Consider the following 56,865-nt stretch of genomic DNA (forward strand, 5'->3'; position numbering starts at 1 on the left):
TCATCCGCACCTTTTCCAGCGAAGTGCGATCCCCGTGACTACCCCACACCAGATTTCTGAAGCCGAACTTCGGACAGCGGCGGCCGAGGCCGCTCATCACCCGCGTTGCACAAACTGTGCGCCGTTGTGGCGACCGGGTTGGGAGTCCATTTCTGGTGCGGTGAGCATCGACCACCTGGCGCTGCTGGGTGCCTTGGGGAGCGAAGCGTCGTGGGAGCGCCTAGATGAGTTCCATCCCGATGGCACCCATCTATGGTCTCCCGATGCACCCATCGCCCTGGGTTGGCACCCCTACACGCGCAGCAGCTTGTGGCAATGCGCGCAGTGTTCCGGGGCGTTTCTGCGCTACACGGAATACGGCGGCTATTACGTGGAAGAGCGCATTCGGCCCCTGTTGGCGGATCTGATCGTGAATCCTGAGCATTCCTGAAAGACTTCAGGGGTGGGTTAGCCATCCTCAGGTGGTGCCAGAGGATCGGCCAAAAAATCCGAATTGTGCGTCTGCCGCCAAATCATTCCAATAGAGCCCTCCAAGGTGCTTCATGAATGATTCGATTTTCTTCTATGCATTGCTCACCGCCACCTTCCTCTTTGCAGGAATGGTCAAGGGTGTCACCGGCATGGGCCTGCCCACGGTAGCCATGGGGCTGCTGGGCATGGTGATGCCGCCGTCCATGGCGGCATCGATATTGCTGGTGCCTTCGTTTGTGACCAACGTCTGGCAGCTCTTTTCTGGCGGCGCCATTGGCGGGCTGGTCCGCCGCCTCTGGACGATGCTGGTCGCGATTGTGCTGGGGACGGTGGGAGGGTCGGCACTCTTGCCGCGCATGGACCCGACCTGGTCTGGTTTTGCCCTGGGCTCGGCATTGATCGTCTATGCACTCTATGCCTTGTTTGCGCCCGCGCTGTCCATTCCGCGCCCTCTCGAAAAATGGCTGTCGCCCTTGGTGGGGCTCATCACCGGCGTGGTGACCGGGGCGACCGGTGTTTTTGTGATGCCCGCCGTTCCATATCTTGGGGCCTTGGGACTGGACAAGGATGAGCTGGTTCAGGCATTGGGGCTGTCTTTTACGGTCTCGACCGTCGCGCTCGCCCTGGGTTTGCTGGTGAACGATGCATTTCGCTTGAACCAACTCGGCCTGTCGTCGCTGAGCGTGCTACCTGCCTTGCTTGGCATGTGGCTCGGCTCCTTGATCAGAGCGCGTATCAGCCCCAAGCGTTTTCGGCAGTGCTTCTTGATTTTTCTCGTGGTGTTGGGGGTGGAGCTCGCGTCTCGCGTGGTCATTTGATGGGGCGCGGATGGAGACCAGCACCGGAAGCCAGCCACCTGCAAGCCAACTGATGGCTGACACGCCAGGGAGTGCTGCAGAACCGGTGCTTGGCCTGCAAGATGCCCGCGTTCAATACCCGCACAGCACCCGCTATCGCCCCCGTCCCACAAGGCAAACAGACGTATCTGGCGCAGTGAATCGAGTGGTTTGGACACAATGCTTCAGCATGTGTTTGCGTCCCGATGGTCCTTCGATGCGAACCGTCTTGCCAGTGGCTAAAAATGATTACTTATTTGTATGTAGAAGATGACGAGGACATCCGTGAAGGCTTTATGGCCGTGATGGAGGCCCCGCATCGTGAGATTGTGGGCGTGGACAGCGCCGAAGCCGCGCTGGCTACAGGCGAGCCTGGACGCTTTGATGTGCTGGTGACGGACGTGAGCCTGCCAGGCATGTCCGGCACCGATCTGGCCCGGCAGTGGTTGGCGGCGAACAGCCAGCGCCATGTGCTGCTGATATCGGGCTATGAGTTCAAACTGGGCCTGGGCAGCATTGGCCCGAATGTGAGAGCGCTGCTTAAAAGCGCGGAGCCCGAAGAGCTGGAAGCCATGCTGGAGCGCATCGAAGCGCTATTGCCAGCGCGCCCGCAGTAAGACTCAAGCCTCTTTGCCACGCGGGCTGGCGATCAGGCTTTTGATCAGACCCAGCAGTTTTTGCGGCTGCAGCGGTTTGGCCATGTGGATATCAAAGCCCGCAGCGATGGCGGCCTCGCGATCGGCTTCGCGGCCAAAGGCGGTGAGGGCAATGGCAGGCACTCGCGAGAAGCTGGCCTGCGCCGCGCGCACCTCGCGCATCAGCGCATAGCCATCTTTGCCGGGCAGGCCAATGTCGCTCACCAGCAGATCGGTGCCCTGCGCTTGCAGCAAGGCCATCGCGCTGTCCGCCTCTGCCGCCCGCGCTACCGTGGCACCTCGCTCTTGCAGAATCAGCACCAGCAGGCTGGCCACTTCTTCATCGTCTTCCACCACCAGAATGCGGCTGCCCTGCAATTCCTCATGGCTGCCATCCTGGCTGGCACCGGCTGCGTCGGCCTTGGGCTGCTCGTCTGGCGCGCCGCCACTGAGCGGCAGGTAGATGCTGACCAGCGTACCTTTGCCCAAGCCCTCGCTGGCGACATCGATGCTGCCCGTGTGCAGATCCACGAGGTGTTTGACAATCGACATGCCCAAACCCAGACCGCCCGCCGAGCGGCTGCCCGGGCTGGCTGCCTGGGTGAACTTTTCAAAAATACGCTCCAGAAAACTTGCCTCGATGCCCTTGCCGTGGTCGCGCACCTGCAGCAGCAGTTGCGCCTCGTCCACGGCCAGCTTCACTTCCAGCAAGCCCCCGTCCTGCGAGAACTTCACCGCGTTGCTCAGGATGTTCCAGAAGATCTGCTGAAAGCGTGCCGGATCCAGCCAGGCCTTGCGGCCTTGGGTGTCCAGCGCCACATCGAGCACCAGCTTCTTGGCATCGATGCCTGCCTTGAGAGAATCGAGCGACGAAGTGATCAGCGCGGCCGGGTCCACCCATTCCCGCTCCAGGGTCAGCTTGCCGGAGTTGATGCGCGAGACATCGAGGATGTCGCTGATGATGCGGGCCTGGGTGCTGGCGTTGCGCTTGATCGCGTCCAGGTTCCTGGTGAACTCGGGCGGGGGCGATTTGCGCAGCACCTGGTGCACATTCATCATGATGGCGCTGAGCGGGTTGCGCAGCTCGTGCGACAGCACGGCAACAAAGTCGTCCTTGGAGCGGCTGTAGCGCTCGGCGGTGGCACGCGCGGCCTGCTCGCGCTCCAGCAGCTGCTTGCGCTCCAGCTCCAGCTGGATGCGGTTGGAGACATTGGCGACGGCCGCCACGCGCAGCTCGCCCTTGACCCTGGGCGCCATGCTCCATTCCACATGCAGCAGCTGGCCCTGGGCATCAAGCAAGGCCACTTCCTCGCGCCAGACCGCATCCTTGCTCTGGGGTGAGCACAGCGACTGGATGCGCTCCGCATGGCCGCTGGCGGCAAAGCGCGATACCGCCTGGCCCAGCACCTCGGCAGCGGGGCGGCCCAGCATTTCTAGCATGGCGGGGTTGGCGTCCACAAAGCGGCCTTCATCGTCAATCAGCGCGATGCCGCTTTGGGCTTGCTCGTAGATGGAGCGGAACTTGGCTTCGCTCTGGTGTACCCGCAGTTCAGCAAGCCGGGCGCGTACCAGCGCCTGGATGGTGGCCACCAGCATGGCCGGCTCGGCCGGGTGGGTCAGGTAGGCGTCGGCGCCGGCATCCAGGCCGGCCACCTTGTCGGTATCGGCCACAAAGGCGGCCGACAGATGCACGATGGGCAGCGACGTGGTTTGCTGGCGCTCGCGGATCATGCGGCAGACCTCGAAGCCGCCGATATCGGGCAAATGCACATCCAGCACCACGGCCGAGATGTCGCCCAGCGACATGTCGAGCGCGTCCTGCCCGGTGCCCGCCTCCAGCGTTTTGAAGCCGGCAGCCCGCAGCGCGCGCGCGGTGGCGTAGCAGGTGGCGGGGTTGTCATCGACCACCAGAACCGTGTGCTGGGACCGGTCGATGCTGACATTGAGTCTGGCAGTGACAGAGGGCATGGCGTTTAGGTTGCCGAATTATCGGCAGAAACAGGTAGCGTGGCGGTGGGGACGCTGATCGGGATCGTGACATAGAAGGTAGAGCCTTTGTGCGCCTCGCTCTCCAGCGCCACATCTCCGCCCAGCAGCTCTGCCAGGCGCTTGCTCAGCGACAGGCCCAGACCGGTTCCGCGCAAGCGCTTCTGGATGGGCGAGTCAATCTGGGAGTAATCGCGGAAGATGGCATGGTGGAACTCCGGTGCAATACCGATGCCGGTGTCCGCCACGGCAAACTGCACCGAGGTCTCCGAGATGCGCCTGGCGCTGACCCGGATCTCGCCGTGCTGGGTAAATTTGAGGGCGTTGCTGATGAAGTTGCGCAGAATCTGCGCCAGCTTGCGGTCGTCCGAGAACAGCTTGGGCACGTTCTGCGGCTCTTCAAAGACCAGCAGCACATCGGGGTTGGTGATGACTGGCTTGAACATGCCGCGCAGTGCAGAGAACACATCGACCATCTCGAACCAGGCCGGCGATACCTCGATGCGGCCGGCTTCGACCTTGGCCAGGTCCAGCAGGTCGTTGACCATGTCGGCGAACTCGGCCGAGGTGGTCTGGATAAAGCGCACCTGTTTTTCCTGCTCTTCGGTCAGGGGCCCATCAATGCGGTCTTGCAAGATGCGCGCAATGCTCTGGATGGCACCGATGGGCGTGCGGAACTCGTGGCTCATATAGGCCAGGAAGCGGCTTTTCAGCTCGGTCGCCTGGCGCAGGTTGTCGGCCTGGGCATCGAGCTCGGCATACAGCGCCAGCACGCCCCGGTTGGTCTCTTCCAGCTCGGCACGCAAGGCCTCCACCTCGGCCTGGCTGGCGGCCAGGGCCTGCGCCAGCGCATCCGCTTGCGGGGCAGCGTGGGCGGCGGTGGCATCGGCAGTAAGGTCTTGTTCGGTCATGTCATTCATCGGCGTCTTTCAATCGGCCCGGCGCACGATCAGCACGGTCACATCATCCCGCCCACGGCCGTAGTCGCGCACCAGCACGGCCACCGCCAGGCCTGGGTCGCGTCCCAGCAGGGCCGTCACGGCCTCCGGTGGCCAGCGCGACTGCAGGCCATCGCTGTGGCAGACCACCATTGCATGCTCGGGCCAGTCCATGCGGGTGGGCTGCACATGGCGCATCTGTACGCCCACCGTGCCGTTCTGCACCAGGATGGCGCGGTTATAGACGCCGCTCACCAGCCGGATCGCGACATTGCCGGCGCCTGCCGCCAGCAGCGCGCTGGCCTCGCCATCAAGCTGAACGCAGGTCACCGCAGCGCCACGCGTGGATCGCAAGGCGGTGTGGGCGTCTTCCAAATGGGTTTGCAACTCGGCAAAGGGTTGTTTGACAAACACATCCACGGCCGCTTGCGATGCCTCGGCCGCATGCACGCCATGGCCCAGGCCATCGGCCACCAGCAAGGATGCGCGCTGCCCATCCAGGGCCAGCGCCCAGGCATCGCCGCAGACCGATTCGCCCGGCGCGGGCAGCGCCAGCACCGAGACGCGAAAGGCGCGCGTTTCAGCGACCTTGGATACCGGCCTGAAGCGCGCCAACACCACCGTGCCCTTGTCGGGCTCGGAGTGGATGTCGAAATCTGTCGCCAGCCTTTGTACGGCGCCCAGGCCCGTGCCCGGAGTGCTGCCAGTCGAATAGCCATCGCGCATCGCCAAGGGCAGGTCGCCAATGCCGGGGCCTTCGTCCACCGACAGGATTTCCAGCTCGGGCACATCGCCGCTGCGGCTGGCAATCCAGAGCTGGCCGCGCTGCGCATGCTTGCACAGGTTATTACCCAGCTCGTTGACCACGATCGCGGCCTGGCCTGCCAGCACCTCGTCAAAGCCCAGGTCGCGGCACAGCGCGGCCACATGGCGCCGCGCTTCGCCCACGCGGCTGGGCTCGTCTACCGGAAACGCGCTGTGGCAAGTGCCTTGAATTATTTCCATCGGGTCACACTGACGCAGGTGCCAACGCCTACTGTCGATTCCAGCTCAAACTCATGCACCAGGCGCTTGCTGCCCGACAGGCCCAGGCCCATGCCGTTGCCCGAGGTCCAGCCATCCTTGAGCGCCAGGCCCATATCTGGAATGCCTGGCCCTTGGTCTCTAAACCGCAGGCGCAGCCCTTGCTTGATGCCATCGACCAGCAGCGCCCATTCCATCTCACCGCCGCCGCCATACACCACCGTGTTGCGCGACAGCTCACTGGCGGCTGTGATCATCTTGGTCTGGTCCACCAGCGAGAACTTCAGCTGCACCGCCAGTTTTCGCACCACCTGGCGGCTGGCGACAATGTCGGCCTCGCTGCGCAACGGGACGGAGCCTTGGGTTTCATTCGACAAGGTCGTCTCCATCGGCGGCGGCTGCTTCCAGCAGCGCCATGCCACGGCTCACGTTCAAGGCGGTCTTCACGCCGTCCAGCGACAGGCCCAGCTCCACCAGGGTGATGGCTACTGCCGGCTGCATGCCGACGACGACGGTCGTGGCATCCAGAATGCGGCCAATGCCAGAGATGGCGGCCAGCATGCGCCCGACAAAAGAGTCAACAATCTCCAGCGCAGAGATATCAATCAGGACGCCATTGGCGCCCGTCTTGGCGATCTGTTCGGCGAGGTCATCCTGCAGCGCCATGGCGGTCTGGTCTTCCATATCGACCTGGATGGTGACCAACAGGGACCGCCCCATGCGCAAAATTGGAATGCGATACATACGAGGCCCGCTTATTTGGTCTTGGTAAAAACGTAGCCGTTTCGCTTCATCGCCAGCGCCAGTGCATCGGCCAAGGTTGCCTTGGTGGTGACCGAGTTCAGGTCAATGCCCAGGTGCACAATGGTCTGCGCGATTTGCGGGCGAATGCCGCAAATGATGCAGTCCGCCCCCATCAGGCGTATGGCAGTCACCGTCTTGAGTAAGTGCTGCGCCACCAGCGTATCGACCGTGGGCACGCCGGTGATGTCGATGATGGCCAGAGCCGACTCGGTCTCCACAATGCGCTGTAGCAAGGATTCCATCACCAGCTGGGTGCGGCTGGAATCCAGGGTGCCGATCATCGGCACCGCCAGTACGCCATCCCAGAGCTTGATCACGGGTGTCGACAGCTCCAAAAGTTCTTCCTGCTGGCGGCTGATCAACTGCTCGCGGGTGCGCTGGTAGGCGTCCACTGTCCACTGCGCCAGGGCATCGACATAAAACGATACGCGGCCAATGGCGTCCACCAGTGCATGGCTGTCGGCTGCCAGCTCGCGCTGCAGCGCTTCAAAGATGGGCTGCTTGAGTGCCAGCACAAAGGCGCTCGTGCTGCCTGCTGTGCTGCCCTGGGCGGCACGCGATGCCGACAGACGCTCCAGCGCCGACTTGACCGGCTGCCAGGCGGCTGAGCCGGAATTCTGTGCATCAGCCGATTGGATGGCGGGCAAGAACGCAGAGAAAATCTCTGCCGCCTCGCTACGAACTTTGGCCGGCGCATGGGGCCCGCTGGCTGCCAGTACCCAGTTCTCTACCAGCGAGGATTTTTCGCGCTCCAACACGTCCACCAAAAACTGCTGATTTGTGCTCACGGCATCCCCTTTGCGACTACGACTTACATATTTACACCTGTAAGAATTATGGTGTAACCCGCTGGAGGCCCAAACGCTCACGCCTCAGATACGCGCATCTCGGCGTATCCGCCTACAAAAATAGGTTTGCTTATTCAGAAAATTGATGGGTTACAGATTGTCGGCAGCGCTGCAGGACATTCATCCACAGCTCTATGGAGACACCAATGACTCGCATCTACACATTTGAAAATACAAACGCCCCGAGCCGCAGGACTGTTGTCCCGCTTGCCGGGGCGTACTCAGACGGCGTATCGGCGCCGTGAGTGGCAGAAGAAGGCCGATGCTCACATTGTTGAGCCGTTCATGCAGGTTAGAACCGGATGGAAAGGGGAAGCATGAACTCGGCAAGAAACTGTGCTAACCCGCTAACTGCTTGGCGTTTTGCAGTGCGGCCAGGCGACGGTACTTTTCGAAGGTCTTGCTGATGTCCGTGGACACGGCGGGAACATAGCGGTTTTGCTTTTCACCACGCTGCGCGACTAAGGGTCGGGTTGGCATGGTCAGCATCGGAAATGACGGCTGGTGTTGCATGACTAACTCCTTTCTTCGATGGCTCCATGATCGCGCTGCCTCAGGGGAGTTGGTGTAGGCGTCGTCTGAGGAATGTCAACTGATTTCAGCTGACTGCTTGTAGTGCTTTTGCTCATGGCCGCGTCTCGTATCGCAGTCCCATCAGCCGGGAGAAGACATGCCCGCATCAGCGGGCATGTCAGCGGAGCGAGGGGCTCGTGGTGCTCAAGGGGGCGACTTCTTTTTGTCTTCAGTGGGTTCGGGATGTTCGATGCTCTCATGCTGCTGCTGCTCCGGTGGCAGCTTGAGCTTGTCCTGCATCTGCGTTTCGGTCTCCGGCTTTTCGCCGTTGGGGCTTTGATAGCCTTCCTGTCGGTTGCTCATGGGGGCTCCTCAAAAGTTAGCGGTGTAGCCTATGATCAGCCACTTGGACAGCTTAAGTACGCGATGAATACGGGTATGTAGTCTTCGTCCCAGAAAGGCCGTAGTGGGGCATCAGCGATAGCGCCAGAGGCCAGAGGCACCACAGTCCGCCCCCAGGCGCCATTGCGCCGCGTTGGAGGCTGTTTGCACGGGTGACTTCGGCGGGTGGCGAACCAGTGCGGGTGGCCGGTGAGGACCAACTGCGTCCCGGCCTCGATAGAGTTGTGCATCGGCGACTTTGCAGCGCTACACCCAATACCTGCAGGGCCCAGAGTCCGGGGTGCCGGGCGTCCAGGACGCCCCCAAGGTGGGGCCGTTGATGGGTTTCTGCAGTCTCGCAGGGGCAAGATGTAGCCGGCACGGCATCTGGCCGGTTTTCAGACCTTGGAGAAATGCCGATTCAATCAGCCAGCGATGCCGCTGACCGCTGGTGCAGACTAGAGGATGCATGCGGCGTCTGAGCGCCGTAAAAAAACCAGCAGGCTTGGCGCATTTGCCTGCAACAGTTGATAGCTGAGCCTTGAAAAACACCCATCCGCCATAAGGGCCTGCTGGCGTACGGCCTTGGCAACACCGTGCCCCCAAGACCATGGCGACCGCTGTTCATCACAAGCACTGGCGCATGCACATATCAGCGCACTTGCCTATTACTGGATGAGGGTGCGCACGCGCGAGAAAGTGTTGACCCAGACAAGGCGCGTCCTGGCTGATAAGAACCACTGGCTTTACCTGCAGCCGCGCGTGGGAGCGCCAGCTTGCCGACCGATGGTCTGGACGAGCCGAACCATTGGGCGCAACCAATGGCGGTGTTGCAACAGCATGTTCTCAGTTGTCCCAATGGCAGGGGACCAGGCTGGATGCCTGCACCCTAGGGAAGTTGCTGATATGCATGGAGGGAAGTTACATGCAGACGCTTGCCAGGAAACGCTAAGTGCCCCGGCTTTATCGCTCGCTATGCAGACCGTTCCGGGTGCGCATTGCTGAACGGAAGGGCGGATCAAGCGCGCAGCCATCACGCGGTTCGACACGCGTCATTCCTAGAAATTTCTATTAAATAAATAGCAATAGAAGACCACCAAAGCATGATCTCTCACGGGTATGGTCGTAGTTAATGCATGGCGCTGAGGTGTTTGCAAATGCCTTGGGTGGAGGATTTATTAATAGGCTGCGTCTTTGCCAAGCCAGTCATTTGTTGACCCTGAAATTTATTTATTTGTTGAATGTTTTCATATAAACGATCTTTGCTAATGCTTCGCTAGTGCCGACCCGTGTGGGGCTGCCATGAGGCGGTAAGGCATACAAACAACAAACTCATACATTGTTATTAATTAATAACTTTCTGGGTTAGAATAATTGACAATAGCTATAGAGTATTTATGAATTCACGTTAATAAATATTTTCTATAGAGAGAATTAGGGAGGTGGAATTCCTCCTCGCGGTTTCATTGTCAGTTGTGTTTAAAAACTCAATCCTTATTTTCTAGGTGCCATATGAATAGCATTATTGAGAATTGGAGAAAAATATTCTTCAACCGGTGGGGGCTGTGCTACCTCTTTTGGCATTCGTGTTCTCCGCGCACGCGCAGACATGCGACCTAGGCAGTAATGGCGCTGCGTCGGGTCAGAGTTTTCAACTGCAAGGTGTCAACAGTACTGTTGGCGTGACGATGAGTGCCGCCTCCACCTACGGGGGAGGCAGCACGTTCACGATACAGAACGTCCAAGGGGTAGCGAGGTCCTTCACCAGCCCTGGCTTCCTGCGTGCGAACGGGGAGACGGTACTAACCTATACATTTACACCGCCGGTTCCCGCTAACCGAATTGCGTTGCTGGTGTTTGATATCGGAATAGCGCCAGCGCCTACCTATACGCCGTCGATGACATTGGCGGTGACGGGTGGGGCGAGTCCTGCTAACTTCAGCGGCTCTGCCGTGTCCCAAGGTGCCACTCCGCTCAATCCGCTGACCTACACCCCTGCAACCGGTGTATTGGCAAAGACAAATCCCGCATCCAATGTGCGCGAGTCGGGTGCCATTGTTGGGAGCTCGACGAACCTGGTCTCGACGTTGACATTGAGCACGGCGGGGCTATCAGCTGGCGATACGGTCGGCTATGGGTTGATATCGATTCCGACTTGCGTGACGACCCGCAAAGTCAGCTTGGGAGGAACTGGCACCTTCACTTTTGCCAACACCAACCTCTCCGATGCCACCAATTCGCTCACTACCACGGCCATCAATGTGCCTGTGACCAGTGCAACGGCCTTTGTCTCCAACCCATTGGCTGCCGTCAGCATTGCAGAAACGTTGCCCGCCTCGCCTCCCGGATGGCGCCTTGCAGCCGCTTCCTGTACCGATGCGAACAGTGCCATCACCGGCAACACAGGTACGTTCGGGACACGGACGGGCGATTCCATTTCGCTGCCGCCAGGTGTGCTCCATCCTCAGGCCAATATCACTTGCGAGATGCGCAATTCGCTCTTGCTCGCTGTCGATGACACACAGACCACCCTGATGGAGGTGCCAGTGAGCAGCACTGCCTCTATCTTCGCTAACGATACGGGAACAAATATCACCCTGGCAGGGCTTGACGGGTCGGCCTGCACAAGTTTCCCCTGCGTTCGCAATCTCGCGAATGGAACCCTTTCGGTCAGCGCGACTGGCAATTACACGTTTTCGCCGGCATCAGGTTTTGCAGGCGTGGTAACGGTTCCCTACCAAATCACCGATGCAGCTGCGTTGACGGCGACCGCAAATATCATCATCACCGTCACCCCCACACCCAAGCTGAGCTTGGCCAAATCCAGCAATGGGCCCTGGGCGGTACAGCAGAGCGGGGCGCTCTACAACTTGAGCGTCAGCAACAATGGCACCGCCGCCACCACGGGCGTGGTCACCGTGCGCGACAGCATGCCAGCAGGTATTACGGCCGTTGCCGGTACCTACGGGGGCTGGAGCTGTGCGGTCAGCGGCCAGGATGTCACCTGCACCAGCAGTGCCCCTATTGCAGTGGCAGGCGTGTCCACCATCAACCTGCCTGTGACGGTGGGTGCTGCTGCGGTTCCCAGTGTGGCCAACAGCGCTACCGTGGGCGGCGGTGGCGACCCAGCCAACGGCGGCACGGCCCCTGCGCCAGGCAGCTGTGCGGTGGGTGATGCCCATTGCTCCAGCAATACCACCGCCGTCAGCCTGCAAGCCAATCTGAGCATCACCAAAACTGCGAGCCCCAACGGTACCTATGTGCCAGGCCAGGCACTCAACTACCAGATCGTGGTGAGCAATGCCGGCCCGAGCGATGCCAATGGCGCAAGCGTGACCGACAACGTGCCTGCCAATGTGACCGTCAGCTCCTGGAGCTGCACGCCAGTGGCCAACTGCGGGTCTACCAGCAGCGGCACCGGCAACGCCATCAGCTTGACGGGTGTCAACCTGGCGAGCGGGCAGAGCATCACCATCAGCGTGAGCGGTGTTGTGCAGCTGAGCGCCACTGGTGACATCGTCAACAGTGCTTCGGTCACGCCACCAGCAGGGGTGGGCTGCAGTGTGCTGCCTTGCGACAAGACCAGCTCGACCACCAACACCAACAGCGGCGCACCCGCGCTGCGGATTCAAAAATCTGCCACGCCCGCTGCCTTTGCGGTCGGCCAGCCCGGCACCTACTCGATCCTGGTGGGCAACACGGGCACCAGCAGCACCGTGGGCCCCATCACCGTCAATGACACCATGCCCGCCGGTGTGAGCATCAACCTGCCTGTTACCGCAACAGGCTGGGATTGCAGTGCCAGCTCGGCCAGCCAACTGGCCTGTACCACCAATGCGGTGCTGCTGCCGGGCTCCAACGCCCCGGTCATCAATGCCCCGGTCAGCGTGGCCGCCGGCGCGCCAGCGCTGGTCAGCAACAATGCCACCGTATCGGGCGGCGGCGCCAGCTGCACCACCGGCTGCCAAAGTACGGTGAACACCAGCGTCAACACGCCCCGGCTGGATGTGGTCAAGACCCTCAGCAGCCCGTTTGTGGTCGGCGTTGCCAGCCAGTATGTGATCACGGCCACCAACAACGGCCAGGCACCCACCTTGGCCGGCACCATCACCGACGAAATCCCGGCCGGCTTGGCCATCGGTGCCTTGCCTGCAGCCTGCGCGGCCACAGGCCAGACAGTGACTTGCCAGGTACCTGCTGGCATTGCCACCGGAGGCGCGGTGAGCTTCACCATTCCCGTGACGCCCCAGCCCAGCGCCATTGGCCAAAGCCTGGTCAACACCGCGCAGGCCGATGCCAACACCGGCGACCCCAGCTGCCCGGCTGAGGCCCACTGCAGTGGCACCACCGACAACCCCGTCACCGCCCCGCAGCTGAGCTTGACCAAGCAAAGCTCCGTCGGTGCCTTCACCGTCGGTGTGCCTGCCCAGTACGTGCTGACCTTGAGCAACACCGGCACGGCCGCCACCACAGAGGCCGCCGTGGTGACCGACACCATGCCAGCGGGCCTGACCATCGATACGGCCAGCCTTCCTGCCGCTTGTACGCAAGTGCCTGCGGGCAGCCAGACGCTGGTCTGCACTGCCCCGGCCGGCTTGGCCAGCGGTGCCAGCACCAGCTTCACCATCGGTGTGACGGCGCAAAACGCACTCAACGGCCAATCGGTCAGCAACCAGGCGACCGCTAGCGGCGGCGGCGATCCGCTGTGCGCAGCAGGCACCGCCACGGCTGACCTGCCCGCACGCTGCAAGCCCCAGTCCACCACAGCGGTGGATGCGCCCCAGCTCACGCTGACCAAAACGGCCGCCAGCCTGTCGGTCGGTGTCCCGTCGAGCTACACCTTGACGGTCACCAACACCGGCACCGCGCCCACCAACGCGCCCATCACCGTGACCGACCTGGTGCCATCGAGCATGACCTTGGGCACCTTGCCCGCAGGTTGCACCGCAGCCGGCCAGCAAGTGAATTGCGTGAGCACAGCGAGCCTGGCGGCGGGCAACAGCATCAGCTATGTGCTGCCCGTCACCCCCCAGGCGAGCGCAGCACCGAGCGTGAGCAACTCAGCGAGCGTGCAAGGCGGTGGTGACCCCACTTGCCCCACGACGGACAACTGCAAGGTCACCAACACCACGGCCGTCGATGCGCCCAGCCTGCAGCTGAGCAAGACCGACAACGGCCCCTGGGTGGTCGGCCAGGCAGGTGCGCAGTACACCTTGACCGTCACCAACACCAATGCCAGCGTGGCCACAGTGGGCCCCATCACCGTGCGTGACAGCATGCCAGCGGGCATCACCCCGGCAGCGGGCACCTATGGCAACTGGGTCTGCACCGTCAGCGGTCAGGATGTGAGCTGTACCAGTGCGGCCAGCATTGCCGGCGGCAGCAGTGATGCGATCAACCTGCCTGTCACCGTCACCGCAGCAGCCGTCGGTGGTGCTACTGGCGATGTCACCAACCACGCCTCGGTCGGCGGTGGTGGTGATCCGTACAACGGCGGTGTGGCTCCACAGCCGGGTGCTGCCTGCACGGATGCATCGCATTGCACCAGCAAGCTCACCTCCGTCAGTACCGCTGCAGCGCTCAGCATCGCGAAGGCGCTGACCCAAGTCAATGGTGCGGCATCGCCCGCTGGCTACCAGGCGCAGCCTGGCGATACCTTGACCTACACCATCACGGTGACCAACAGTGGCGGCACGCTGGGGCAGCTCACTTTGACGGAGACGGTCTCGGCTGGCACTAGCTACGCCGGTACGGCAGAGGGCTGGAGCGCGGGCGATTGCACGACTGCAGGCACCAGCTGCACGCAAGCTGTCCAGGCGCCAGCCGCATCCAGTGCCGTGGTCAGCTTCACGGTACTGGTGGATACGCCACTGGCGCAGGCGGCGATCAGCAACGCCATCACCAGCGATCTGCCAGGCGCTTGCGGGGCTGGCTGCACGGTGAGCATCCCAGCCGCCTCTGCCAATGTGGTGGTAGCGACGCAGCCGCCGATCAGTGTTGCCGTGGGCAGCCCCGTGACGGTGGTCAGCAGCTGTACCAACCAAGGCCCTGCCGCCGCACGCAATGCCGACTGCGTGGTCTCGGGCGTGCCGGCCGATGCCACCAATGTGAGCACCGTGTGTACGGTAGATGGCGCGCCGGTGACCCCACCGGTGGCCAATCTGGCCAGCGGTGCGGCGATCAGCTGCACGACCACCTTTACGCCGGCAAGTCCAGGCGTGGTCAGCATCACCACGGCTGGCCGCAGCAACAGCTACGACCCCGACAGCAGCAGCAATACCGCCTCCACGGGGGTGACCGTCAGCCTGACGCCACCCGCGTTGGCACTGACCAAGACCAGCGCCGGTTCTGTCGTCGGTGGCGAAAGCCTCAGCTACACCCTGACGGTGACCAACAGTGGCCAGACCGACGCAGCGGCAGGCGTGCTGGTCTATGACCAGCTGCCAGCGGGCATGGTGGCTACGGCGGCCACCGGCGGCGTCTGCACACCGCTGGGCAGCGCGGGCGCTTTGCTCAGCTGCACCTTGGGCAGCCCGGTGGCAGCCAATGGCGGCACGGCAGTGATAGTGCTGACTGCGACTGCGCCCGATGTGGAAGCCAACCTCACCAACTATGCGTCGGTGGACCCTGCGGGCGGCACGCCGGCCCTGCCAGGCCCCGGCTGCACCAACTGCGCCAGCGCCACCACCGCCGTGAGCGCCCAGCCGGGGCTGGTGCTGCTCAAGACCAACAACGCGAGCAGTGTGACGGCAGGCAGTGTGGTGACCTACACCGTCACCATTCGCAACCCTGGCAGCCAGCCGGTCAGTGGGCTGAGCTGGTCGGATGCGGGTGGCAGCGGATTGTCGGATCTGGCGATCACCGGGCAATCGGGTGACGACAGGGGCTCAGTCCCTGGCAGCTGCACGGGTCTGACCTGCTCGGGTATCACGGTGGCCGCTGGCGGCATCGTGAGCTACACGGTCAGTGGCAAGGTCAGTGGCACCCCTGGCAGCACGGCGACCAACACTGCCTCGTTGGTAGGCGGGCGCTGCACGGTGGATGCACCTTGCACCTCGACGGACAGCGACGCCGTCGTCTCGGGCGAAGTGATTCCAGTGCCACTGGGATCGCGCTCGGTGCTGGCCTTGCTTGAGTTGCTGCTGATGGCTTGCGCGCTGTTCCAGCGCCATGTGCAGCACAAGCGCCGCTAAAGCCTAGACCGGACTAGCGCATCTCCCGCCCAGGAATTGCGCTTGAGCCATGAGAAACACCAGGCCACCCTCACGGTGGCCTGGTGCTTTATGGCAGCCCGAGCAGTGACAGGTTTAACGCAAAGCTGTAGCAGGGGCCTGGCGGATGGCGCCGGCAAAACCATGCTCCACACGGGAGTAGGGCCGGCCACTGGTGAGCACCCGGGGCGAGGCGCTCCAGGCAATCTGCGCGCCCAGGGCGGCCAGGCGGTCTACCAGCGCCTGGTCTTCGCCGCATTCGATGGCGTCAAAGCCGCCCGCCTGTTGGTAACACTGGGCGGACAGGCCCAGGTTGGCGCCATGCACATGGCGGTGGCCGTCGCGGTCCTGGTAGCTGGATTCAAAACGCAGGCGGGCTGCTTTGGCATCGGCACCATGGGCGTCCCAGCTGTCAACACCGACGGTGCCGCAGACCACATCGGCGCCCAAGGACAGCTGCACCGCCAGCCAATCGGGGGCCACACGGGTATCCGCATCGGTAAAGGCCAGCCAGCGCGCCTGGTGCTGCAGCAGGTGGCGGGCACCGGCAGCCCGGGCTCTGCCCACATTACGGGCATTGACGGCCAGCGTCACAAACGGCCATTGCCTGGCGATGGCAGCGCTGCCGTCGCTGCAGCTGTCCAGCACGACCACGACCTTGACTTCTTCGCCTGCCAAATCGGGGTGCAGGGTGGCCATGGCGACGCTCTCCAGACAAGCGTCAATCAGGTCTTCTTCGTTATGGGCGGGTATGCAGATGCCAATCATGGGGTGCTCACAATCTTTCCCAAACTTCCAGCAAGAAATCAGTCTCGCGGTGTTCCACCACGGTTTTGAGCGCTGCGCTGGCGCCTATCTGCGCATGGATGGTGTCAGCGGTCTGCTGCAGGTCGGGCGCCTGGTGGCGCCAGTGGCACATCAGCCAATGGCCTCCCGGTGCGAGAGAGGCTAGGCAGCGCTCGCTGAACAGCGCCAGATCGGAATCCCCCAGGTAATAGGCCAGCTCGGAGACCACCAGCAGGTCAAAGCCGCCGGCAGGCACCTCGGGCCATTCCTGCGGCAGTTGCAGCTTTTGCAGGTGCAACTGGCGCCGGTCCTCGCGCTGGACGCGGGCATTGCACAGCAGTACCGCAGATTCTGCAAAATCGGCGGCGATCAGTTGGTCGCAGCGCTCCAGCAGTGCCATCGTGGTCTCGCCATTGCCGCAGCCGGGCTCAAAGCCATAGCGATACTGCTCGCGTGGCAGCGATGCCAGCAACACCTGGCGCTTGCGCCGCTCGTACCACGCGGTCTTGACGGCCCAGGGATCGGGGGAGTTTTGGTAGAGCTGTTCAAAGTGTTGGCGTTGGTTCATCGCAATACCACCTCGAAGTTGCGCAGCAGGCGCGCCGTGGCCCAGCGGGGCAGGATCGGCGGTCTGCCAGTGGATGGATCGGGCAGCAGCTGGCTGCGAAAGCAGGACAGCGCCAGGCATTTACGATCGAGCTGGTCGGCGCTCAGCGGCATGCGCACGGCCTGCTGCCAGGGCACGCGCTGGTCGCCGGGGCTGGCCCAGTGCCAAGTCCAGATTGGTACTTCAAACAAGCGGCTGCCGACATCGGCCGTAGCAGCGGCGCAGGCTTCGCCGGTGGCTTCGTGGTCGGGGTGGCCGTCGTAGCGCCAAGGACAGAAGACGGCATCGGTTGGGCGCAGCAGTTGCTGCAGGCGCGACTCGAGCTGGGGTTGGTGGTCCTGCACCTGTCCGTCGGGAATGCGCAGGTGGATGATCTGGCTGCCCGGACAGAGCAGCGCCAGCGCCTGGGCGCTTTCGCGCTCGCGGGCCTGGGCCAGCTGGTCGGGCGTCCACAGGCGCGAGCCGGGGTGGCTGGCCTCGCCCGAGGTGACGGCAATCACCGTACAGGGCAGGGCGTTGGCCTCGCAGTGCTGCATGATCGCCGCCGTGGCCAGGATCTCGTCATCGGGATGGGGGGAGACAATGACGACCCGTTCACAGCCTTGCAGCAGTTCCTCGGCAGGCGTGGTGCCCAAAGGCGCTTGTGCCAGCCAGGATTGCCATTGCAATTCAGGCGTGCCTTCGCCTTCGATGTATCGGGGTTTCAGAGCTTCCATGGTGCGTTGTTCTCCTGTTCAGCGATGGCCTGCCCCAGGGCGGCCAGATCGCGTTCTGCATGGCTTTGTCGGATAAAAATAGGCAGGTCGGCCAGCAGCAAGGCCAGCGACCGGTCTTTGCAAAATGGTCCGGGGCCGAGTGCGCGCGGCACATGCTGCAGCACCTGCTGGGCCGCCGCCTCGGCGGCCAGGCGGGTGCGGTTCACTTCCCGGGTCCAGGGCTGCTCGGGCTGGGCATCAATATGGGAGGCCGTTGCGCGCAACAGCGCGGCTGTGGTCGAGAGCGCCACATCCACCGCGCCCAGGTGGGCCAAGGCATGGGGCTCGGCATGCTGGCGGCAGGCGCGCAGCAGCTGGCCGGCAATGCGGGCACTGGCGCCATACCAGCAGGCCGCTATGCCGGCGCCGCCATGCTGAAAGCCTGGCCGGCTCAGGTAGGCGCCCGGGCGGCCTACCAGGGTGGCGCTGGCGTTGTTCAGCTGCACATTCACACTGCCGCTGTCGGCCATGCCCACGGCTTGCCAGCCTTCGTCGCTGACCTGCACCTGCGGCTGCAGTAGGTTGACTGCCACCAGACAGCGTTCGGTATCGGACAGCCAGGCGGTGACCAGCGCATGGTCCACACTCTGCGCGCCCGAGCACCAGGCCTTGGTGCCGTTCAGCGTCACTTTGCTGCCGGGGACCAGTCCATCGTCCGCACTGATGGGCCTGGCCTGCACCCGGTTGCCCGGCGGCTCCGCACCCCAAACCGCCCAGATTCTGGCGGCTGCAGGCGCGGGAGTATCCAGCTCAGCCAAAATCGCCAGCGCATCGGTATGGCCTTCAAACAGCTTGACGAGGCTCAGGTTGCTGGCAGCCACCGCTGCCAGTGCCCGCCAGCGCGCCAGGGTCTGGCCGTGGCCCGGCAGGGGCAGTTGGTCCAGGCCCAGTGCCACTAGCGCGCGCAAGGTTTCACCGGGGTGCTGCAGCGCCGACTCGCTCAGAAAAATTTCCAGTTCGGTGGAGGCATTCATCATTCAACGGCCCATGCGTTGGGCTGCAGCGGCCGGGCGCGGCGCAGCATTACCACCCGTCACCACATGCAGATAGGGAAAGCTGCCATCCCGCGTCGGGCGGGTCATCGGCAGGTCGGCATCCGCGGCAGGGATACGGCTCAGCGCGGGAACCGAGAAGCGCGGTTTGCGCTGCACGGCCGGTTGGCACTGGCCCAGCGCCTGCAAAAAGCGCTGGCACCACCAGTGCACATCCTCGGTCTGGATCCGGGCCAGTAGCTTCTGATGGCGCTCGATGCGCTCAGCCAGCGGCATTTGCAGCGCTTGGTCAATGCTGTCGGCAGTGCTGTGCGCGTCATAGGGGTTCACCAGCAGCGCTTCTTGCAACTGCTCGGCGGCGCCGGCAAAGCGCGACAACACCAGCACCCCTGGGTCGTCGGGGTTCTGTGCGGCGATAAATTCCTTGGCGACCAGGTTCATGCCATCGCGCAGCGGCGTGACCAGGCCGACAGCGGCCGAGTGGCACAGCCCCGCGAGTTGGGCGCGCGTCAGCACCTGGTGGATATAGCGCACCGGCATCCAGTCCAGTTCGCCAAAATCACCATTGATGGCGCCGCACAGCGATTCAAACTCGCTGCGGATGTCGGCATAGGCCTGCAGATGCTCTCGGGTGGGCGAGCCAATCTGTACCAGGGTAGCGCTGCGCCGGTGCTCGGGATGGCGCTCGAGCAGATCACGGAAGGCATGGATCCGTTCGGGCAGCCCCTTGGAGTAGTCGAGCCGGTCAATGCCCACCACCAGGCGGCGCTGGCGATACGCCTGCGTCATGGTGCTTTGCACTTGTTGGGCTTGGGGCGTGTGCGTCAGCGCTGCAAAGGCATGGGCATCAATGCCAATCGGAAACACCTCGCAGCGTGTTTGCTCCCCATGGACGCGGTAGTGGTGGCGGTGGCTGATGCGGCCATCGGCTTGTGCGAGCACATAGCTCTCAAAATGCTGGAGGTCTTGCCGGCTCTGCAGGCCCACCAGGTCAAAAGCCATCAGGGCCTGCATCAGTGCCTTGTGTTGCGGGACGGCGCTGAGGGTGACCAGGGGAGGGAAGGGAATGTGCAAAAAGAATCCGATGCGCTGCTGGCAGCCCAGTGCGCGCAGCTCCGCAGCCAGCGCGATCATGTGGTAGTCATGCACCCAGATGACATCGTCATCCTGCAGCAAGGGCAGCAGTTGCTGCGCAAACTGCCGGTTCACCCGCTGGTAGCCGTCATAAAAAACGGGGTCGAACGCTGCCAGGTCCAGGCGGTTGTGGAACACCGGCCAGAGCACGTTGTTGCAAAACCCGCTGTAGTAGCTGTCGTGGTCGCGCTTGTGCAGCTCCGTGGTGGCCACGGTCACTGCATCCCATTGGCTGATGCTGAGTTGCGGCTCGGACTGGTCGCAGAGCTTGCCACCCCAGCCGAACCACAGTCCGCCCTGGCGTTGCAGCGCCTCTTCCAGCGCAATCGCCAGCCCTCCGGGCGCGGCATCTTGCGGATCGGCCACCCGGTTGGAGACAACGACAAGGCGGCTCATGGCTGCACCTCCGCCGGCTGGCGCAGGTTGCTGAGCATGCGCAGCTGGGTGCACGCCGCCTGCAGCCAGTGGTAGACGGCATCGACACCTTCGAGACGATGGCTGGCGGCGCTGGGGCCAGCCCCTACCTTGATGGCGACGCCGCGCTGGGCCAGAACGGCGGCAAAGCCGCTCTCGTCGCTGGAGTCATCGCCGAGGAAGAACGGGGTGCGCCCGGCAAAAGGTGCCTCCTGAAGAAATGCCTGGATGGCGCGGCCCTTGCTCGCGCCCACCGGCAGCATCTCCAGCACCCGCTTGCCGCGCAGCAAGGTCCACTGCGGCCGGTGGGCCAGCATGGACTGCAGGCTGCGCAGGCACAACGTTTCCAGCGAAGGATCGCGGCGGTAGTGCAGCGCGACCCCGCTTTGCTTGGGCTCCACATACAGAGTGGGGTGGGCCAGGGCCAGTTGTTCGCAGGCCTCGACCACCGCCGAGATATCCCCCGGTGCATCGCCGCATTGCTGGCCTTTGGCATCACGCCGCTGCGCGCCATGGGCGCCGGCACACGGGATTTGCAAGGGCCGCAGGTAATGGTCCAACACGGCTATCTCGCGGCCAGAGATGATGGCCACGGCACCGCCCAGCAGTGCCCGCAGCTCGCTCAGCAGCGGCACCAACTGTGCAGGCACGACAATGCTGTCCGGCGTGGGGGCCATCGGCACCAGGCTGCCATCAAAGTCCAGAAAAAGAGCCGCATCGGCGGGCAGATGCGGAGGCGGGGGCGAGGTGGCGAACATCAGGGTTCCAGCGGCTCGGGGCTGACCACGCGTTCGGACTCGGGGTCCTGCGGGATGTCGGGCTCCGTGCTGGGTGAGAACGGAGGATGCGGCGGGTCATCGCCGGGCTCAGGTGTCAACGGCTCCTGCTCGGGATAGGGTTCACCGACCGGGTCCATGCTTTCGTCTTCGGGGTAGTTGGGCTGTGTCGCAGGGCGGGTGTCGGCAGCGTTGTCAGGCTGCGTATCTGGCTTGGTGGTGCTCATCGGGTGCTCCTCGGTCGTATGCCTTCTAGGTTGGCCGCAGCCGCGCTCCGGGTCTGTAGGATTTCTGCGCCCGCGTTTGGAGTCATCGGAGCGAGTTGGCATTCAGCGCTTGCGCACATGGCGTTTGGCAGCGGCCTTGTCAGACCGCTCTGGCATGCAGGCAATACGAAGTTCCCATGCTGCATTGCCTTTTCCTCTCAGCCAGTCGGCTGCTAGGCGCTCAGACTGACGGCATACCTAGGAGGCCGGCATGACAGAGCAGCAAGGCAATGCCCCGACATCAACAAGAACCATCTGGAAAGGCGCGATCAGCTTTGGGCTGGTGCATGTGCCCATAGGCTTGTACACGGCTACACGCGACTCGGGCATCGACTTTGACTGGCTGGACAAGCGCTCGATGGAGCCGGTGGGCTACAAGCGCATCAACAAGCGCACCGGCAAGGAGATCGCCAGCAGCGACATCGTCAAAGGCGTGGAATACGAAGATGGCCGCTACGTGATCCTGAGCCAGGAGGAGATCAGCGCCGCCTTTCCCAAAACCACGCAGACCATCGAGATTGAGGCCTTTGTCGATGCCGATGACATCCCGCTGATTTACCTGGAGCGGCCTTACTACACGGCGCCCCTCAAGCGCGGAGAAAAAGTCTATGCCTTGCTGCGCGAGGCGCTGCGCAAGACCAACAAGGTGGGCGTCGCCAAGGTCGTCATCCAGACCAAGCAGCACCTGGCCGTGCTGGTGCCCTGCGGCCGGGCCCTGGTGCTGAACCTGCTGCGCTGGGGCGGCGATATCCGCTCGTTTGAGCAGCTCAACCTGCCTCCGCAATCGGCCAAGGCGGCAGGCATCAGCAGCGCCGAGATGGACATGGCAGTGGCCTTGATCGAAGACAAGGCCCAGGCCTGGAATGCCGACGACTTCAGGAATTCGTTCTCCGAAGAGATCCACAAGCTCATCGATGCCAAGGTCAAGTCGGGCGAGGTGGAAGAGGTGGTGCAGGCGCCCAAGGAGTCGCCGGTGTCAGGCGGCGCGGAGATCCTGGATTTGACCGCCTTGCTCAAACGCAGCCTGGCCGGTGGCGCCAAGACAGCCGAAACCAAGCCCGCTGCGCGAAAGCCCAAGGCCGCGCCGGTCAAGACCAGGGCCAGCGCCAAACCGCCCTCTACCGCCGCCAAAGCCAAGCCAAAGCCCAAGCCCGCTGCCAAATCGGCCAGCGCCCGCAAGGCTGCGCCGGCCCGGCGGCGTGCGGCTTAGTGGCTTGGCGCCCGGAGGTCCTGCATGCCCAGTTCATTGGACAAATACCAAGCCAAGCGCAATTTTGCCAAGACCCCTGAGCCGGCCGACGGGGGCGAATCGGTAGCAGGCCAGCTGCAGTTTGTCATCCAGAAACACTGGGCCAGCCATCTGCACTATGACCTGCGGCTTGAGCTCGATGGCGTGATGAAAAGCTGGGCAGTGCCCAAGGGGCCCAGCCTGGACCCCAGCCACAAGCGCATGGCCGTGCAGGTGGAAGACCACCCGATCTCGTACAACAGCTTTGAGGGCCAGATACCCGCTGGCCATTACGGCGCGGGCAAGGTCATCGTCTGGGACAAGGGCCTGTGGCTGCCGCTGGACGACCCGGAAGAGGGCTACCGCAAGGGCAAGCTGCACTTTGCGCTGCAAGGCCAGAAGCTCGGCGGCCGCTGGACCTTGGTGCGCATGAAGGGCAAGGAAGGTGAGCGCCAACCGCCCTGGCTGCTGATCAAGGAGGCGGATGACTTTGCGCGCAAGGAACATGAGCTGGACATTGTGACCGCCCGGCCCGACAGCGTGGCCAGTGAGCAGCGTGCGCACGCCGCCAAGACGCCTGCCGCACCGGCTGCCAAGCGCAGCAAGCACAGCACCGCCAAAGCCACCCCCTTGCCCACCACGATGGCGCCCCAGCTGGCCGTGCTGGCCGATGCGCCACCGCAAAACGCCGAGGACTGGGCCTGGGAGCTGAAGTTGGATGGCTACCGCATGGCAGCCCGCAAAAACGGCCGCCAGCTGCAGTTGTGGACGCGCAATGGCAAGGACTGGACGGCCAAGATGCCTGCGCTGGCAGCGGCTCTGCAGCATCTGCAGCTGAAGGATGCCTGGCTCGATGGCGAGGTGGTGGCGCTGAATGACCAGGGCCTGCCCGATTTTCAGCGGCTGCAGAACGCCTTTGATGGCGAGGGCACCACCGACCTTGTCTATTACCTGTTTGACCTGCCCTTTGCCGATGGCCATGATTTGCGTGGCCAGCCTTGGTTGGCACGGCGCGAGGCGCTGCAGGCGGCGCTGGATGCCAGCCCGGGCCTGGGCGACAGTGTGCGTCTGAGTGAGGCTTTTGCCGGCGATCCGGCGCAGTTGCTGGCTTCTGCCTGTGCGCTGGGTATGGAAGGCCTGGTGGGCAAGCGCAAGGATGCCGCCTACCACGCAGGCCGCACAGCAGACTGGATCAAGCTCAAATGCGGCCAGCGGCAGGAGTTTGTCATTGGCGGCTACACGCGGCCCAAGGGCACGCGCACGGGCCTGGGCTCATTGCTGCTGGGGGTGCATGGCAGTGACGGCCAACTGGTCTATGCCGGCAATGTGGGGACAGGATTTAACGAGGCCAGCCTGCGCGCGCTGACAGCGCAGTTGCAAAAGATGCGGACCAAGGCATGCCCCTTTGCCGACCCCGAGCGCATTGACTACGAAGCTCTGTGGGTCAAGCCGCAGTTGGTGGCCGAGGTCGCCTTTGCCGGCTGGACGGGCCAGGGCCGTTTGCGGCACGCGGTTTTTCAAGGGCTGCGCGAGGACAAGCCCGCCAATCAGATCACCCGGGAGAGAAGCACCACCATGCCTGTCCGCAAGAAAACCCCCAGTTCCACCGTCGGCATCGAGGTCAGCCATGCAGACCGCATCATGGACAAGAGCACGGGCGTGACCAAGCTGGACGTGGTGCGCTACTACGAGCAGGTGGCGCCGCTGATGATGGAGCACCTGCAAGACCGGCCTACCTCGCTGGTGCGCACCCCCGATGGGGTAGGGGGCGAGCATTTCTTTCAGAAGCACCTGCAGGCCCGCGCCATGGCCGGCATCGTGCAATTGCCCCAGTCGCTGGACCCGGAACACCCGCCGCTGCTGGCCATTGCCGGAGCCGAGGGCCTGGCCCAGGCGGCGCAGTTCAATGTGGTTGAGTTCCACACCTGGAACGCCAAACGCGACAAGATTCTTCGGCCCGACCGCATGACTTTTGACCTGGACCCGGGTGAGGGCGTGGCCTGGCCAGCGGTGCAGGAGGCCGCCGAGCTGGTGCGGGTGCTGCTGCAGGAGCTGGGCTTGGAGCCCTTTCTCAAAACCAGCGGCGGCAAGGGCCTGCACCTGGTGGTACCGATCCAGCGCCGCCACGACTGGGATACGGTCAAAGGCTTTTCCAAGGCCATCGTGCAGCACCTGGCCGCCACCGTGCCACAGCGCTTTGTGGCCAAGAGCGGCCCGCAAAACCGCAAGGGCAAGATCTTTGTCGACTACCTGCGCAACGGCTGGGGCGCCACCACCGTCAGTGCCTGGTCGGTTCGGGCACGGCCCGGCATGGGGGTGTCCGTGCCCATCGGCTGGTCGGAGCTGGGCCAGGTCAGCGGCGGCGCACATTGGGGTATCCAGTCCATCGAGGCGCGCTTTCGCAAGGGCAATGCGCCCTGGGACGGTTACGCCAAAGCGGCGGTGTCGATCACCGCAGCGATGAAGCGGCTGGGCGATGCTGGCCAAGCATCTGGCGATTGATATGTGTCAGGCTGAAAGCCGCCATATAAACCCAGTGCATATAAGCTGGGTTAGTCTTACGGAAAGCAAATAACAAGCCGGAGGTGCTCAGCAGGGTGCCTGTAGGACGTTTTCTGCTTATTTCGTAATTTTGAGATCGCTTGCTGGCGTTTTCGAGTAGTTTTGTTACAGTTTAACCACCAAAGCACTGGAGGCCAGAATGTCTACGCAGACCGGAAATGACAAGGAGAAAGACGCCTACCTGGATGCCTTGAAAGCCCAGGGCGCCCAATTGCTGGCTGACCATCCGGCAGAAGGAACCATTGAGCACGCACGGCTGTCCCTGATCGACGCCAAGATCGAGCAGCTGACGCGACCCATTACTGCAGACAGTTGGAAGACGCCCGAATACTGAGCCGCAGGAGGGTTGTACCAAACGTTGGTTCTTGTAAAAAAACTTTGCAAAACCAGCCAAAAGTCGTAAGGTGGAACAACCTGGATCTATAAGCCAATCTCTTCGGTTTATGCTCAGGTGGAAAGGAGGTCTTATGCGTGAAGCTGAAGACCTGCTTGTGGTGACGCAAGCGCAATACGAGCGCCTGGAACTGGAAGTGATTGGGTTACGGGATCTGGAGCCCCTGCTGGGCTCCCCGCAATATGATCGCCTGCAGGATGTGGAATTGGCACTGAAACATTACCAGCCGCAATTTCGCCCCTAAGCGATACAACACATAACCCGCATTGGCGGGTTTTTTCTTGGGCGCGTGCTTGCCAGGCGGGTCGTGGGACCCGCCGGCAGGCATCGCTTTCACTGCTGTTGCGACTGCTCTTGCTGGCGCTGGTTGCTTTGCTCGCGGCCTTGTTGCTGCTGTTGGGCAGGGCGTTGCTGGCCGTTGGGTTGCTGCTGGTTGGTCATGGTTGTCTCCTGAGGGTTGGTGGACAGCATCAGATTTGCTGCCTTGTCAGGTTAAGGCTGCAGTGGGGCGCTGGCTGTAGGCTTGCCGCTTGCCTGGCCGTAGTGGGCAGCTGTGCTCGCACGTCGCCCAACGGCGCAGCATGCTGAAGCGTTGGCGCAGGCGGTACGAACGGCTCATCCCGGGTATTTGATGGCATCGACAAACGCCGTGAAGCTGGAGACGCCTGACGACGATTGGGGGCCCTCAAACGTGGGACACCAGCCGGCCACACAGCCGCCATTGCGAACGTCGAAGATTGCCCACCATGATGAGGTCTTCCACTACCACTGAAGCCGCGCGAATGTTAAGATTCTGGATAAATGTACAGCGGAACAGGCATCTACTCGGTCCCTGAGGCATCCAAGCTCATTGGGGTTGCAACAAGGGACATTCGTCGCTGGCTTTTTGGGTACAACTACCTAAAGACGCCTGGCGATGAGTTGTCGCGTGTGTACAGTAAACCTCTTTGGAAGCATGAACTTTCGGCCGAGGAGTTCGACGAGGATGTGATAGGTTTTCGCGACCTGATTGAACTTCGCTTTATAAGAGAGTTCACTCGTCATGGGGTTTCAATTCCCATTATCAGGCGCTGTCTCGCAACCGCATCCGAAATGTATGGTGTGACCCACCCCATGTCCCTTCCTAAGTTCAAGACAGATGGGAAAACAATCTACGCTGAGGCTGCATCTGAAGAAGATCAAGAAAATTCACTGGTAGATCTTAAAAGTCGTCAATCGGTTTTTAAAGCGATTATCAAGCCCTCTCTGTACGAAGGGTTGATTTATGACGCGAATAACGAGTATGCCAATAAATGGTATCCCGCTGGAGTTAAATCACCCATTGTAATTGACCCATCTAGGCAATTTGGTGCGCCGATAATAGACAGCACTGGAACTCCCACTAGTGCGCTTTTCGCTAGCTTTTTAGCAGAGGGAGCGGATGCCAAAGCCATTGATATCACATCACGGGTTTTTGAGGTTCCTGCAAAGTCCGTGCAAGCAGCTATACGCTTTGAGGAAAACCTCAAGCGTATCGTCCATTGAATTTCATTTTTGACAATAACTTACCGCCTGCTTGGCCGGCGGCAATAGCGCTTTTGGGTCAAGATAAATACGAATCGCACTGTCATATTGGCGAAATAATTCATCTTCGAGAGAAGTTTAATGCCAACACACCCGACATTGCATGGTTGATGAGCCTGGGCCAAGACAAAGCTACCCAATGGACCATCATTTCCCGGGATGGCTTTCGTAAGCAAAATGGTGCTGAACGTCAAGTTCAACGTCAATATGGGTTGTCTGTATTTGTCCTGCAAAAATCATGGGCCAGCAAGCCTTATTGGGCGATGACATCACAGTTCGTTCATTGGTGGCCCAGGTTGGTAAAGCAAGCATGCGAGACGGAGCGTGTTGCCATGGAGGTTCCTTGGAGCATATCCGGAAAATTCTCTCAAATCTAAGTATGATATTTAGACAACCCGCCTATGCGGGTTTTTTCATGGATTGAGTATGCCTAAGCTAGCCCAGGCAAGACATAAGTCCTAAAAGTGGTACTGGTCCACATCTATCCAGCCTAGATAAATATCCACTATTCTCGGCTCGCACCTACCAGCAAGCCCCGCAACAACAAATCCAACCCTACAGCGGCCTGCTCCATGCGCGCAGCGCCATCGTCGCCCTCGGCAATCCAGAACGCCGCCTCGGCCAGGCTGCCGTAGATCAGCGACGCCAGCGCCTGCACATCGGCCGGCGCGACGATGCCTTGCGCCATCAGTGCGCTGATCAAGGTTTGCATCGAGTGCAGGCAGTGGCGTTGTGAATCGGGCGAGGCGCCGCCCAGCACGGCACGGGCATCGCGCAGCACGATGCGCTGGATCTCGGGCTCCAGGGCCATCTCCAGATAGGCGCGGCAGCGGTTGCGAAAGCCTTGCCAGGGGTCTTCGGCCTGGTCCGAGATGGCTTGCAGGCGCGCATCCATCTCGTCGTCAATCTGCGCAACCACGGCGGCCAGCAGGCCTTTTTTGTCGCCAAAGTGGTGGTAGAGCGCGCCACGGGTCAGGCCAGCCTGGGCGGTCAGGTCGTCCATCGAGGTATCGGTATAGCCGTGCTTGGCCAGCTCCTGGCGGGCGGTGACCAGCAGGCTGGCTCGGGTGGCTTCCATCTCGGCGCGGGTGCGTCGAACCATGCGCAATCTCCTTACATACAGTGCGTATGATTATTTACAAACATGGCGTATGTATATAAGATTTTATTCATACGCCTTGTATGTATTGTCGCCACCCCGGCTTGCGTTGGCAAGCCGGGGCGCAGAAAGAAACCATGCTCCAGACCTACCGAACACTGTTTGCCGCACCCGGCAGCACCGGCTTTTGCCTGGCCGGGTTGCTGGCCCGCATTCCGCTGCCGATGATGGGCATCGGCATCATCACCATGCTGTCCCAGCTGCGCGGCAGCTATGCGCTGGCCGGGGCCGTGTCTGCGGCCTTTGTGCTGAGCTATGCGCTGCTGTCGCCGCAGACATCGCGCCTGGTGGACCGCCATGGCCAGCGCCGGGTGCTGCCGCTGGCCACCGCCATCAGCCTGCTGGGCCTGCTGCTCTTGCTGGCTGCCACCTGGTGGCAGCTGCCGGACGGGGTCTTGTTTACCGGCGCGGTGCTGGCCGGTGCCATGCCCAGCATGCCGGCCATGCTGCGCGCGCGCTGGACGGCGCTGTACCGGGGATCGCCGCAGTTGCAGACCGCTTACTCGTTGGAGGCGGTGCTCGATGAGCTGAGCTTTATCGCCGGGCCGCCGCTGTCGGTGGGGCTGTGCGTGGCGGCGTTTCCGCAGGCGGGGCCGCTGGCTGCGGGCTTGCTGCTGGTATTGGGCGTGGCGGCGCTGGTGGCGCAGCGCGCGACCGAGCCTGCTGTGCAGCCTACCGCCATGCATGCGGCCGCTGTGCCGGTGATTCGCCTGCCCCATGTGGGCCTGCTGGCGCTGTTGATGGCGGCAATGGGTGCCATCGTCGGCACGGTCGATATCGCCAGCGTGGCCTTTGCGCGCATGCTGGGCCAGCCTGCCTGGGCCAGCGGGGTGCTGGCCGCCTATGCGCTGGGCTCTTGCGTGGCGGGCCTGCTGTTGGGTGCCCTCCAACTGCGGAGGCCTTTGCCGCAGCAGCTGGCGCTGGGAGGGTTGGCCACGGCGCTGACCACCTTGCCGCTGCTGCTGGTGGACAGCATCCCGGCGCTGGCTGGCGCGGTGTTGCTGGCCGGCCTGTGCTTTGCACCCACGATGATCGTTGCGATGTCGCTGGTCGAGCGCCTGGTGCCTGCCCGGCGCCTGACTGAGGGCATGACCTGGCTGCTGGCGGGTCTGAATGTGGGCGTGGCCCTGGGCGCAGCGGCATCGGGCCAACTGGTAGATGGCTTTGGCGCGCGGGCGGCCTTTGCGGTGGCCTTGGTGGCGGGCGCCCTGGTGCTGTTGCTGGCGCTGTGGGCCGCACGGCGCCTGCGGCAGCCTTTGCTTGGGGTGGCTGATGGCAGCGCTGCGCCTGCATCCCATGCCGCTTGATACGGCAACGTCTTTTGCCATGGCCAGGAGCCACTACATGTCTGCATCTACCTCCACCCACCCACAAGATCCATCCCGCAACCCCTGGCCAGCAGTCATCGCCGCCGGCCTGGCGACCTTTGCCGTCGTCACCACCGAGATGCTGCCGGTCGGCCTGCTGACGGCGATTGCGCCTGCGCTGGGCATCTCCACTGGCGAGGCCGGCTGGATGATGTCGCTGCCGGCGTTGCTTGCAGCGGTGTTTGCGCCGCTGGTGGTGCTGGCGGCTGGAAATATGAACCGGCGCCGCATCTTGGCAGCGCTGCTGGCGCTGTTGGTGCTGGCCAATACCGCATCGGCGCTAGCGCCTAGCTGGGGCTGGATGCTGGCCGCCCGCGTGCTGCTGGGTTTGTGCATTGGCGGCATCTGGGCGGTGGCGGGGGGATTGGCGGCGCGCCTGGTGCCAGCGGCTGCCGTCGGGCTCGCCACCTCCATCATCTTTGGCGGGGTGGCCGCCGCATCGGTGCTGGGCGTGCCAATGGGCGCGCTGATCGGGGAGGGGGCCGGCTGGCGCTGGGCCTTTGGCGTGATGGCCTTGTTCAGCCTGCTGGTGCTGGCCCTGCATCTATGGGTGATGCCGGCCTTGCCGGTCCGCAGCGCACTGGGGCTGCGGCAGTTTCTGGCACTGCGCAGCAACCGCGCGTTGCAAACGGGGCTGGTGTTGACCTTGCTGCTGGTCGCAGGGCACTTTATGGCCTTTACCTTTGTGCGGCCGCTGCTGCTGGAGGTGTCGGGTGTTGATGCGCAGTGGATTGCGGCCTTGCTGCTGGCCTATGGGCTGGCCGGCATGGCCGGCAATTTCATCGCAGGCCTGGCGGCGGCGCGCAGAACCAGGCTGACGGTGGCCGCCGTTGCCCTGGGGCTGCTGCTGGTGCCGCTGCTCTGGCTGGTGTTTGGCGGCTCCCACACAGGTGGGCTTGCGCTGCTGCTGTTCTGGGGCCTAGCCTATGGCGGGGTGTCCGTCGCCTTGATGACCTGGATGATGAAGGCGGCGCCCCAGGCGATGGAGGTGGCGGCAGCGCTGTATGTCGGCGTCTTCAACACCGGCATTGCGCTGGGTGCCTGGGCGGGAGGGCAGGTGGTGGATGGCTGGGGCTTGTCGGCCATGCTGTGGCCGGCCGCCGGCTTGGCGGCAGCAGCCTTGGTGTTGGCGACCGGGCATGCAGTGCGGCAGCGGCGCATGGGGACGCGCTAAAGGTAATGGCGCCCCGCCGCTGAGCGGTGACTCACGATCAGTGCCCTTCGCTGGCCACCGCGCCACTGCGGTGCCCCACGGTGGCCTGTTGTTGATCTCGGCTGCGCAGTAGCACCACCGCCAGCGCTGCGGCCAGCACCAGCCCCACGGCGGTGGCCATCACGGCCATAAAGCCCTGGTCAAAGGCGGCATGGGCCAGGCCCAGCAGCTGGCTGGCGGCCTCGGGCGGCAGCTTTTCTGCGGCCAGCAACGCGGCATCAATGCCATCGCTGGCGCCGGTAGCCTGCAGGTTGGCCGGCAGCACCAGGCTGCTGGTATAGCGCCAGGACAGCACGCTGCCCAGGAGCGCCACGCCCAGCACGCCGCCAAACTCGTAAGACACCTCTTCGACCGAGGCGGCCATGCCGGCATGCTCAGGTGGTGCGCTGTTCATCACCGCATTGGATGCGGCGGTGATGGTGGCGCCCACACCCAGGCCCAGGACGGCCAGCACGGCGATCTTCTGCAGGCTGTGGGCGTCCGCGTTGAGGCTCATCGTCAAGGCACAGAGCGCCACGGCGCTGACCACCAGGCCCGCCAGAATCAGCCGCTGCGTGCCAAAGCGCGACAGCGCCCAGCCGGCAATGGGGCCGGCCACAAAGGCCGCCACCGGGATTGGCAGGATCGCCAGCCCTGCTTGCAGCGGGCTCAGCCCCAGCACCAGTTGCAGGCGCTGGCTGAACACCAGTTCCACGCCCACCAAGGCGACGGCGGCCACCACGGCGGCAATCACACCGCCCGAGAACGTGGGAATGCGGAACAGGCGCAGCTCGATCAGCGGCTGGGGCCGGCTGAGCTGGCGGCGGATAAAGACCGCCAGCACCACGGCGCTGAGGATGCCCATCAGCGCGGCAAAGCCCAGTGACGGCGCAGGCTTGGCCAGCTCCTTGATGCTGAGCACCAGACTGACCATGGCCACCATGGCCTGCAGCGAGCTGGTGTAGTCCCAGCCAGCCAGGCTGGCCTTGTGCTGGAGGCGGTCTGCGGGAATCAGCCACACGGTCAGCACCAGGGCCAGCGCCACGATGGGCACATTGACCAGGAAGACCGAGCCCCACCAGAAGTACTCCAGCAGCAGGCCGCCGACGACGGGGCCCAGCGCCGCGCCGCCCGAGGCGACCGAGGCCCAGATGCCAATGGCCACCGCGCGCTCGCGCTGGTCGGGAAAGCTCATGCGGATGATGGCCAGGGTGGCTGGCATCATGATGGCCGCGCCCACGCCCAGCAGCGCGCGGGCGGCAATCAACATGCCTGCATTGGGCGAATAGGCGGCCGCCAGCGAGGCGATGCCAAAGACCACCAGGCCGAGCATGAACATGCGCCGGTAGCCCAGGCGGTCGCCTAAGGCGCCGGTGCTCAGCAGCAGGCCGGCGACGACCAGCGCATAGGCGTTGACGATCCACAGCTTCATCGAGGTGGAGGGGGCCAGGTCATGGGTGAGTGTGGGCAGTGCCGTGTAGAGCACCGTCATGTCGACGACGATCAGCAGCAGGGCCATGGATACGATGGCCAGTACCAGCCATCTTCTGGAATGCAGTGCCATGGTCAGACTCCCAGTTCTTTCATCATCGTGACGGACACGGGCTGGCAGCCCAGGCGCTCGAACAATCGGTGCGCGCCATGGTTGCCGATACCGCTTTCCAGAAACAGGCGTTGCAGCCCTTCGGCCTGCAACTGCGCGCAGACCCAGCCAAACAGCGCCTGGCCCAGGCCCTGGCCGCGTGCGGCGGGGCTGACGACCAGGTCATCCAAGGTGGCAAATGGGGTGGGCGCGCGCTGCTCCTCGTCGAGCGAGACAAAGGCGATGCCGACCAGCGCATCGCCCTGGTGGGCAGTGGCGATGCGCTGCATCGCGTTGGCCTCGGGCGTGGCGAGGGTGGCCTCAATCTGCAGGGCCATGTTGTCGGCGAGATGGGGGCTCCATTGGCCCGGTGCGATGGCGCGCGGGGACTGCAGCTCGCCATGGGAGATGTAATGGGGACTGAGCTGGCCCATGAACAGCGCCAGGATCGCAGGCGACTGTGCGGGGTCGTGGCACCAGGCCATCGTCAGGGCGGGTGCTTGTTGGTTGGTCGATTGCATGGCCCGAATATTGCGCCATAAAAATAGATCGATAAAGTTGGAATCCATCAATAAAACAGATGGATGCGTTACAGTGCCAGGCTATGGAATGGACCGTTGAACAATTGCGGCAGTTTGTGGCCACCGCCGACAGTGGCTCTTTCTCAGCCGCTGCACGCGACCTGGGCAAGGCGCAGTCTGCTGTCAGCACCGCGGTGGGCATGCTGGAGGTAGACCTGGGTGTCGTGCTGTTTGACCGCTCGCACCGCAATGCCCAACTGACCGATGCGGGCCGCGTGCTGCTGCTGGAGGCGCGCGAGCTGCTGCGCCAGGCCGAGCAGCTGGACCAGCGCGCGCAGGCGCTCAGCGGCGGGGCCGATGCCGAGCTGGCGCTGGCCATTGACGAGGCGCTGCCCTATACCGCTGTGGCGACCATGCTGCGCGAGATGGCGCAGCGGTTCCCGAGCCTGGAGTTGCTGCTGCTCAACGGCACTGCGACCGAGGTGGCCGACTATGTGGCCCAGGGGCGCGCCGGCATCGCCATCCACATCGACCGGGGCCCCGTGCTGCACCATTTTGAGCAGCGCCACCTGGGCACCGTGCCCCAGGGCGTGTTTGTGGCCGCCGACCACCCGCTGGCCGATGGCCAGGCTGTGAGCCTGCAGGCGCTGGCCCAGCACCGCCAGCTGCTGATGCATACCGAGGACGTGCATGAGCGCGCCTACAGCCCGCGCGTCTGGCGCTCGGACAGCTTCTACAACATTGCAGACATGGTGGCCGACAACCTGGGCTGGGCGGTGCTGCCCGTCAATATTGCGCACTACGAAGGCAACCGCCAGGCGCTGCGCGAAGTGCCTTGCCCGGCGCTGGCGCTGCCCCGGCTGTCGGTGCGCATGCTCTGGCGCCAGGGGGCGCAGCGCAGCCCGACGGCGAAGTATGTGGAAGCGCGCTTTGGCCAGTTGTTGGCGGCTATTTAGTGTGAGCCATAGGGAGTGAAGCGGCTGGCGTTTTCATCGACAACCAGCCCCTTGCCCACATACGGAAAAGCCCGCTGCGGGCACTGCGTGCGCTCGCAAACCTTGCAGCCCATGCCGATGGGGGTGGCAGCTTCCGGGTCTTCCAGCGCGATGCCCTTGGCATAGACCAGCTGCGGGGCATGGCGCAGGTCGCAGCCCAGGCCGATGGAAAAGGTTTTGCGGGGGGCGCCATAGCCGCGCTGCCCGCCGGAAACGCTGCGGGCGATCCACAGATAGCGCCGGCCATCGGGCATGGCCGCCAGCTGCGCGAGTACCTGGCCGGGCTGGCCAAAGGCCTCGTAGACATTCCACAGCGGGCAGGTGCCACCGGTGCGGCTGAAATGGAAATGCGTGGCCGACTGGCGCTTGGAGATATTGCCGGCCCGGTCCACGCGCACAAAGAAAAAGGGCACGCCGGGGTTGTCCGGTCGCTGCAAGGTGCTGAGCCGGTGGCAGACGGTTTCAAAGCCGACGGCAAAGCGCTGGCCCAGCAGGTCGATGTCGTAGCGCAGCGCCTGGGCCGCCTGCAAGAACGGGCCATAGGGCAGCAGCAGCGCGCCGGCAAAGTAGTTGGCCAGACCCAGGCGCGCCAGCCGCTGCGCGGCAGGGTCGCCGGCCAGCGCGGGCACGCGGATGAGGCTGTCGAGTTGGGGGCCGATCTCCAGCAGCGCCAGCTGCGTGGCCAGCTGAAAGGCCTGCTGGGCCGGCGCCAGCGTGGGTGACAGCTGCAGCAGGCGCGAGGCCGGGTCAAACTGGCGCTTGCTGGCACCTGCGCTTTGCACCTGCTGCACCTGGACCTGGTGCTCGCGCTCCAGGCGCTGCACGAGCCAGTCCACCAAGGGGCCGCCCTGGGCCTGGGCCTGCATCGCCAGGTCTTCGGCCGCGCGGTCCACCGCGTCGAAATAGTTCTGGTGCGAAAAAAAGAAATCGCGCACCACCTCGAACGGCATGGCGGTCGGCCCCTTGGCATGGGCACGCTCATCGCTGCGGTCGTCACCCAGCTGCAGCGACAGCGCTTCGAGCCGCTCCATCGTGTCCAGATGGCGGCGGTACAGCGCCACCACCGCCGCGCCCAGCGCCGGCATTTGCGCGGCCACCTCTTGCAGCTCGGGCAGGGCGATGGCCTCGGGCGCATCGGCCAGGGCTTCGCGCAGCCCCGCCACCAGACGTGCTTCCTCGTCTTCGGAAAACTGCTGGATGTCCACCCCCAGGCTGCGGTGCAGCTTGAGCAGCACCGACACCGTCAAGGGCCGCTGGTTTTGTTCCAGCTGGTTCAGGTAGCTGGGCGACAGGCCCAGCGTATGGGCCAGCGCGATCTGCGACAGGTTGCGCTCGGCCCGCAGCTTGCGCAGCTTCACGCCCATGAAGGTTTTTTTCATAGCCAGGTCTCTTGTTTCATCCGGGGGTACTAACAGCGCCAAGGTTTTGCCAATTTTGTGGATTCTATCAATTCGCAAAATTTGCAAAATGGCCATTTTCATTCGCAGAAATTCGCCATTTCAGTGCTATCCACGACATGGCATTTTGCGTAAATTGCGAAGCATGACAAAACCCATCGGCATTGTTGAGCTGCAGGAACTGGTACTGCCGGCGCAGGCCAACCACCACGGCACGCTGTTTGCGGGCCAGGGTCTGCAGTTGATGGCCAAGGCCGCGTTTCTGGCGGCCCGCAGCCTCGCGCAGCGTGAGGTGGTGATGGCGGCCGTCAGCCGTGTGGACTTTGTGGCACCGGCACCGGTAGGCCATGGCCTGACCCTGCGTGCCTGGGTCAGCCGGGTGGGGCGCAGCTCGATGACCGTCTGCGTCACCGGCCTGGCGGACCTGCCCGGTACGCCGCCAGAGGAAATTCTCAAAGGTTTGTTTGAAATGGTGGCCGTCGATGCCAAAGGCCGGCCAGTCTCTCTTGATTGCGCATATTTGAACCAGGAAACCCCGCTATGACCACCACGACCACCGAGGCCACCACGCCTTCAGCCTTCAAACCCAAGAAATCGGTAGCGCTCGCCGGCGTGACGGCGGGCAACACGGCGTTGTGCACCGTGGGGCGCAGCGGCAATGACCTGCACTACCGGGGCTATGACATTCTGGACATGGCCCAGGTCTGCGAGTTTGAGGAAATTGCCCACCTGCTGGTACACGGCAAGCTGCCCAACCGGGCAGAAATGCGGGCCTACAAGGACAAGCTCAAGGCGCTGCGCGGCCTGCCCGCCAGCGTCAAGCAGGCGCTGGAGCAGCTGCCGGCGGCCAGCCACCCGATGGATGTGATGCGCACGGGCGTATCGGTGCTGGGCTGCACCCTGCCCGAGAAGGACGACCACAACCTGCCCGGCGCCCGCGATATTGCCGACCGCCTGATGGCCTCGCTGGGCTCGATGCTGCTGTACTGGTACCACTTCAGCACCTCGGGCAAATGCATCGATGTGGAGACCGATGACGACTCCATCGGCGCGCATTTTCTGCACCTGCTGCATGGCAAGAAGCCCAGCGCGCTGTGGGAGCGGGCCATGCACACCTCGCTCAACCTGTATGCCGAGCATGAGTTCAATGCCTCGACCTTCACCGCCCGTGTGGTGGCTGGCACCGGCAGCGACATGTATTCGTCGATCACTGGCGCGATAGGCGCGCTGCGCGGCCCCAAGCACGGCGGCGCCAACGAGGTGGCCTTCGAGATCCAGAAGCGCTACGACAGCGCCGATGCCGCCGAGGCCGATATCCGCCGCCGGGTGGAGAACAAGGAGGTGGTGATCGGCTTTGGCCACCCGGTCTACACCGTTAGCGACCCGCGCAATGTGGTCATCAAGGGCGTGGCCAAGGAGCTGTCGCTGGAGGCCGGATCGACCAAGATGTACGACATTGCCGAGCGTCTGGAGACGGTGATGTGGGAGGTCAAGAAGATGTTCCCCAACCTCGACTGGTTCAGCGCCGTGAGCTACCACATGATGGGCGTGCCGACTGCGATGTTCACGCCGCTGTTTGTGATTGCGCGCACCAGCGGCTGGGCGGCGCATGTGATTGAGCAGCGGGTGGACAACAAGATCATCCGCCCCAGCGCGCATTACACGGGGCCGGAAGACCAGGTGTTCCAGCCCATCGACCAGCGCGGCTGAGCGGCTACCGGCCGACTCGACCTTCTCCCGATCCCTATAGAAATAGCGACACCGTGCGGGTGGCCTGCCCGCCGGTTTGCACTGCCCCATGAACACCGATTACAGACAAGCACTGGCCGGCACCGGCCTGGATTATTTTGATGCGCAGGCGGCGGTCGATGCGCTGGCGCCCGGCGCCTGGGCCCGCCTGCCGTATACGGCGCGGGTGCATGCCGAAAACCTGGTACGCCGCGCCGACCCGGCCCAGTTGCCAGACTACCTGCGCCAGCTGATCGAGCGCAGGCGCGATACCGACTTTCCGTGGTTTCCGGTGCGCGTGGTCTGCCATGACATCCTGGGCCAGACCGCCTTGGTGGACCTGGCGGGCCTGCGCGATGCGATTGCCCAGGCGGGCGGTGACCCGGCCGCCGTCAACCCTGTTGTGCCTGTGCAGCTGATCGTGGACCATTCGCTGGCCGTGGAATGCGGCGGGTTTGACCCCCAGGCCTTTGAGAAGAACCGTGCGATCGAAGACCGCAGAAACGAGGACCGCTTCCATTTCATCGAATGGAGCAAGAAGGCCTTTGCGAACGTGGACGTGATCCCGGCGGGCAACGGCATCATGCACCAGATCAATCTGGAGAAGATGTCGCCGGTGGTCTATGTGCAGGATGGCGTCGCCTTTCCCGACACCTGCGTGGGCACGGACAGCCATACACCGCATGTGGATGCGCTGGGCGTGATTGCGGTGGGCGTGGGCGGCCTGGAGGCCGAGAATGTGATGCTGGGCCGGGCCTCGTGGATGCGGCTGCCCGACATTGTCGGCGTGGCCCTGAGCGGCCGGCCCCAGCCGGGTATTACCGCGACCGACATTGTGCTGGCGCTGACGGAGTTTTTGCGCCAGCAAAAGGTGGTGGGCGCCTATGTGGAGTTTTATGGCGAGGGCGCGCGCAGCCTCTCGATTGGCGACCGCGCCACCATCGCCAATATGTGCCCGGAGTATGGCGCCACTGCCGCGCTGTTTGCGGTGGATGAGCAGACCTTGGCCTACCTGCGGCTGACCGGCCGCGATGAAAAGCAGGTGCAGCTGGTCGAGACCTATGCCAAGACCGCCGGCTTCTGGGCCGACAGCCTGGCCCAGGTGAGCTATGAGCGGGTGCTCCAGTTTGACCTGTCGACCGTGGTGCGCAATATGGCCGGCCCCTCCAACCCCCACCGCCGCCTGCCGACCTCACAGCTGGCCGAGCGTGGCATTGCCGGCGCCGAGCCCCTGGCGCTGGCGCGCGCGCAGGTGGCGCAGGGCCTGCTGCCCGATGGCGCCGTCATCATCGCCGCCATCACCAGCTGCACCAACACCAGCAACCCGCGCAATGTGATGGCCGCGGCGCTGCTGGCGCGCAATGCCCGGCGCCTGGGCCTGGTGCGCAAGCCCTGGGTGAAGACCTCGCTCGCGCCCGGCTCCAAGGCGGTGGAGTTGTATCTGCAAGAGGCTGGGCTGCTGGAGGACCTGGAGGCGCTGGGTTTTGGCATCGTCGCCTTTGCCTGCACCACCTGCAATGGCATGAGTGGCGCGCTCGATCCCCGCATCCAGCAGGAGATCATCGATCGCGACCTGTATGCCACGGCCGTGCTCTCGGGCAACCGCAATTTCGATGGTCGCATCCACCCCTATGCCAAGCAGGCGTTTCTGGCCTCGCCTCCGCTGGTGGTGGCCTATGCGATGGCGGGCACGGTGCGCTTTGATATCGAGAAGGATGTGCTGGGCATCGTCGATGGCCGGGAGATCCGGCTGCAAGACCTGTGGCCCAGCGATGCAGAGATCGATGCCGTCGTGGCCCAGGCTGTGAAGCCAGCGCAGTACCGTGCGGTCTACGAGCCCATGTTTGCGCTGCGGGTGGACGATGGCGAGCAGGCCGAGGCGCAGTATGCCTGGCGCCCCGAGTCCACCTATATCCGCCGGCCGCCGTATTGGGACACCGAAGGTGTGGGCGCGCTGGCCGCGCATCCGCGCAGCCTGCAGGGCATGCTGCCGCTGGCGCTGCTGCCGGACAACATCACCACCGACCACCTCTCGCCGTCCAACGCCATTCTGGCCAGCTCGGCGGCCGGGGAGTATCTGGCCAAGATGGGCCTGCCCGAGGAGGACTTCAACTCCTACGCCACCCACCGGGGCGATCACCTGACGGCGATGCGCGCCACCTTCGCCAACCCTCAGCTTGTCAACGAGATGGCGGTGGTGGATGGCCAGGTGCAGAAGGGCTCGCTGGCCCGCATCGAGCCCGAGGGCCGGGTGGTGCGCATGTGGGAGGCGATGGAGACCTATCTGGCGCGCCGCCAGCCGCTCATCATCATTGCCGGCGCCGACTATGGCCAGGGCTCCAGCCGCGACTGGGCCGCCAAGGGCGTGCGCCTGGCCGGGGTGGAGACGGTGGTGGCCGAGGGCTTTGAGCGCATCCACCGCACCAACCTGATCGGCATGGGCGTGCTGCCTTTGGAGTTCAAGCCCGGCACCACGCGCAAGACGCTGCAACTGGATGGCACGGAGACCTATGATGTGGAAGGTGAACGCACACCGCTGGCCACGCTGAGCCTGGTGGTCCGGCGCCGCAACGGCCAGACCGACCGGGTGCCGGTGACCTGCCGCCTCGATACCGGCGAGGAGCTGTCTGTCTACGAGGCAGGCGGTGTGCTGCAGCGCTTTGCGCAGGATTTTCTGGCATCCCGCGCTGCGCAAGCCGCCCCGGTGTGAATGCCCCCGCTTTTTTCTGAACGACCATGACAACCCTGACCGCCCATCCTCCCCAGATCAAGATCCCCGCCATCTATATGCGCGGTGGCACCAGCAAGGGGGTGTTCTTCCATGTGCCGGATTTGCCGCTGCCCGCGCAGCAGCCCGGCGCGGCGCGCGATGCCATCTTGCTGCGCACCCTGGGCAGCCCCGACCCCTATGGCAAGCAGATCGATGGTATGGGCAATGCGTCGTCGAGCACCAGCAAGGCCGTGCTGCTGGCCAGGAGCACGCAGCCTGACCATGATGTGGACTACCTCTTTGGCCAGGTCGCTATCGACAAGCCCTTTGTGGACTGGACTGGCAACTGCGGCAACCTGTCGGCCGCCGTCGGCCCCTGCGCGATCGCGATGGGCCTGATCGACCCGGCCCGCATCCCGCAGGACGGCCTGTGCACGGTGCGCATCTGGCAGGCCAATATCGGCAAGACCATCATTGCCCAGGTGCCTATCCGTAACGGACAGGTGCAGGAGACCGGCGACTTTGCGCTGGACGGCGTGAGCTTTCCGGCCGCCGAGGTGCAACTGGCCTTTATCGACCCCGCCGATGAGGGCGAGGACGGCGGCGCGATGTTCCCCACCGGCCAGCTGGTGGACCAGCTCGATGTGCCAGGGATAGGCAGCTTTGCCGCCACCTTGATCAATGCGGGCATTCCGACGATCTTTCTGAACGCACAAGACCTGGGCTACAGCGGCCGGGAGCTGCAGGGCGACATCAATGGCGATGCCCGGGCCTTGGCGCTGCTGGAGGCCATTCGTGCCCATGGTGCGCTGAAGATGGGCCTGATCCAGGACCTGAGCGAGGCCGCCAGCCGCCAGCACACGCCCAAGCTTGCCTTTGTGGCGCCGCCGGCCAGCTACACGGCATCTAGCGGCAAGGCGGTGGCGGCGCAGGATGTGGACCTGCTGGTGCGCGCGCTGTCGATGGGCCAGCTGCACCACGCGATGATGGGCACCGCAGCGGTGGCGATTGGCACGGCTGCAGCCGTGCCGGGCACCCTGGTCAACCTGGCCGCCGGCGGGGGCGAGCGCAGCGCGGTGCGTTTTGGCCACCCCTCGGGCAGCCTGCGGGTGGGGGCCGAGGCACGTCTGCAGGATGGCCAGTGGGTGGTGGCCAAGGCGCTGATGAGCCGCAGCGCACGCATTTTGATGGAAGGCGCCGTGCGGGTGCCGGGCGATTGTTTTTGAACAGGGGACTGTGGAATGGATACCAAGAAACTGCTGAAAGACATGGTGGCGGCACGCCGGGGCGTGCTGGTGCCGGGGGCTTTCAATGCGCTGTCGGCCAAGGTGATCGAGGACCTGGGCTTTGAGGCCATTTATGTGACCGGGGCGGGCGTGACCAATATGTGGTTTGGCATGCCAGACCAGGGCTTTATGGGGCTGGCCGAGATTGCCGACCACACGGCGCGCATCCGCGACACGGTTAGCGTGCCCTTGCTGGTGGATGCCGATACCGGTTTTGGCAATGCGCTCAACGTCTACCACACGGTGCGCACCCTGGAGCGCGCTGGTGCCGACTGCATCCAGTTGGAGGACCAGGTGGCGCCCAAGCGCTGCGGGCATTTCAACGGCAAGGAGGTGATCTCCACCGAAGAGGCGGTAAGCAAGATCAAGGCCGCCGTTGATGCCCGGCGCGACCCCAACCTGCTGATCATGGCGCGCACCGATGCGGCGGCCACCCATGGCTTTGAGGCGGCGGTGGAGCGTGCCCAGCGCTTTGCCGAGGCCGGGGCCGACATTCTGTTTGTCGAGGCTGTCACCACGGCCGAAGAGATCCGGGCACTGCCGACCCGGCTGGCCACCCCGCAGCTGATGAACATGGTGATTGGTGGTAAGACCCCCATTTTTGATGCCGAGCAGCTGGGCGAACTGGGCTACGGCATCGTGCTCTATGCCAATGCGGCGCTGCAGGGCGCCGTGGCCGGCATGCAGAACACCTTGACCGTGCTGCGCGACGAGAAGGCGGTGCAGGAGTCCAGCGGCTTGGTGGCGACCTTTGCCGAGCGCCAGCGCCTGGTGGGCAAGCCCGCCTGGGATGCACTGGAGAAGCGCTTTACCTGATCGTCGCCGCTGGTTGCCGCCATGCGGGGGTCATGAAACTGTCATGGCGCTGAAATTCACCATTTTCAGTGAGGGGCAAGGGCATGGGCTTGCGGAATAATTGCAGCACTTGGAATATGAACGGACCCCATGCCCACCCAGATGCTCACCGCCGATCTCGCACTGCCCGCACCCGTACTGGTGGTGGAGGACAATCCGCTGGTGCGCAACCGGCTGCAGGGCCTGCTGCAGCAGCTGGGTTACAGCAGCGATGCGCTGGTGATGGCCGGCTCGCTGGCCGAAGCGCGCGCTTACCTGGCGGGCGAGGCGCACACGGTATCGCTGGTGCTGGTCGACCTGGGCCTGCCCGATGGCAGCGGTGTGGAGCTGATCGAAGAACTGCATGCCCAGGCGCCCAACCTGCCGATGCTGGTGGTATCGGCCTGGAGCACGCAGGAGATGATCTGGGCCGCGTTGCGCGCAGGCGCCGTAGGCTATGTGCTCAAGGAGCGCGACGACATGGAGATGGCCATGGCCTTGCGCAGCGTGCTGCGCGGCGGCGCGCCCATCGACCCCTTTATTGCGCGGCGCATCATTGAGGAGCTGCCGCTGCAAGCCCCGCCTGCCGTGCAGGCGGCGGACGACCCCGGCTTGAGCGCCCGCGAGCACACCATCTTGCACCTGGTGGTCGAAGGCCTGAGCAACCGCGAGATTGCCGAGCGGCTGTTCCTGTCGCGCTACACGGTGGAATCGCACATCAAGAATGTCTACCGCAAGCTGTCGGTGTCCTCGCGCACCCAGGCAGCGCAGGAAGCGCGCCGGCGCCGTCTGGTGGATTGAGCCACGCAGCGCTCAGCCCTTTCTCGCTTTTCCCGAAATCGCCCACCCATCCGATCTGGAGTGACTGACCGTGCCCCACACTTATTTTGATCCGCCTTTGCTGATTCGAGACGGCATGGGCACATGGGTCGATACGCAGACGACGCCCTATGTCTGCAATATCGATGGCATGCCCACATTCAAGGAAAAGCTTCCTGCAGGGGTCAAGGAACTGCAGCCGGTGGCCGGCAGTCCGGTGGCCGGCAGTCCGGTGGCGGGGACGCTTGAGCCTTCCTGGGGGCGCGGTTACCAGGTCAGTGGCACGCATAGCCAGCCGCCGACAAAATTTGGTGAGGAGACCAAGTTGGAGTTCCTCGCCACCGAGGTGGTGTATGAGCCGCTGTGGGCCACGCGCGAGGCAGCGGCTGCCTTTGGCATCACCTTGATCGAGCCGGGGCAGGGGCTGCGCATGCAAAGCCCGATCCGCCATCTGGAGAACACCCCGTTCGAGTACGGCATGTTTGCCGGCCAGCAATGCCCCTATCTGGACGAGGAGCACCGCAACCAGTTGCAGCCCACGGTGTGCACCGATCTGGAGCACCATGATTTTCCGCATGTGTTCTCTTCGGTGGATCCCCAGCTTCCGCTGGTGATTTCGGTCGGGCGCTATTGGCCGCAGCGGGCTAAAATCTTTCTCGCCGATCTTTGGGTGCCGCAAGCCATGGCCCTGTACATTCCGCCCAGGCCCAAAAATCCCCATGCGGCCTATATGGATCTGCATGGCAATCGCAATTCAGCCCTGGCCTGTTGGCGCGGTGGCACGCAAAGAAGCGTGCAGACCCTGACCTTGCTGCCCAAGGACAGCGGCTACTTCTATTGGTTCTGGAATGCACTGCCGACGGTTCACCCTTTGTTGAAGTAACACTGACACCTCTATGCTCGATACGCAGCCCCGCCTACGCACCCTGGAGCCAGACACCCACAACGGTCTCTACCAGACGCTGCTGGAGTCCACCTTGGCGATTCCGTTCCGCATCGATTGGGCGAGCAAAAAGTACACCTATGTGGGGCCGCAGATCGAGGCGCTGCTGGGCTGGACCCCGGACAGCTGGCAGACGGTGAACGACTGGGCCGAGCGCATCCACCCCGACGAGCGCGACACGACGGTCAACCGCTGCGTGGAACTGTGCCTGGCAGGGGTTGACCACGAGGCTGAATACCGGGCACTGACCAGCGACGGCAACTTTGTCTGGGTGCGCGAGGTGGTGCATGTGCTTTGCGATGCGCAGGGCGAGACCACGGGGCTGATCGGTTTCACCTTCGACATCAGCGAGCAGAAAAAGGCCGAGCAGCTGCGCGCCGAGCTGGATGCGCAAAAGCTGTCGAATGCGCGCCTGCAGGAGCGCCTGAACCTGACCCATGACCTGCATGACGGGCTGGGCGGCTCCTTGGTACACATGATTGCCGCCGTGGAGCAGGGCGGCGATGGCGGCCTGACCCGGCCCCAGGTGCTGTCCATGCTCAAGCATATCCGCGATGACCTGCGCCAGACCATCGACAGCAACTCCTCCGCCCAGGTGCGTGTGCCTGCCTCTCCGCAGGAGTGGCTGGCACCGCTGCGCCACCGCTTTGCCAACCTGTTCGATGCGCTCGACATCCGCTGCGACTGGCAGTACGCGCCCGCCTGGCGCACGCCACCCGATGCGCTGCAGTACCTGGCGATGACGCGCCTGGTCGAGGAAGCGCTCACCAATGTGATCAAGCACAGCCAGGCGCGAAACGTGCGCCTGTCCTTCCTGCAGCCCGAGGCCGATGACCTGGTGCTGGAGATCGAGGACGATGGCGTGGGCTTTGATGTGGCCGCCGTGGACGCCTCGGGCCTGGGCATTGGCATGCGCTCGATGGCCGTGCGTATCGGCCGCGTCGGCGGTGTGCTGGAGATCGACTCCGAGCCGGGACGCACCCTGCTGACCGCGCGGCTGGCTTTGCGCCAGTCCTGACTCTCCCAACGGAAGGGCCGTATACCTCGGCCTCTTTTTCCAATCCAGCGTTACTTTTGAAAACTAGGGTCAACCCGAATTCGTTTATATTGTTCAGCGGTGACTGAACAATATGAATGAAGGGCGGTGGCTGTGACCCAGCAGGACAAGGCAAAAGCGGCATTGGAGGCGCGCGAGCTGTTCATCGAGCGCAATGCGATCCAGGCGGAGACGGGCGGTTTGCCCCGTATTGCAGGGCGCCTGATTGGCATTTTCTTGCTGGATGGCGGGCCCATCAGCTTTGCCGAACTGGCCGAGCGCATGCAGGCCAGCCGGGCCAGCGTGAGCACCAATACCCGCTTGCTGGAGCGCCTGGGCATCATTGAGCGGGTGGCGATGCGCGGTGAGCGCCAGGATTTTTTCAGCCTGCGGGCCAACCCCTTCTTGATCGTGCTGGAGCAAAGCATTGCCGATTGCCAGCGCTTTACGACCTATGTGGACGAGTTGCTTGCAGCCAGCCCGCTGCCTGCTGACGCCACTGCGCGCCTGCAGCAGGCGCAGGAATTCCATGCGGTGACGGCCCAGACCTTGCAGGAGCTGCTGGCCAAGCTTGCTGAGCGGCAAACGCAGACGGCCGCCCAGGCGGTGCCTGCCAAGCGGAAGGGCCCTGCGGCTCCGGCCCCTGCAGCTGCACCCAAAGCCCGCACAGCGCGCAGCACGGCAGCCCGCCGCACCACCAAAGACTGAGGCCCCTGCGATGAAACACGTTCTATGGGCGGCAGCGCCGCTGTGCCTAGCGGCTTTGTCGGGTTGCTCCTCGGTGCCGGATGCGCGCGCGCCAGCGCCGGTGGTGGCTGCGCAGTTTTCGGTCGCGCCTGCTGCGGCTGACCCTCAGGCTGCGCCGCAGCTCAATACCTGGTGGACCTTGTTCGAGCAGCCGCTGCTCAACCGCCTGGTGGACCAGGCCTTGGCCGCCAGCACGGAAGTACGCATGGGCCTGGCACGGGTGCGCGAGGCCCGGGCGCTGCGCGAAGCCGCGCTGACGCAGTACCAACCCCAAGGGGGGCTGCGTGCCAGTGGCGACCACCGCAAGGTGCAGCGCCTCGGCGGTGCAGCGGAGGGCGGCATCGGCCTGGGCCGGCAAAGCAGCGCCGGGCTGGACTTGCAGGTGTCCTGGGAACTGGATGTGCTGGGCCGGGGCGATGCGCTGGCGCGCCAGGCCGATGGCGACTATGGTGCGGCGCTCTATGGTGCCTATGGCGAGCGGGCCACCTTGGTGGCCGAAGTGGCGCGCAGCCTGTTTGAGGCCCAGCGCCTGACCGCTGCGCTGGCCGATGCGCAGGCGACGATCACCATCCAGACGCGGCTGCAGCAGGTGCTGGCGCGCAAGCTCGAGCGTGGCCTGGTGGCGCTGGCCGATGTGGCGCGGGTCGATGCCAGCTTGCTGGCGGCCCAGGCCAATGCGCTGGTGCTGCAGTCGCAGCTGGATGCCGCACGCCGCGCCTTGCTGGTGCTGGTAGGGCAGGGCGACCAGCCCTTGTCCGCGCTGGTGCTGGACGACAGCCAGACCCAGGCGCCGGCGCTGCCGCAAGCCTTGCCGGCGGATTTGCTGGCGCGGCGCCCCGATGTGCTGCAGGCCCAGGCGCAGATGGATGCGGCCGCTGGCGGGCTGGAGCTGTCGCGCCTGGCGCTGCTGCCCAGCATCACCCTGACCCCCGGGCTGGGGCTGAACTGGCAAAAGCAGGGCGCGTCGCTCAGCACCGGGCTGTGGTCGCTGGCAGGCAATGTGGCCATGCCGGTGCTGGACCGGCCGCGTTTGCTGGCCAATGCCCGCGCCCTGGGCGCCCGCGCCGAGCAGGCGGTGATCGCCTATGAGCAGGTGGTGCAGCGCGCGTTCTCCGAAACGGACCAGGCGCTGCTGCGCATGGCGCCGGACCGGCAAAGGCTGCAGGTGCTGGCGCAGGCCGAGGCACGCGCGCAGACCGCCTATGAAGCGGCACGCAAAGGCTATGAGGCCGGTTTTTTTGACCTGGTCGTGGTGCTGGATGCCGAGCAGGTCTACCGCGACTCGCGCGGTGGCCTGACCCAGGCGCGCGCCGAGGCGCTGGCGCATGCGGTGCAGGTGTTCCAGGCGCTGGGCGGCGGGTGGCCCCGGGATGCGCTGGGCGCTGAAACACAGAAGACGAATTGAGAGGGATGCAATGCTGCAATCAATGAAAAGCGGATGGCGTGTGGGCCTAGGGCTGGGCCTGGGGTCGGTCGCGCTGCTGGGGCTGGTGGCCTGCTCGGAAGGCACGGCCAACAAGACCCCCAAGCCGGTGGCCGAGGTGGTGCGCACGGTGAGCGTGGCACAGGTGGAGCTGCGGCCCATGGGCGGGGTGCAGCAGGCATCGGGCCTCTTGGTGGCGCGCGAAGAGATCGCCATTGGCCCGGAGCTGGGTGGCTACCGGGTGGCGGCACTGCTGGCCGATGAGGGCGACACGGTGCGTGCCGGCCAGCCGCTGGCGCGGCTGGACGATGGCCTGCTGCAGGCCAAGATTGCCCAGGCCCAGGCCAGCTTGGTGCAGGCCCGGGCGCAGGCCAAGCAGGCCCAGGCCGAATCGGCGCGGGTCGAAGGGCTGGACGGCCAGGGCGTGCTGTCGGACGAGCAGATCCAGCAGCGCCGCACCGCTGCAGCCAGTGCCAATGCAAATGCCGATGTGGCCGCTGCCAACCTGGCCGGGCTGCGCGTGGAGGCCGAGCGCATGGTGCTGCGCGCGCCGGTGGCCGGTGTGGTGCTGCAGCGCAATGTGCGCCGTGGCGATGTGGCCAGCCCCGGCGGCGAAGCCATGTTCCGCCTGGCGCGGGACGGCATGGTGGAGCTGGCCGCCGAGGTGCCCGAGGACCAGGTGGACCGCATCCAGCCAGGCAACAAGGTGGCCGTGACCCTGGCTTCTGGCGTCGAACTGGAGGGCCAGGTTCGCCTGCTGTCGCGCCGGGTGGACGACAAGACCAAGCTGGCCCAGGTGCGCGTGGTGCTGCCGGTGCGGGCCGATCTGCGCCCGGGCGGCTTTGCCCAGGCGCGTTTTGCGCAGGCTGCGGCCCCGGTGGCGGCGGTGCCGGAAAAAGCCATTCACTTTGAAGCCGGTGGCCCGCAACTGGCCACCATTGATGCGGACAGCCGCATCCGCAAGCTGCCGGTGAGCCTGGGCGCCCGCGCCCAGGGCTGGGTAGCCTTGCGCGATGGCCCACCAGTGGGCACCCGCCTGGCCTTGGGCGGTGGCGCCTTTGTGCTGGAGGGAGACCGGGTACAGGTCAGCACCACGGCCAAACCGGCGGCAGAACCCAATGCGCAGCCACCCGCCAAGGCGGCAGACAGTGCTGCAGCGGCCGGAGGCCAGCCATGAAGCTGCGTATCTCCGCCTGGTCCATCCAGAACCCGATCCCCGTGGTGGTGCTGTTCATCGCCATCATGGTGGCCGGCCTGATGGCCTACCGGGTCATGCCGATCAAGCTCTACCCGGATGTGTCCTTTCCGATCGTGCAGGTCGCAGTCGCCTTGCCCAGCGCGGCAGCCACCGAGGTGGAAACCCAGGTCACCCGCGTGGTGGAAGACGGCGTGGCCAATGTGGCCCGCGTCAAGCATGTGATCTCTACCGTCACCCAGGGCATGTCCCTGACCTTGGTGGAGTTCGAGATCGGGCTGGACCCGCAGCGGGCTGTGGACGAGGTGCGGGCCGCCATTGACCGGGTGCGTGCCAACCTGCCGGCGAGCATTGAGCCACCGATTGTGGAGCGCCTGGATTTTGATGCGCTGCCCTTGCTGACCTATGCGGTATCGGCGCCGGGCATGGACGATGTGGAGCTGAACTGGTTCATCGAAGATGTGGTGGCGCGCAAGCTGGTGGCCCAGCCAGGGGTGGGCCAGGTGACCCAGGTGGGTGGCGTGGCGCGTGATATCACGGTGACCCTGGACCCCGCCCGCTTGCAGGCATTGGGCCTGACGGCTGTGGCCGTGAACGATGCGCTGCGTGCCCACAACCTGGATGCATCGGGTGGCCGCACGCAGATTGGCGCGCAGGAGCAGCAGGTGCGTATCCTTGCTGCTGCCCCGTCGGTGCAGGAGCTGGAGCAGCTGGTGATTGCCACACGTGACGGCCGCCATCTGCGGCTGGGCGATGTGGCCACCGTGGCCAGCGGCGCCAGCGACCGGCGTGGTTTTGCGGCCTTGAATGGCGAGGCGGTAGTGGGCTTTCAGGTGATGAAGACCAAGGCCGCATCGGACGTGGATGTGGAGACGGCGGTGGCCAAGGCGGTGGCAACCCTGGCCAAGGAGCAGCCGGGTGTCTCCTTCCAGCTGGTGTCATCGGGCGCCAAGAACACGCGCGAGAGCTTTGATGCCACGGTGGCGACCTTGCTCGAAGGCATGCTGCTGGCGGCGGTGGTCGTCTTCATGTTCCTGCGCGACTGGCGCGCGACGGTGATTGCCGCCGTGGCCATGCCGATCTCGCTGATCCCGACGTTTGCGGTGATCCACTGGCTGGGCTATTCGCTCAATATGCTGTCCTTGCTGGCGCTGACTCTGGTGATCGGCGTGCTGGTCGATGACGCCATCGTCGAGGTGGAGAACATCCAGAAGCGGGTGCAGGCGGGGGCATCGCCCTGGCGTGCATCGATGGAAGGGGCGGACGCGATTGGCCTGGCGGTGGTGGCCACCACCCTGGCGATTGCCGTGGTGTTTTTGCCGGTCGCCTTTATGGGCGGCTATGCCGGGCCGTATTTCCGCGAGTTCGGGGTGACGGTGGCCGTGTCGGTGATGTTCTCGCTGCTGGTGGCGCGGCTGTTGTCGCCGCTGATGTGCGCCTATTTGCTCAAGCCCTCGGCACAGCCCCATCCGCACAAGCCCTTTGTGGGCCGCTACCGCCGGCTGCTGGAATGGGCGCTGGCGCACCGCTGGCTGTCGCTGACGGCGGGGGTGCTGATTTTTGCCGGCTCGCTGATGCTGGCCTCGCTGCTGCCGACCGGCTTTGCGCCCAAGGGCGATGGCGGCACGGTGCAGATCAGCCTGCAAGGGGCGCCGGGCGCCACCACGGAAGACATGCGCGCCTCAGCCGCCAGCCTGACCCGTTTGCTGCGCCAGCAAGGCGATGTGCAGGATGTGTTTGTCAGCGTGGGCAGCAGCCAGCGCGATGGCGACCCGCGCAAGGGCAGCGTGATTGTGCAGCTCAAATCGCCGCGCTCGATGACGACCAAGGCCTTCCAGGACCATATGCGGCCCTTGCTGCTGCAGGTGCCTGATGTGCGGCTGAGCTACAGCGAAAGCGAGGGCGGCGGCACGCAGAACCTGCAGGTGATTCTGGGCGGCCATGATGGCGAGCTGCTGCGGCGCACGGCCGCCGATGCCGAGCGACAGCTGCGCAGCCTGCCGATGCTGGCCAATGTGCACCAGGTGGCGCCCAACCCCGGCCCCGAGCTGGTGATACGGCTCAAGCCCGATGCGGCTGCCCGCCTGGGCGTGACCCCCGATGTGGTGGCCGAGGTGGCACGCATGGCCAGCCTGGGCGATCTGGATGCGACGGCCTCCAAGTTCAACACCGGGCGCCAGCGCCTGTCGGTGCGGGTGCGGTTGCCGCAGGATGCCTTGCGCGATCTGGACGGTATTGGCGCGCTGCGCGTACCCACGGGGCAGGGCGGCACGGTGCCTTTGTCGGCGGTGGCGGACATGCATTTTCAGGTGGGCGAATCGCACATCGACCGCTTTGACCGCGAGCGCCGCATCACCTTGGAGGCGGAGGTCAATGGCGTGTCGCTGGGCCAGGCCAATGCGGCCGTGGATGCGCTGCCGTTCTTGAAGAACCTGCCCGAGGGGGTATCGCGCCCGCTCTATGGAGATGCCGAGGGCATGCAGGAGCTGTTTGCGAGCTTTGGCCTGGCCATCATGGCAGGGGTGGGGCTGATCTTTGGCGTGCTGATTCTGCTGTTCCGCAGCTTTGTCAAGCCTGTGGTGATCCTGGCGGCGCTGCCGCTGTCACTGGCGGGCGCCTTTCTGGCCTTGCTGGCGACGGGTGGGGAGCTGAACCTGCCGGTGCTGATTGGCTTGCTGATGCTGATGGGCCTGGCGGCCAAGAACTCGATCCTGCTGGTGGAGCACGCGGTGGAGGCCGAGCGCATGGGCAAGAGCCAGACGGAGGCCCTGCTGGAAGCCGCGCATGAGCGGACCCGGCCGATCATCATGACGACGATCGCGATGGCCATGGGCATGCTGCCGACGGCGCTGGGCGTGAGCAGCGGTTCGGAGTTCCGCCAGCCGCTGGCCGTCGCCGTCATCGGCGGGCTGGTGTCGTCCACGGCGCTGTCACTGGTGCTGGTGCCAGTGGTCTATGCGGTCATGGATGATTTCGAGAACTGGCTGCGGCCCAAGCTGGCCCGCTGGGTGACCCTGCCCAGTGCCCAGGAAAAGCGGGCGCTGGAAGCCCTGCATTAAGCGCGGCTGGCAAGCCGCTCCCGGCCGGCCCTGATGCAGGGGCTGCGCCGGACAACAAAAAGCCCGCTTATCGGTATAGCGGGCTGTGTTTCACAAGCTGGAGTCCTTCCAATTGGGGACTGTGATGGGGCTGGTGAGTTGGTCAATCTTGGCATCGATCAGCATCATCTTGGCGTGCTCGGGCGTACCTTCCTGTGGGTTCTGCATCAATAGACTGGCACCTTCGGCTTTGAGCTGTTCGAGGTAATCGTCTTTGGCAGCATCCTCCTGCTTTCGTTGCAACACGGCATACCTTCCTGTCGGGGCCACATGGACGAGCCCCAACATCAACAGCTTAGTACGAAAGCAAGATTTATCCTATAGATGCATTTCAATATTCGATGATGTTACGGAATGGAACATAGGGTGGCTTGGCGCTTTATCGTGCCAGATTGACCTAGTTGGCCGGGTGTTTGCTGCCCTTTGGGCGGCCATCGGTGGCCCGCGCATCAGTATCGACGAGTCCGCGCTTCAAATCAGCATGGGCTTGGGCGATCTCTGGAGACGGCTCTTGGCTGGTTTCGCCCACGGACTGGTCTTTTTCATGCGGCATCTTGGCCTGGGTGCCCGGGTCCTCAGGTTGCTGCTTGCGCGTGGTGTTGATGTTCGTCTCCTCGCTGGCGGGAGGGTTTGTTTGTTCAGGGTTTTGGTCTGGCATCGGATCCTCCAGGTTCGTGGGATTCAGAATGCATGGTCGCCCAGGCCTCCATAGATGCGTGTAGGAAAACCGGGGGCAGCGGCTGTGCGCCAATGCATGGTTTTGCATATCGGCCGCCACTACCAAGACCCTTGCACGCCGATGCGGGCCGCTTTCCTACATGGCACTGGTTTGTCTTTCTATAAGGTAATAGCCAGAGCACATTTTGGGCTTCCCGTACAAGAAAGGAACACACATGTTTTTCAAGAAGCGACAAGTCAGCCTCTCCGACGTGAAGGGCGATGTCGACCAGCTGGTGGGCGATGTGCGCGCACTGTTGTCCGTCAAAGAGCTCGACGCGATCCCTGAAATCAAGCGCATCCGCGAGCGCATGGACGAAGGCATGGGCATTGCCCGTGACTCCGCTGCCCGCGCCATCGCGCAGACGAAGCATACCGCTGCATGCACCGACAAGTACGCGCATGACGAGCCTTGGCACATTGCCGGCGCTGCGCTGGCCATTGGTGTGGTGCTGGGTTATGCGGCCTGCCGCCGCTGATCGTTGAATGCAGAGGGGCAGGCGACGCCGCCCCTTGATGATGGCAAAAAGACCTGCCCTGACCGAATGTGGTCAGGGCAGGTCTTTTTTTGCGCTTCCGTCCCCGGCTTCAAGGATCGAGCATCAGCGGTCGGGATGGGCGAGCGGCATCGTGTTGCGTGTCGGCGGCAGCGGGGTCAAGGGTTGGTCGTTTGAGGTGGCTGGGGGCATCTCCACTTGCTTTATCTGCGCATCCTGCTGGGCCTTGCGGTAGGCCGCTGCGGCATCCGCCTTGCAGATGCCGATGGCATCACCGCGCATCTCATTGCAGCGTTCCTTGGCCACGCGGTAGTCCGCATCGGCTCTGGCCACGCGAACTTGGTAGTTGTGGTCGGCATCGCCCAGCAGCTTCGCGTCGCGTTCCGCCCGGGCTACACGCTGGCTGCCCTTGGCATCTTCAGTGCAGATATCTCTGTCGTTGCCCTGCAAGGTCTGGCAATGGGCCATGGCGCTTGCGTATTGGGCGGCTATGCGGTCGGTTTCGGCGCGGATTTCCTCATCGCTCATCGCAGCCACCGTGGCAGCTGCGCACAGGCTTGCCAGCGCCAATGCGGCTTTGGATAAAAAAGGTGTGTTCGCTTTCGTTCTGAGCATGTGTCCATGCTAGGGGGAAAGTGGGCGCAAGCCTGACGGCAGCCTTAGCCATCCGCCGTAGGACGAGGCGCGCCTGTAGCGCTGCGAAGGCTGCAGAGATATTCCGTGAAGTTATAGCTGCTAGGCCGCTACACCCGTGGCGCATAGCGGCATCTGTCACCAGAATGGAGGCCAATAAGACACACGGGGAGCAACCATGCCAACAGCGATTCCTTGCCTGCTGATGCGGGGCGGTACCTCCAAGGGGCCGTTCTTCAACGCCGCGCATCTGCCCCAAGATGTGGCCACGCGTGACAGGGTGCTGCTGGCCGCGATGGGATCGCCGGACCGCAGACAGATCGACGGCATTGGCGGCGGTCATCCGCTGACCAGCAAGATCGGCATTGTCAGCGAGTCGACGCAAGCGGGGGTGGATCTTGAGTTTCTGTTTGCCCAGGTGCAGCCCGACGGTAACACGGTCGACACCCGTCCGAACTGCGGCAATATGCTGGCCGCTGCCGTACCCTTTGCGCTGGCCACCGGCATGCTCCAGGCCGAGGGCGAGTCTGCCACCTTCCGCGTGCTTGCCCGCAACACCGGCATGCTCGCTGACGTCACGCTGGCACTGTCCGCAGGCCAATTGGCTGATGGCGGCAGCGCGTGTATCGATGGGGTACCGGGTACTGCCGCTGCCATCGAAATCTGCTTTCTGGAAACGGCCGGATCGGTATGTAAGAGCCTGCTGCCCACTGGCAGACCGCGTGATCGCATCGCCGTAGCTGGTGAGGGCTATGCGCCCTTCAGCATTGATATCACCTGTATCGACAACGGCATGCCGCTGGTGATTTTCAACGCGGCCGACCTGGGTGCCAGCGGCTACGAGTCTGTCGCAGAACTCGACGCCAACACCGAGCTGCGCCGACGCATAGAGGCGCTGCGCCTGCAGGCAGCGCAAGCAATGGGCCTGGGTGATGTGGCCGCCAAGAACTATCCAAAGATGACCATGGTGGCGCCGCCCCGGCAGAGCGGCGCGATCTGCACGCGCAGCTTTATCCCGCATGTATGCCACGAAAGCATTGGCGTGCTGGCCGCTGTCACCGTGGGCACGGCAGTGCATTTGCCTGGCTCGGTCTGCGACGGGCTGGCGCTGCGGCCAAAGGGTGCCGATGCCGCTACCGTGCCCATTGAGCATCCCTCGGGGCTGATGACCGTCAGATTGACCGGTCGCGCAACGCAGGTCGATGCGCCGCCACAGGTCGCTTTGCTGCGCACTGCCAGGGTTCTGATGCGCGGTGAAGTGATGGTACCCAAGGCCATCTGGGGTGGCCAAGCATGAGCAGTCGATACGCCATGGACCGGTTCCAGATCGCCCGATGCAGTGCAAGCGAGCGAGCCCCGGCCTTTGGTACACGGGGTGCTGTATACAGCGTGCTGCGCAGAGAGGGCCATGCCCATGAATAAAGACCCCCACGCGCTGCCCCCTACCGATGTGCAGGAGCTGCTCAATGCGCGGCAATTCTCAGGCTTTCAGTGGACCATCTTTTCGCTGTGCTTTCTGGTGGTGCTTTTTGACGGTTTTGACACAGCGGCCATTGGCTTCATTGCGCCTTCGTTGATCAGTGAATGGGGTGTCAGCCGTTCGGCATTGGCACCGGTGCTGAGCGCCGCGCTGCTGGGCTTGGCAATGGGCGCGCTGGCAGCTGGGCCGCTGGCGGACCGCTGGGGCCGAAAGGCAGTGCTGGTGGTATCCGTAGCGCTGTTTTCGTTGGCCAGCCTAGCCTCGGCATTCTCCCCGGATATCTGGACGCTAAGCCTTTTGCGCCTTGTCACCGGCATTGGTCTTGGCGCAGCGATGCCTAACGCGGTGACACTGATGAGCGAGTTCTGCCCAGACGCACGGCGGGCCACCCTGACCAATGCGATGTTTTGCGGCTTTCCTCTGGGGGCGGCCTTGGGGGGCTTTGTTGCTGCCTGGATGATTCCTGCCTGGGGATGGGGCAGTGTGCTGTTGTTGGGTGGTATTGCGCCTCTGGCTTTGTCCGTTCTTCTCGTTTTGCTGCTGCCAGAGTCCTTGCGCTATATGGTGGCCCGCAATTACCCCGCAGACCAGATACGTGCCGTGATCTCCCGCGTGACCGGCGCTTCCATCCCTGCTCAGCAAAGCTTTGTCCTTCACGAACCCCACATGCAAGCCCAAGCTGGTGGCATTGCCTTGGTGCTTTCGGCGCACTACCGCTGGGGCTCGGCGATGCTCTGCTTGGCCTACTTCATGGGGCTGGTCATTTTCTATGCGGTGCTGAACTGGATGCCTGTCATCTTCAGAGACGCAGGGCTCGATGCCCGCACAGGTGCACTCGTGGCTGCGCTGTTTCCGCTAGGTGGCATGGGCGCCGTGCTGTCGGGCTGGTTGATGGACCGCTTCAATGCGGATCGCATTGTGGCAGTGGGATATGGCCTGACGGCAGTAGCCATTGGAGGCATTGGCATGGCCGCCGGGAGTTTGCTATGGCTGGTGGCAGCTGTTGCATTGGCCGGTTTGCTGATGAACACCACGCAGTCGTCCATGCCGGCGTTGGCTGCTGGTTTCTATCCCACCAGCGCTCGCGCCACGGGCGTGGCCTGGATGCTGGGCATTGGCCGTTTCGGTGGTATTGCTGGCTCTTTTTTGGTTGCAGAGCTCTCAGCGCGGAATTTGGGCATGGCTGGGCTGTTTGCGCTGTTGGCGATCCCGGGCGCAATTGCCATGGCAGCGCTGCTGATAAAGCAGGCTTTTTTTAGCGTGCCAACTGCACCGGTGGGCGGCGTTGCTTGCTGACCGCCCCATACCGGCTCTTATCAACTTTTTCTTATGCAGGAGCAGCGCATGATCATTGATGTCCACGGGCATTACACCACCGCACCGGCGGCGCTGGGCCGCTGGCGCGACCTGCAAATGGCCGGTCTTCGGGACCCGCGCGAGACGCCGAGTGCCGCCGATCTGCGTATCAGCGATGACGAGATTCGCGAGACGATCGAGAACAACCAGCTCAAGCTGATGCGTGAGCGCGGTCTGGATCTGACGGTGTTCAGCCCGCGAGCCAGTTTTATGGCGCACCATATCGGCGATTTTGAAACCTCAAGCGCCTGGGCGGAGGTCTGCAATGAACTCTGCTTTCGTGTCTCAGAGCTATTCCCCGACCACTTTGTGCCCGCTGCAATGCTTCCGCAGTCTCCGGGTGTGGACCCGCGCACCTGCATTACCGAGCTGGTTCGTTGCGTCGAGCAGTACGGCAATGTGGCGATCAACCTCAACCCGGACCCCTCCGGTGGGCACTGGACAGCCCCACCGCTGTCTGACCGCTCCTGGTACCCCATCTACGAAAAGATGGTGGAGTACGACATTCCCGCGATGGTGCATGTCTCCACCAGCTGCAATGCCTGCTTTCATACCACGGGTGCCCACTACCTCAATGCCGATACGACGGCCTTCATGCAGTGCCTCACCAGTGACCTGTTCAACGATTTCCCCACGCTGCGTTTTCTGATCCCCCACGGCGGTGGTGCCGTGCCTTACCACTGGGGGCGGTTCCGGGGGCTGGCGCAGGCGCTGAACAAGCCTTTGCTGGAAGCGCACCTGCTACAGAACGTGTTTTTCGATACCTGTGTCTACCACCAGGCGGGCATTGACCTGCTCACCCGCGTGCTGCCCACCAAGAACATACTTTTTGCCAGCGAGATGGTGGGCGCGGTGCGCGGTATCGATCCCGAGACAGGCCACCATTTCGATGACACCAAACGCTATATCGAGGCCACGCCCCATCTCAATGAGGAAGGCCGTCGCCAGGTGTATGAAGACAACGCGCGCCGCGTGTTCCCACGCCTCGACGCCGTACTTCGCAACCAGGGGCGATAAGGCGCCCGTC

51 protein-coding genes are annotated in these 56,865 nt (G+C 63.9%); 29 read left to right on the top strand and 22 right to left on the bottom strand.

The window, feature by feature from the left end; genetic code table 11:
- The first annotated feature begins 160 nt into the window (after positions 1–160).
- The 3 genes from LPW39_RS13525 (at position 161) to LPW39_RS13535 (ending at position 1,924) form a co-directional block, all read left to right on the top strand.
- Positions 161–430, top strand: a complete 270-nt coding sequence (locus LPW39_RS13525; RefSeq protein ID WP_230775734.1) for a hypothetical protein — start codon at positions 161–163, stop codon at positions 428–430.
- 112 nt (positions 431–542) lie between these two features.
- Positions 543–1,289 carry a sulfite exporter TauE/SafE family protein gene (locus LPW39_RS13530; RefSeq protein ID WP_230775736.1) on the top strand — a complete coding sequence of 249 codons (747 nt, stop codon included), beginning with the start codon at positions 543–545 and terminating at the stop codon, positions 1,287–1,289.
- Between the two features lie 263 nt (positions 1,290–1,552).
- Positions 1,553–1,924 (top strand): response regulator, encoded by a 372-nt coding sequence (locus tag LPW39_RS13535; protein ID WP_230775738.1) that lies wholly within the window; start codon positions 1,553–1,555, stop codon positions 1,922–1,924.
- A 3-nt stretch (positions 1,925–1,927) separates the two neighbouring features.
- On the opposite strand, the gene LPW39_RS13540 is transcribed toward LPW39_RS13535, so the two are convergent.
- The 8 genes from LPW39_RS13540 to LPW39_RS13575 all read right to left on the bottom strand — a co-directional run bounded on the left by LPW39_RS13540 (position 1,928) and on the right by LPW39_RS13575 (position 8,417).
- On the bottom strand, positions 1,928–3,910 hold the full coding sequence (locus LPW39_RS13540; protein ID WP_230775740.1) for a response regulator: 1,983 nt from the start codon (positions 3,908–3,910) through the stop codon (positions 1,928–1,930).
- Between the two features lie 5 nt (positions 3,911–3,915).
- Positions 3,916–4,839, bottom strand: coding sequence for a sensor histidine kinase (locus LPW39_RS13545; RefSeq protein WP_230775747.1), 924 nt, complete (start codon positions 4,837–4,839; stop codon positions 3,916–3,918).
- 18 nt (positions 4,840–4,857) lie between these two features.
- Positions 4,858–5,871 carry an ATP-binding SpoIIE family protein phosphatase gene (locus LPW39_RS13550; protein ID WP_230775756.1) on the bottom strand — a complete coding sequence of 338 codons (1,014 nt, stop codon included), beginning with the start codon at positions 5,869–5,871 and terminating at the stop codon, positions 4,858–4,860.
- Positions 5,862–6,266 (bottom strand): anti-sigma regulatory factor, encoded by a 405-nt coding sequence (locus LPW39_RS13555; protein ID WP_230775758.1) that lies wholly within the window; start codon positions 6,264–6,266, stop codon positions 5,862–5,864. Before LPW39_RS13555 ends, LPW39_RS13550 begins: the two co-directional genes overlap by 10 nt.
- Positions 6,256–6,633 (bottom strand): STAS domain-containing protein, encoded by a 378-nt coding sequence (locus tag LPW39_RS13560; RefSeq protein ID WP_133856558.1) that lies wholly within the window; start codon positions 6,631–6,633, stop codon positions 6,256–6,258. The genes LPW39_RS13555 and LPW39_RS13560 overlap by 11 nt, the downstream gene beginning before the upstream one ends.
- A gap of 11 nt (positions 6,634–6,644) precedes the next feature.
- Positions 6,645–7,481, bottom strand: coding sequence for an STAS domain-containing protein (locus LPW39_RS13565; RefSeq protein ID WP_230775760.1), 837 nt, complete (start codon positions 7,479–7,481; stop codon positions 6,645–6,647).
- Positions 7,482–7,880: 399 nt separating this feature from the next.
- Positions 7,881–8,054, bottom strand: a complete 174-nt coding sequence (locus LPW39_RS13570; protein ID WP_230775762.1) for a hypothetical protein — start codon at positions 8,052–8,054, stop codon at positions 7,881–7,883.
- 204 nt (positions 8,055–8,258) lie between these two features.
- Positions 8,259–8,417, bottom strand: a complete 159-nt coding sequence (locus LPW39_RS13575) for a hypothetical protein (protein WP_230775764.1) — start codon at positions 8,415–8,417, stop codon at positions 8,259–8,261.
- A gap of 1,916 nt (positions 8,418–10,333) precedes the next feature.
- On the opposite strand from LPW39_RS13575, the gene LPW39_RS13585 reads away from it, so the two are divergent.
- Positions 10,334–15,628 (top strand): beta strand repeat-containing protein, encoded by a 5,295-nt coding sequence (locus tag LPW39_RS13585; protein WP_456236974.1) that lies wholly within the window; start codon positions 10,334–10,336, stop codon positions 15,626–15,628.
- A 114-nt stretch (positions 15,629–15,742) separates the two neighbouring features.
- Here LPW39_RS13585 and LPW39_RS13590 read toward each other — a convergent pair whose 3' ends face one another.
- From LPW39_RS13590 to LPW39_RS13620, 7 genes are read right to left on the bottom strand one after another with little or no spacing between them, the layout of a single operon-like run.
- A complete protein-coding gene (locus LPW39_RS13590; RefSeq protein WP_230775770.1) occupies positions 15,743–16,414 on the bottom strand; it encodes a glycosyltransferase in 672 nt (223 codons plus the stop codon).
- Positions 16,415–16,421: 7 nt separating this feature from the next.
- Positions 16,422–17,000 (bottom strand): class I SAM-dependent methyltransferase, encoded by a 579-nt coding sequence (locus tag LPW39_RS13595; protein ID WP_230775772.1) that lies wholly within the window; start codon positions 16,998–17,000, stop codon positions 16,422–16,424.
- A complete protein-coding gene (locus LPW39_RS13600) occupies positions 16,997–17,755 on the bottom strand; it encodes a PIG-L deacetylase family protein (protein ID WP_230775774.1) in 759 nt (252 codons plus the stop codon). The genes LPW39_RS13595 and LPW39_RS13600 overlap by 4 nt, the downstream gene beginning before the upstream one ends.
- Entirely contained in the window at positions 17,743–18,771 is a 1,029-nt protein-coding gene (locus tag LPW39_RS13605; RefSeq protein ID WP_230775776.1) for an acyl-CoA dehydrogenase family protein, read from the bottom strand. The genes LPW39_RS13600 and LPW39_RS13605 overlap by 13 nt, the downstream gene beginning before the upstream one ends.
- Positions 18,772–20,316: an alpha,alpha-trehalose-phosphate synthase (UDP-forming) gene (locus LPW39_RS13610; RefSeq protein WP_230775786.1), complete on the bottom strand. Its 1,545-nt coding sequence runs from the start codon at positions 20,314–20,316 to the stop codon at positions 18,772–18,774. It lies immediately after the preceding gene.
- Entirely contained in the window at positions 20,313–21,092 is a 780-nt protein-coding gene (gene otsB, locus LPW39_RS13615; protein WP_230775796.1) for a trehalose-phosphatase, read from the bottom strand. Before otsB ends, LPW39_RS13610 begins: the two co-directional genes overlap by 4 nt.
- On the bottom strand, positions 21,092–21,337 hold the full coding sequence (locus LPW39_RS13620) for a hypothetical protein (protein WP_230775798.1): 246 nt from the start codon (positions 21,335–21,337) through the stop codon (positions 21,092–21,094). The genes otsB and LPW39_RS13620 overlap by 1 nt, the downstream gene beginning before the upstream one ends.
- A 250-nt stretch (positions 21,338–21,587) precedes the next feature.
- Between LPW39_RS13620 and ku the strand changes: the two genes are divergently transcribed.
- The 6 genes from ku (at position 21,588) to LPW39_RS13650 (ending at position 27,500) form a co-directional block, all read left to right on the top strand.
- Positions 21,588–22,586, top strand: coding sequence for a non-homologous end joining protein Ku (gene ku / locus LPW39_RS13625; protein WP_230775808.1), 999 nt, complete (start codon positions 21,588–21,590; stop codon positions 22,584–22,586).
- A gap of 24 nt (positions 22,587–22,610) precedes the next feature.
- Positions 22,611–25,106, top strand: a complete 2,496-nt coding sequence (ligD, locus tag LPW39_RS13630) for a DNA ligase D (protein ID WP_230775810.1) — start codon at positions 22,611–22,613, stop codon at positions 25,104–25,106.
- 199 nt (positions 25,107–25,305) lie between these two features.
- Positions 25,306–25,500 (top strand): hypothetical protein, encoded by a 195-nt coding sequence (locus LPW39_RS13635; protein ID WP_230775812.1) that lies wholly within the window; start codon positions 25,306–25,308, stop codon positions 25,498–25,500.
- A 133-nt stretch (positions 25,501–25,633) separates the two neighbouring features.
- Positions 25,634–25,804, top strand: a complete 171-nt coding sequence (locus LPW39_RS13640; RefSeq protein ID WP_230775814.1) for a hypothetical protein — start codon at positions 25,634–25,636, stop codon at positions 25,802–25,804.
- A gap of 557 nt (positions 25,805–26,361) precedes the next feature.
- Positions 26,362–27,084 (top strand): DUF433 domain-containing protein, encoded by a 723-nt coding sequence (locus LPW39_RS13645; RefSeq protein WP_230775816.1) that lies wholly within the window; start codon positions 26,362–26,364, stop codon positions 27,082–27,084.
- Positions 27,081–27,500 (top strand): PIN-like domain-containing protein, encoded by a 420-nt coding sequence (locus LPW39_RS13650; protein WP_230775818.1) that lies wholly within the window; start codon positions 27,081–27,083, stop codon positions 27,498–27,500. The genes LPW39_RS13645 and LPW39_RS13650 overlap by 4 nt, the downstream gene beginning before the upstream one ends.
- A 128-nt stretch (positions 27,501–27,628) precedes the next feature.
- On the opposite strand, the gene LPW39_RS13655 is transcribed toward LPW39_RS13650, so the two are convergent.
- Positions 27,629–28,225 (bottom strand): TetR/AcrR family transcriptional regulator, encoded by a 597-nt coding sequence (locus tag LPW39_RS13655; RefSeq protein ID WP_230775820.1) that lies wholly within the window; start codon positions 28,223–28,225, stop codon positions 27,629–27,631.
- 134 nt (positions 28,226–28,359) lie between these two features.
- On the opposite strand from LPW39_RS13655, the gene LPW39_RS13660 reads away from it, so the two are divergent.
- Both LPW39_RS13660 and LPW39_RS13665 read left to right on the top strand, forming a co-directional pair.
- Complete coding sequence (locus LPW39_RS13660) at positions 28,360–29,589, top strand: MFS transporter (RefSeq protein WP_230775821.1); 1,230 nt, start codon at positions 28,360–28,362, stop codon at positions 29,587–29,589.
- A gap of 37 nt (positions 29,590–29,626) precedes the next feature.
- A complete protein-coding gene (locus LPW39_RS13665) occupies positions 29,627–30,823 on the top strand; it encodes an MFS transporter (RefSeq protein WP_230775823.1) in 1,197 nt (398 codons plus the stop codon).
- Between the two features lie 37 nt (positions 30,824–30,860).
- Here the strand turns inward: LPW39_RS13665 and LPW39_RS13670 are convergent, their stop codons facing one another.
- Both LPW39_RS13670 and LPW39_RS13675 read right to left on the bottom strand, forming a co-directional pair.
- Positions 30,861–32,405, bottom strand: a complete 1,545-nt coding sequence (locus LPW39_RS13670) for an MFS transporter (RefSeq protein WP_230775825.1) — start codon at positions 32,403–32,405, stop codon at positions 30,861–30,863.
- Between the two features lie 2 nt (positions 32,406–32,407).
- Entirely contained in the window at positions 32,408–32,944 is a 537-nt protein-coding gene (locus tag LPW39_RS13675; RefSeq protein WP_230775834.1) for a GNAT family N-acetyltransferase, read from the bottom strand.
- An 83-nt stretch (positions 32,945–33,027) separates the two neighbouring features.
- Here LPW39_RS13675 and LPW39_RS13680 point away from each other — a divergent pair, with 83 nt between their 5' ends.
- Positions 33,028–33,900 carry a LysR family transcriptional regulator gene (locus LPW39_RS13680; protein ID WP_230775836.1) on the top strand — a complete coding sequence of 291 codons (873 nt, stop codon included), beginning with the start codon at positions 33,028–33,030 and terminating at the stop codon, positions 33,898–33,900.
- Here LPW39_RS13680 and LPW39_RS13685 read toward each other — a convergent pair.
- A complete protein-coding gene (locus LPW39_RS13685; RefSeq protein WP_230775847.1) occupies positions 33,897–35,318 on the bottom strand; it encodes a short-chain fatty acyl-CoA regulator family protein in 1,422 nt (473 codons plus the stop codon). The genes LPW39_RS13680 and LPW39_RS13685 overlap by 4 nt on opposite strands.
- Before the next feature lie 163 nt (positions 35,319–35,481).
- Here LPW39_RS13685 and LPW39_RS13690 point away from each other — a divergent pair, with 163 nt between their 5' ends.
- The 12 genes from LPW39_RS13690 to LPW39_RS13745 all read left to right on the top strand — a co-directional run bounded on the left by LPW39_RS13690 (position 35,482) and on the right by LPW39_RS13745 (position 51,116).
- The gene (locus LPW39_RS13690) at positions 35,482–35,880 is read left to right on the top strand and encodes an acyl-CoA thioesterase (protein WP_230775849.1); all 399 of its coding nucleotides are present in this window, start codon (positions 35,482–35,484) and stop codon (positions 35,878–35,880) included.
- Positions 35,877–37,046 carry a bifunctional 2-methylcitrate synthase/citrate synthase gene (prpC, locus tag LPW39_RS13695; protein ID WP_230775851.1) on the top strand — a complete coding sequence of 390 codons (1,170 nt, stop codon included), beginning with the start codon at positions 35,877–35,879 and terminating at the stop codon, positions 37,044–37,046. Before LPW39_RS13690 ends, prpC begins: the two co-directional genes overlap by 4 nt.
- Before the next feature lie 88 nt (positions 37,047–37,134).
- On the top strand, positions 37,135–39,774 hold the full coding sequence (gene acnD, locus LPW39_RS13700) for a Fe/S-dependent 2-methylisocitrate dehydratase AcnD (RefSeq protein WP_230775853.1): 2,640 nt from the start codon (positions 37,135–37,137) through the stop codon (positions 39,772–39,774).
- A 26-nt stretch (positions 39,775–39,800) separates the two neighbouring features.
- A complete protein-coding gene (gene prpF, locus LPW39_RS13705) occupies positions 39,801–41,000 on the top strand; it encodes a 2-methylaconitate cis-trans isomerase PrpF (RefSeq protein ID WP_230775855.1) in 1,200 nt (399 codons plus the stop codon).
- A gap of 15 nt (positions 41,001–41,015) precedes the next feature.
- Entirely contained in the window at positions 41,016–41,876 is an 861-nt protein-coding gene (locus LPW39_RS13710; protein ID WP_230775857.1) for an isocitrate lyase/PEP mutase family protein, read from the top strand.
- Between the two features lie 129 nt (positions 41,877–42,005).
- Positions 42,006–42,695: a response regulator gene (locus LPW39_RS13715; RefSeq protein ID WP_133856590.1), complete on the top strand. Its 690-nt coding sequence runs from the start codon at positions 42,006–42,008 to the stop codon at positions 42,693–42,695.
- Positions 42,696–42,765: 70 nt separating this feature from the next.
- A complete protein-coding gene (locus LPW39_RS13720) occupies positions 42,766–43,596 on the top strand; it encodes a hypothetical protein (protein ID WP_230775859.1) in 831 nt (276 codons plus the stop codon).
- Positions 43,597–43,609: 13 nt separating this feature from the next.
- Complete coding sequence (locus LPW39_RS13725; protein WP_230775867.1) at positions 43,610–44,674, top strand: PAS domain-containing sensor histidine kinase; 1,065 nt, start codon at positions 43,610–43,612, stop codon at positions 44,672–44,674.
- A gap of 126 nt (positions 44,675–44,800) precedes the next feature.
- Positions 44,801–45,400, top strand: a complete 600-nt coding sequence (locus LPW39_RS13730; protein WP_230775868.1) for a GbsR/MarR family transcriptional regulator — start codon at positions 44,801–44,803, stop codon at positions 45,398–45,400.
- A gap of 10 nt (positions 45,401–45,410) precedes the next feature.
- Positions 45,411–46,844 carry an efflux transporter outer membrane subunit gene (locus LPW39_RS13735; RefSeq protein ID WP_230775869.1) on the top strand — a complete coding sequence of 478 codons (1,434 nt, stop codon included), beginning with the start codon at positions 45,411–45,413 and terminating at the stop codon, positions 46,842–46,844.
- A 22-nt stretch (positions 46,845–46,866) separates the two neighbouring features.
- Entirely contained in the window at positions 46,867–48,039 is a 1,173-nt protein-coding gene (locus tag LPW39_RS13740; RefSeq protein ID WP_230775870.1) for an efflux RND transporter periplasmic adaptor subunit, read from the top strand.
- Positions 48,036–51,116 (top strand): efflux RND transporter permease subunit, encoded by a 3,081-nt coding sequence (locus LPW39_RS13745; RefSeq protein WP_230775871.1) that lies wholly within the window; start codon positions 48,036–48,038, stop codon positions 51,114–51,116. The genes LPW39_RS13740 and LPW39_RS13745 overlap by 4 nt, the downstream gene beginning before the upstream one ends.
- A 90-nt stretch (positions 51,117–51,206) precedes the next feature.
- On the opposite strand, the gene LPW39_RS13750 is transcribed toward LPW39_RS13745, so the two are convergent.
- Both LPW39_RS13750 and LPW39_RS13755 read right to left on the bottom strand, forming a co-directional pair.
- On the bottom strand, positions 51,207–51,401 hold the full coding sequence (locus LPW39_RS13750; RefSeq protein ID WP_230775872.1) for a hypothetical protein: 195 nt from the start codon (positions 51,399–51,401) through the stop codon (positions 51,207–51,209).
- 151 nt (positions 51,402–51,552) lie between these two features.
- A complete protein-coding gene (locus tag LPW39_RS13755; protein ID WP_230775873.1) occupies positions 51,553–51,813 on the bottom strand; it encodes a hypothetical protein in 261 nt (86 codons plus the stop codon).
- A 235-nt stretch (positions 51,814–52,048) separates the two neighbouring features.
- Between LPW39_RS13755 and LPW39_RS13760 the strand changes: the two genes are divergently transcribed.
- On the top strand, positions 52,049–52,351 hold the full coding sequence (locus LPW39_RS13760) for a DUF883 family protein (RefSeq protein ID WP_230775874.1): 303 nt from the start codon (positions 52,049–52,051) through the stop codon (positions 52,349–52,351).
- Positions 52,352–52,474: 123 nt separating this feature from the next.
- Here LPW39_RS13760 and LPW39_RS13765 read toward each other — a convergent pair whose 3' ends face one another.
- Positions 52,475–52,897 (bottom strand): hypothetical protein, encoded by a 423-nt coding sequence (locus tag LPW39_RS13765; RefSeq protein ID WP_230775879.1) that lies wholly within the window; start codon positions 52,895–52,897, stop codon positions 52,475–52,477.
- A gap of 283 nt (positions 52,898–53,180) precedes the next feature.
- Between LPW39_RS13765 and LPW39_RS13770 the strand changes: the two genes are divergently transcribed.
- The 3 genes from LPW39_RS13770 (at position 53,181) to LPW39_RS13780 (ending at position 56,855) form a co-directional block, all read left to right on the top strand.
- Positions 53,181–54,299, top strand: a complete 1,119-nt coding sequence (locus tag LPW39_RS13770) for a 4-oxalomesaconate tautomerase (RefSeq protein ID WP_230775886.1) — start codon at positions 53,181–53,183, stop codon at positions 54,297–54,299.
- A gap of 117 nt (positions 54,300–54,416) precedes the next feature.
- The gene (locus LPW39_RS13775; RefSeq protein WP_407928840.1) at positions 54,417–55,778 is read left to right on the top strand and encodes an MFS transporter; all 1,362 of its coding nucleotides are present in this window, start codon (positions 54,417–54,419) and stop codon (positions 55,776–55,778) included.
- 48 nt (positions 55,779–55,826) lie between these two features.
- Complete coding sequence (locus LPW39_RS13780; RefSeq protein WP_230775890.1) at positions 55,827–56,855, top strand: amidohydrolase family protein; 1,029 nt, start codon at positions 55,827–55,829, stop codon at positions 56,853–56,855.
- Positions 56,856–56,865: the final 10 nt, after the last annotated feature.

Source organism: Comamonas koreensis, assembly GCF_021026195.1.
Lineage (GTDB): Bacteria > Pseudomonadota > Gammaproteobacteria > Burkholderiales > Burkholderiaceae_C > Comamonas > Comamonas koreensis.

What these genes read in the sequence shown, in the direction of transcription:
- LPW39_RS13530 (WP_230775736.1), top strand. Translation starts at nt 543, where the DNA reads ATGAATGATTCGATTTTCTTCTATGCATTGCTCACCGCCACCTTCCTC.
- LPW39_RS13535 (WP_230775738.1), top strand. Translation starts at nt 1,553, where the DNA reads ATGATTACTTATTTGTATGTAGAAGATGACGAGGACATCCGTGAAGGC.
- LPW39_RS13540 (WP_230775740.1), bottom strand. Translation starts at nt 3,910, where the DNA reads ATGCCCTCTGTCACTGCCAGACTCAATGTCAGCATCGACCGGTCCCAG.
- LPW39_RS13545 (WP_230775747.1), bottom strand. Translation starts at nt 4,839, where the DNA reads ATGACCGAACAAGACCTTACTGCCGATGCCACCGCCGCCCACGCTGCC.
- LPW39_RS13550 (WP_230775756.1), bottom strand. Translation starts at nt 5,871, where the DNA reads ATGGAAATAATTCAAGGCACTTGCCACAGCGCGTTTCCGGTAGACGAG.
- LPW39_RS13560 (WP_133856558.1), bottom strand. Translation starts at nt 6,633, where the DNA reads ATGTATCGCATTCCAATTTTGCGCATGGGGCGGTCCCTGTTGGTCACC.
- LPW39_RS13570 (WP_230775762.1), bottom strand. Translation starts at nt 8,054, where the DNA reads ATGCAACACCAGCCGTCATTTCCGATGCTGACCATGCCAACCCGACCC.
- LPW39_RS13575 (WP_230775764.1), bottom strand. Translation starts at nt 8,417, where the DNA reads ATGAGCAACCGACAGGAAGGCTATCAAAGCCCCAACGGCGAAAAGCCG.
- LPW39_RS13585 (WP_456236974.1), top strand. Translation starts at nt 10,334, where the DNA reads ATGACATTGGCGGTGACGGGTGGGGCGAGTCCTGCTAACTTCAGCGGC.
- LPW39_RS13590 (WP_230775770.1), bottom strand. Translation starts at nt 16,414, where the DNA reads ATGATTGGCATCTGCATACCCGCCCATAACGAAGAAGACCTGATTGAC.
- LPW39_RS13595 (WP_230775772.1), bottom strand. Translation starts at nt 17,000, where the DNA reads ATGAACCAACGCCAACACTTTGAACAGCTCTACCAAAACTCCCCCGAT.
- LPW39_RS13600 (WP_230775774.1), bottom strand. Translation starts at nt 17,755, where the DNA reads ATGGAAGCTCTGAAACCCCGATACATCGAAGGCGAAGGCACGCCTGAA.
- LPW39_RS13605 (WP_230775776.1), bottom strand. Translation starts at nt 18,771, where the DNA reads ATGATGAATGCCTCCACCGAACTGGAAATTTTTCTGAGCGAGTCGGCG.
- LPW39_RS13610 (WP_230775786.1), bottom strand. Translation starts at nt 20,316, where the DNA reads ATGAGCCGCCTTGTCGTTGTCTCCAACCGGGTGGCCGATCCGCAAGAT.
- otsB (WP_230775796.1), bottom strand. Translation starts at nt 21,092, where the DNA reads ATGTTCGCCACCTCGCCCCCGCCTCCGCATCTGCCCGCCGATGCGGCT.
- LPW39_RS13620 (WP_230775798.1), bottom strand. Translation starts at nt 21,337, where the DNA reads ATGAGCACCACCAAGCCAGATACGCAGCCTGACAACGCTGCCGACACC.
- ku (WP_230775808.1), top strand. Translation starts at nt 21,588, where the DNA reads ATGACAGAGCAGCAAGGCAATGCCCCGACATCAACAAGAACCATCTGG.
- ligD (WP_230775810.1), top strand. Translation starts at nt 22,611, where the DNA reads ATGCCCAGTTCATTGGACAAATACCAAGCCAAGCGCAATTTTGCCAAG.
- LPW39_RS13635 (WP_230775812.1), top strand. Translation starts at nt 25,306, where the DNA reads ATGTCTACGCAGACCGGAAATGACAAGGAGAAAGACGCCTACCTGGAT.
- LPW39_RS13640 (WP_230775814.1), top strand. Translation starts at nt 25,634, where the DNA reads ATGCGTGAAGCTGAAGACCTGCTTGTGGTGACGCAAGCGCAATACGAG.
- LPW39_RS13645 (WP_230775816.1), top strand. Translation starts at nt 26,362, where the DNA reads ATGTACAGCGGAACAGGCATCTACTCGGTCCCTGAGGCATCCAAGCTC.
- LPW39_RS13655 (WP_230775820.1), bottom strand. Translation starts at nt 28,225, where the DNA reads ATGGTTCGACGCACCCGCGCCGAGATGGAAGCCACCCGAGCCAGCCTG.
- LPW39_RS13660 (WP_230775821.1), top strand. Translation starts at nt 28,360, where the DNA reads ATGCTCCAGACCTACCGAACACTGTTTGCCGCACCCGGCAGCACCGGC.
- LPW39_RS13665 (WP_230775823.1), top strand. Translation starts at nt 29,627, where the DNA reads ATGTCTGCATCTACCTCCACCCACCCACAAGATCCATCCCGCAACCCC.
- LPW39_RS13670 (WP_230775825.1), bottom strand. Translation starts at nt 32,405, where the DNA reads ATGGCACTGCATTCCAGAAGATGGCTGGTACTGGCCATCGTATCCATG.
- LPW39_RS13675 (WP_230775834.1), bottom strand. Translation starts at nt 32,944, where the DNA reads ATGCAATCGACCAACCAACAAGCACCCGCCCTGACGATGGCCTGGTGC.
- LPW39_RS13680 (WP_230775836.1), top strand. Translation starts at nt 33,028, where the DNA reads ATGGAATGGACCGTTGAACAATTGCGGCAGTTTGTGGCCACCGCCGAC.
- LPW39_RS13685 (WP_230775847.1), bottom strand. Translation starts at nt 35,318, where the DNA reads ATGAAAAAAACCTTCATGGGCGTGAAGCTGCGCAAGCTGCGGGCCGAG.
- LPW39_RS13690 (WP_230775849.1), top strand. Translation starts at nt 35,482, where the DNA reads ATGACAAAACCCATCGGCATTGTTGAGCTGCAGGAACTGGTACTGCCG.
- prpC (WP_230775851.1), top strand. Translation starts at nt 35,877, where the DNA reads ATGACCACCACGACCACCGAGGCCACCACGCCTTCAGCCTTCAAACCC.
- acnD (WP_230775853.1), top strand. Translation starts at nt 37,135, where the DNA reads ATGAACACCGATTACAGACAAGCACTGGCCGGCACCGGCCTGGATTAT.
- prpF (WP_230775855.1), top strand. Translation starts at nt 39,801, where the DNA reads ATGACAACCCTGACCGCCCATCCTCCCCAGATCAAGATCCCCGCCATC.
- LPW39_RS13710 (WP_230775857.1), top strand. Translation starts at nt 41,016, where the DNA reads ATGGATACCAAGAAACTGCTGAAAGACATGGTGGCGGCACGCCGGGGC.
- LPW39_RS13715 (WP_133856590.1), top strand. Translation starts at nt 42,006, where the DNA reads ATGCCCACCCAGATGCTCACCGCCGATCTCGCACTGCCCGCACCCGTA.
- LPW39_RS13725 (WP_230775867.1), top strand. Translation starts at nt 43,610, where the DNA reads ATGCTCGATACGCAGCCCCGCCTACGCACCCTGGAGCCAGACACCCAC.
- LPW39_RS13735 (WP_230775869.1), top strand. Translation starts at nt 45,411, where the DNA reads ATGAAACACGTTCTATGGGCGGCAGCGCCGCTGTGCCTAGCGGCTTTG.
- LPW39_RS13740 (WP_230775870.1), top strand. Translation starts at nt 46,867, where the DNA reads ATGAAAAGCGGATGGCGTGTGGGCCTAGGGCTGGGCCTGGGGTCGGTC.
- LPW39_RS13745 (WP_230775871.1), top strand. Translation starts at nt 48,036, where the DNA reads ATGAAGCTGCGTATCTCCGCCTGGTCCATCCAGAACCCGATCCCCGTG.
- LPW39_RS13755 (WP_230775873.1), bottom strand. Translation starts at nt 51,813, where the DNA reads ATGCCAGACCAAAACCCTGAACAAACAAACCCTCCCGCCAGCGAGGAG.
- LPW39_RS13760 (WP_230775874.1), top strand. Translation starts at nt 52,049, where the DNA reads ATGTTTTTCAAGAAGCGACAAGTCAGCCTCTCCGACGTGAAGGGCGAT.
- LPW39_RS13765 (WP_230775879.1), bottom strand. Translation starts at nt 52,897, where the DNA reads ATGAGCGATGAGGAAATCCGCGCCGAAACCGACCGCATAGCCGCCCAA.
- LPW39_RS13770 (WP_230775886.1), top strand. Translation starts at nt 53,181, where the DNA reads ATGCCAACAGCGATTCCTTGCCTGCTGATGCGGGGCGGTACCTCCAAG.
- LPW39_RS13775 (WP_407928840.1), top strand. Translation starts at nt 54,417, where the DNA reads ATGAATAAAGACCCCCACGCGCTGCCCCCTACCGATGTGCAGGAGCTG.
- LPW39_RS13780 (WP_230775890.1), top strand. Translation starts at nt 55,827, where the DNA reads ATGATCATTGATGTCCACGGGCATTACACCACCGCACCGGCGGCGCTG.